Source organism: Shewanella corallii, from assembly GCF_023349125.1.
Taxonomy (GTDB): domain Bacteria; phylum Pseudomonadota; class Gammaproteobacteria; order Enterobacterales; family Shewanellaceae; genus Shewanella; species Shewanella corallii.
The window spans coordinates 230,542-288,212 of sequence record NZ_JAKIKT010000007.1; the positions used below are offsets into that span (position 1 = coordinate 230,542).

Here is a 57,671-nt window from a genome sequence, read left to right on the forward strand (position 1 = left end):
TTTTTACAATGTTTGCCAGCATAGAGGCGCCCGTTTGGTGCTGAATGAGAAAGGCAGTGTCAGTTCCTTTTCATGTCTTTATCACGGCTGGCGCTATTATCTTGACGGTCGTCTTGCTGATGCTCAGGATCGTGAGGATTTTGACTCGGACCCATGTTCACATGTGCAGCTCAATAAAATCAGGACCCAGTGTTTTGCCGGTTTTGTCTGGTACTGCCTGGATGATGATGCACAAGATCTTGATGCCTTTCTTGGGCCAATAAAGTCTCAGCTTCAGACCTGGAAAATGGAAGAGGCACTGCGGGTTGAGCACTTTACTGTAGAGCTTCCCTGCAACTGGAAAGTGGTCATCGACAATTTTCAGGAAGGCTACCATATACGGACATTACATCCTCAATTGCTGGAGACTGTAGATGAGAACAAGGAAGCGGTTCAGTATGACCTTTATCCGGGAGGACACTCTCGTATGGTATTATTGGGTTGCCATCCCAGCCCTAACCTGCAGCCTCCAGACATAGTTCCCCAAGTCTTGGTACAGATGCTGGCGAAATGGGGCTTATCAGCGGATGACTTCAGTGGCCGATTGGAGCAGATCCGTCCGGCCTTACAACGTCAAAAACGCCGATTAGCCGATAGTTTCAATAAAGATTTCAGCCATCTGACAGACTCTCAATTGACAGATAACTACCTGTACGATCTGTTTCCAAGCTGTGCGCTCAGTGTTTATCCAGAAGGGGAGTACATATGGTTGTTGCGTTCACTTCCACACCCGAGTGACCCCACGAAATGCCTTTTTGATTACTGGACACTGGCCAGATTTCCGGCTGGCCAGGAGAGTCTTTACTGGGAGCATATGGACATGACATTGACCCGAGACCAAGAGGTTGAACATAAGAGATTCAAGTTTGGCGAGCAGTCAATCAGTTACGGCATAGATCAGGATATCGGGATCTGCGAAGCCGTCCAACAGGGGATGGCATCAGCAGGCTTTAAACAGGCGATTTTCTGTCATCAAGAACGTCGGGTGCAGTTTCTTCACGACAATATCAACAGATATATAAAGGCGGGGACGAGATGAAACTGGTGTCAATCGAAAAGGCCCGAAATATGCTGACGATACAGTCTGTGGTTTATCAGCTGGCCCGAGGTGTCGACAGGATGGACGATGCTCTGATACGGGATTGTTTCTGGCCGGATGCTACTGATGATCACGGCCTTTACCGTGGCAGTGCCATGGGGTTTGTTGATTGGGTATTACCCCTGTTGGCGCAGATGCAAAGAACTCAGCACATCATAGGTAACGTGCTGATTGACATTGCTGGCACTAACGCATGGTGCGAGAGTTATTTTCAGGCCTATCACCAGTTAGAGCAGAGCGATGGCCAAAGCGATATGTATGCTGCGGGTCGCTACCTTGACCTGTTTGAACTGAGAAACCATGAGTGGCGCATTATCCACCGCCAGGTGGTTTATGACTGGAATCGAAATGAAGCCAGTAGCAGCAGCTGGGATGTTTCTCCTATGAAGGATATGTTGCAACGGGGAGAGAGAGCAACCCATGACCTCTCTTATCAGGATTTGGCCAGCAACAGAAAGGCGATTTTGAGTGAGGATATATAATCCTGAGCTGAGGATTCTGGCCAGCCAGATGCCCTCGTTTGATCTAAAAGATATTGATAAGAGCCGGCTGGAGCTGGCTGGAATGATGACCTTGTTGCAGGGTGAAGAAACAGGCCAGTGCTCTGATGATATAGTGATCAGCGACCTAATCATTCCAGGACTCACCGGGGAGCCCTCGGTCAAGTTGCGCCTTTATACCCCGCAAACCAAAACCAAAGGCTTGGGATGTTATCTCAACATCCACGGCGGCGGCTTCGTGATGGGGGGCCTTGAGCTGGATCATCAAAGGTGTTTGACCATTGCCAGGGAATGTCGGTCAGTGTGTGTCAACATTGAGTATCGTTTGGCGCCTGAAGCGCCATACCCTGCACAGCTCAATGACTGCCATGCCGCCTTTAACTGGTTATGCTCAGATGCGCATGATTTGCCCATCGACAGAAACAAAATCTGTATCGGTGGCATCAGTGCTGGTGGGGCCATAGCTGTCAGCCTGTGTCTTGCAATAAGGGATATGGGAAAGGCCGCGGCTTTGTGTGGTCTGGTGCTTTGTTATCCGGCTTTAGATGATACCTGTCATACGACATCCATGCTGGAGGGGGAAGATCTCTATATCTGGAACCGGCAAAATTGCATGGACATGTGGCGCTGTTATTTGGGGACGTCTCAACCAGAATCGCTCGAATACGCGGTACCGGCCAAAGTCTCCGACCTATCTGAGTTACCACCAACCTACCTGTCAGTATGTGAGCATGATGCTTTGAGAGACGAAGGCTTGCAGTTTGGCTGCAGAATGCTCAGCCAAGGTGTACAGGTAGAGATGCACTGTTTTGCAGGGACCGTTCACGGGTTTGATTTTATGACAACCAGAGGGATATCAGCCACAGCGGTGGCCGAGATAGTCGCTTTTATCAACCAACAGTACGCATAATAACTGCTCTAGTCGTTATTATGCGGCGGTCAGCCCACCATCTATGGTGACGGCGGCCCCATTCATATAACTGTTGTTGTCACTGCACAGCCATTGCATAGCTTCAACCACCTCCTGGGTGGTAGCCAGCCGTAACATTGGCACCTGCGAGGCAAGGTGCTGTTGAAACTTCTGCCCCTTTTCGCCAGCAATTTCGTCCAACATAGGCGTTGTGGCAAATGTTGGGCATAAGGCATTGACTCTGATCCCCTTTCTACCATACTCCAGGGCTGCACTTCGGGTGAGCCCCAGTACTCCATGCTTGGCAGCCGCATAGAGCCCTAAAAAAGGCGACCCAATAAGGCCGGACACAGACGCGGTATTGAGAATTGTCCCTGTAGAGGTTTCAAGCATGATGCTTAGTTCCTGCTGCATACAGAGAAAAGTTCCCTTCAGGTTCACATTGATAGTTTTGTCGAACTCATCCTCAGTTAAATCGGCGATGCGATTGAGAGGGTGTACAACACCGGCGTTGTTGATGGCAATATCCAGCGAGCCATAATGCTCCTTAAGGCGATTGAAGGCACTGTTAACTTCCGCAGGGTTACTGATATCACAGCGGAGTAGCAAATACTCTGCGCCAGTTTCATCCAACACAAGGCTGGAATCTTTCAGTTGTTGCATATTGATGTCCAAAAGTGCCAATCGCGCGCCACTGTTTGCAAAGGCTTGAGCGGCCGCTTTACCAAAGCCTGAGGCGGCTCCCGTTATCAACACTGTCTTACCTGAGAAATCATATTTGACTGTCATTGTGTGTCTCCGGTTCACATGTTGGCATTACTGTGTCCGCCGTCTACCGGCAGGGCGACACCTGTGATAAAGGAGCCAGCTTCGGACGCCAGCATTAAAAAGGGTGCCGTCAGCTCCTCTAACCGTCCCAGACGCTGCATTGGCATGGAGTTGATATAGCTGATGCCTTTATCTGTAGCGAAGTAGTCCTGATTAAGTTCTGTCAGAAAATACCCCGGGCATAGAGCATTTACTCTGACATTTTTGCGGCTCCACTCCAGCGCCAGACTACGGGTCAATTGGATCACGGCAGCCTTAGAGGTCGCATAGCTACTTTGAGCAAGAGACACTCTTAATCCCAGGATGGAGGCGGTATTGACTATGCTGCACTTGTGTCCCCCATTGATGGCCCTCAGGCCTGCCTCCATAGCCACCCGCCAAGCGCCTTTAAGATTGGTTTCCAATACTCTGTCCCAGCTGGGTTCGTCACAATGAACTGCGAGGCGGGCTTCTGAAATACCTGCGTTATTTGAAACTATGTTGACGCCGCCCCAACGCTCTTGTGTCAGATCAAAAGCTGCTTTCACACTCTTGCTGTCAGTGACATCCATTTGAATTGCCAACGCCTGCCCTCCAAAGGCTTCAATCTCCGTCACCAGACTGCTGAGTTTTTCAATGCGTCTGGCGCATACAGAGACTCTTGCCCCCCTGAGTGCGAGAACCTTGGCGAAGTGTTTTCCAAGTCCGCTGGATGCTCCTGTTACAAGGGCCGTCTGTCCTGTCAGGTCGAAGATGGTTTCAGTCATGACAATACTCCTGGGTAGTTAGATTTGGTTGTTAGTTTCCAGATGTTCTATGGCCATCGCAGCCAGCATGGGAGCCAATTCGCCATAGGCAGCAGCCTTGTCGCTGGAGGCATTGCCTTGCTGAGCCCGTCTCATCACCCCTTGTAGAATTGCTGCAAATCGGAAGAAACTGAAACAGAGGTAGAAACTCCAGTCAGAGATTTTATCTATACCCCGGGATTGGCAATACAGACCGACATACTCCTCCTCAGAGGGAATGCCCAGGGCTTTCCTGTCTAAGCCACCCAGCCCCTTAAGTGCAGAGGAATTAGGCATTCTCAGTTGCATGCATTGATAAGCGAGATCCGCCAGGGGGTGCCCCAACGTTGATAATTCCCAGTCGAGTAAGGCTTTAATCTCTGTTGTTTGTGGATCAAAGATAAAATTATCCAGTCTTATATCGCCGTGAATCAGGCTGATCTGGCCATCATCCTGTGGCGAGTTGGCGTTTAGCCAGGAGACGAGTCTGAGCATATTGGGATCCGGTTCATCAATGGACTCGAGATATTGCTGCTGCCAGCGGGCGATCTGGCGTTCAAAGTAATTCCCCGGTCTGCCAAAGTCGTCAAGCCCAATCTCGGAAGGGGCGATATCATGAAGACAGGCCATTACCTTATTCATTCCCGCATAAACCGCATGACGTGTCTGTGGCGTCAGTTCAGGCAAGGCCGGGTCCCAGTATATGGTTCCCGGTTCATAACTCATTACGTAGAACATCTCTCCAATTACGCTGGGCTCGGGTGAGAGATACAGGGCTCGGGGAACAGGGACTCCTGAGTACTGCAGCGCCTTTATTACTCTGTACTCCCTGTCCACGGCATGGGCTGATTTTAGGAGTTTTCCCATTGGCTTTTTTCTAAGCACATACTGACCGGAGTCTGCAGTCAGCAAATACGTGGGATTAGATTGACCACCGGCAAATTTCTCTATTTGGCTGAGCCCGTAAAAACCGGGAATCTTGTCTGGGAGATACTCCCCCAGTTCAAGTTGCATGCGTTTATCCATGGGGAGGCTCCTGGGAGTATCTCTTAATGAGTTGCTTGCCGAGGGACATCATATGGACTTCATCCGGCCCATCTGCCAGTCGGCAATATCTGGCATAGTTGAATGCTTCTGCCAGGAACCAGTCATCTGACAGGCCACCTGCACCATGAATTTGCATCACTCTATCGATCACGGCCTGCGCCATTACCGGCACGCTTATCTTCGCTGCCGCAATCAAATCCCTGGCTTCTTTAGCTCCCTTTTTATCTATGGCATCTGCGGTAGCCAATGTCAGAAGTCTGGCTTGCTGTATCTCTGTATATGATTGAGCCAATGCTTCTCTGACAGATTGGTGTTCACCTATTAGTTTGCCAAAGGTCTGCCTTTCATTAGCTCTGATACAGCCAAGCTCTAATGCACGTTGTGCACAACCAATAAGGCGCATACAGTGATGGATCCGCCCTGGCCCCAGCCGTCCCTGAGCAATTTCAAACCCTCTGCCTTCACCCAACAATAGATTCTCTTTGGGGACTTTGACCTTGTTGAAACGGACTTCGGCATGTCCCAACGGAGCGTCGTCATAACCCAGCGTGGACAAAGGTCGAATGATTTCAACGCCAGCAGCATCGGCGGGTACCAGTATTTGGCTTTGCTGCTGGTGCCGGTTAGGGTTAGTAGGATCAGACTTACCCATCACAATGAAGATTTTACAGTTTTCATGCATGGCCCCGGTAATGAACCATTTACGACCATTCACTGTGTAATTATCACCCTCACGGGTAATAGAGCATTGAATATTGGTCGCATCGGAAGAGGCAATTTGCGGCTCTGTCATGGCATATGCGGAGCGGATTTCTCCTTCCAGCAGTGGCCTGAGCCATCGCGCCTGATGCTTTGCGGAACCATACTTGAGCAGTACCTCCATGTTGCCGGTATCCGGGGCATTGCAGTTAAACACTTCCGGTGCCCACAGGACTCTTCCCATCAATTCTGCCAACGGAGCATATTCCAGATTAGACAGACCAACGCCACCAAATGTTTTGAATTGCTCTGGGATAAACAGATTCCACAACCCCTGCTCACGGGCAAGAGCCTTGAGTTTCGTCATTAGTGGGGGAGTGCTCCAACGATTACTGGCCTGCTCGAGTTGCTGTTTATAGTCCTGCTCGACCGGATAAACGTGAGCCTGCATAAAGTCTTGTAATTGCCTCTGGTATTTGACTGCCTTTGGAGAAAGTTCGAAGTTCATGGGCATTTCCGTTTTAGTCAGTAGGTTATGTATTGATCTTGGTGGTGACCTATGTGAGGCGATTCATTAAAACTGGAGATCCGCATTGTATTGCGATTAAAAAAACAGCGGCTGATGCCGGTATTTTTCATTTGCAGGTTCAATTCGATGACGTTGCTGATAGGGACATTCAGCAGTTGACCTAGCACTGTCGCGATGACGCCCCCCGAGCTGATCACCAGCACTTTTTGATGTCCTGAATGGCATACCAGAGATCGCAGCTCGGTAACCCGCTGAGAGAAATCCTCATAGGGTTCAAGGTGACCGGAAAACTCTCCCTGACTCCATCGCTGGAAAGCGACGCGAAGTGCCCGGAAATACTCTGATTTACTGCTTTTTAAAAGGTTGGAGTCACAGGGTTGATATTGGGCATAAACCTGCATCAGGGTTTCAAAATCGAACTCATTGGCTAGCAGGGAAGGTATATATTTTTGGTCAGAGTAAGATATTCCCATATGGTTTAGAGTATCCAGTTGACGCTTGAGTGTTCCCGTCACGGCAACGTCGAACTGAATAGCATTTGCTTTGACATACTCTCCCAACATTCGGGCCTGCTCAGTGCCAGTCTTGGTTAGACGGTCGTAATCTTCAGTACCAAAACTGGCCTGTCCATGTCGTACCCAAAAAACTTCACCCAAAGTCGGCACCTCGCAGTGGTTCCAATATATAGAAGACACAAAGCTCGTTCAGAGATAGATAAATGAATCGAGCTTGTTTGTCGAAGGTTGCAGGTTTGTAGCTTAGGTGGTAAAAAACAAACAGTCAAATCTGTTTTTTAGTATGTGAATGCTGATTGATTAATGAGAATCAGAGGAACTATCCAGTTCCATAATGTGCCACTTTGGAGATAGGTTGATGATTTACAAAGGTAATAAAATCTGTGCTCAGGCGGTGCAGGCTGAAGGGCTGGAATTGGTCGTCGAGTTGGTATTCAACGCCACTGACAATAATAACTTGTTGGATACTGAAGCCCTTCATGAATTGGCCGAGATACTGGATCAGCTCGAGGGGATGGACAAGTTGAGTGCCGTATTGCTCACATCGGGCAAAGAACATTTCATTCTCGGCGCTGATATTAACGAGTTTCCCAAACTTTTATCTGGCTCCAAAAAATCAGTCAACGCATGGATAGGCAACTATGCATCTCTATTTGAGCGGCTGGAGTCACTGCCCGTTCCGACTCTGGCGGCTATCAACGGCATGGCATTGGGTGGGGGGCTTGAGACTGCACTGGCCTGTGATTTCCGTTTTGCTGCAAAGTCCGCCAGCGTAGGCTTGCCTGAATCCAGTTTGGGAATTATGCCGGGGTTTGGGGGAACTGTTCGCCTGCCGCGACTTATAGGAGCCGACAACGCAATCAACATCATGGTCTCTGCACAGCAGTTGACTGCTGATGAGGCGCTGAGATTGGGTGTTGTTGATGCTGTGGTTGCCGATGGGGAGCTGTACCAGGCAGCATTAACATTTTTACATAGGCACCTGTCTGAAAGCCCGCTGGACAGAGGCAGCAGAGAGCTCAAGTTATCACCTCTCAGACTATCTGTAACAGAACGTGCCATGCTGTTTGAGTACCAGAGAGCGAAATTCCGCAGACAAGCGGCAACCAACCCAGCGGTTAATGCCATTATCAATTCGGTGGAGCGAGGAGCTGAGTTTGGTCGCCAGGGGGCTGCGAATGTTGAGTGTCAGGTATTTTCTCAGCTTGCTATGACCAGCAGTGCCAGAGCTCAAATTGGAGCATTTCTGGCAGATAAGAAGATCAAACGTACGGCAAAAGCGCTGGCTGAGCCAGCAAACAAGCTTACTCGTTCTGCAGTGCTTGGTGCCGGGATAATGGGAGCTGGCATAGCCTATGTGTCAGCTATCAAAGGGATTGAGGTCATCATCAAGGATATCTTACCAGCATCTCTGGAGTCTGGCAGTGACAAGATAAAAGAGTGGTTGGAAAAGGATGTTAAACGGGGTAAGCGCTCCGCCGGCCAGGCATTGACACTCTGGAACAACGTGAGTTTTACCACCTATTACGATGAACTTAAAGACTGCGACATAGTGACAGAGGCGGTAGTCGAGAACATAGAGATTAAAGCCAGGGTGCTGACAGAATTGGAGCAAGTGGTCAATAAAGACACCCTGATAGCATCCAATACGTCAACCATAGCCATTAATCAACTGGCCGGTTACCTCAAGCACCCCCATAGATTTTGTGGCATGCACTATTTTAACCCGGTACCACAAATGGCACTGGTTGAGATCATTCGCGGAAAGCAAACGTCTGAGCAGACAATTATTGATGCATTGGCATTCGCCCGTGCCCAGGGAAAGGTCCCCATAGTTGTTAATGATTGTCCCGGTTTTTATATCAACAGAGTGCTGTTCCCCTACCTGGCTGCGTTCAGTTTGCTGCTGCTGGAAGGAGTGGACTTCACCAGGATTGACAGGGTTATGGAGCAAGAGTTCGGTTGGCCTATGGGACCGGCATGGCTGGCCGATGTGATAGGAATCGACACCCTAGATCATTGTACTGATGTCATGGCTGAAGGTTTTCCAGAGCGTATGCCCAAAATTAAAGACGATCCTATTTCATTGCTTTACCAGGCTGGCCGATTGGGGGTCAAGCGCGACAAAGGTTTTTACCAATACTCTATCGATAAACGTGGTAAAAGTGCCAAACAGGCGCTGGAACTTCCCATTGACCCGGTTGATTACAACCGGGAGATCGAGGATGCCGACATCATCTATCGCCTGATGATCCCCATGGTTAATGAGGTGCTTCGTTGTCTGGATGAGGGAATTGTCGGTTCGGCGGAAGAGGCTGATATGGGATTAGTTTACGCCCTTGGATTCCCCAGGTTCCGTGGTGGGCCGCTCAGATATCTGGATGCCACTGGTCTGGATGAGTTTATCGAAGCAGCTGACCGATACCGGGGACTTGGGGAGATCTATCAGGTGCCAGAATCATTGCGACTGAGAGCTGCTGCGAGCCAAACCATTTACGCTTGAATTCAATAGAGACAGGGACATGAAAGAAGCTGTGATTATAGACGCCGTGCGCACTCCCATGGGACGTTCCAAAAATGGCGTATTCAGAAACATCCGTGCCGAAGTCATGTCGGCGCATACCATGCAGACCATACTGGCTCGATACCCCCAGGTGGAGCCGGACAAAATAGATGATGTGATATGGGGATGTGTTAAACAAACCCGGGAACAGGGATTCAATATCGCCAGAATGGCGGCGCTGCTGGCGGGAATCCCCGAGGAAGTGCCTGCGCAGACTGTAAACCGTCTTTGTGGCTCCTCAATGCAGGCTATTCATACGGCGGCAGCCTCCATTCAAGCCGGGTTGGGTGATATCTACATTGTCGGCGGCGTAGAGCATATGGGGCATGTCGCTATGGGGCTTGATATGGACATTGCACCCCAACTGGCCCTGAGTGTGGCCGAGGGGGCCGCTAATATGGGGTGGACCGCTGAGCGATTGGCTTCCAGGTACAACATCTGTCGAAATATGCAGGATGCCTTTGCCGTCAGGTCTCATCAACGGGCCGCGATGGCAGAGCAGTCCGGTTACAGTGCATCAGAAATTATTGCGACCCGAGGACATGATGCCAGTGGGGTGCCTGTCTGGGTGGATTATGATGAGGTAATCAGGGCCGACACTTCAAAGTCGGTTATTGGCACCCTTAAACCTGTGTTTAAACAGGGAGGGACAGTCACAGCGGCCAATGCTTCAGCGATTTCTGATGGTGCCAGTGCCATGCTGGTTATGTCTGCCTCCAAAGCTAAATCTTTGGGGCTGGTACCAAGGGCAAAAATACGCTGCATGGGGCTGTCCGGCTGCGCCCCTTCAGAAATGGGTATAGGTCCGGTTCCCGCCACCAAAAAAGCGTTGGCAAAGGGTCGACTAAAATTACGAGATATTGAGGTGGCTGAGTTCAATGAAGCCTTTGCAGCTCAGGTGCTGGCTAGTCTCCAAGCACTGGACTGGCTCGACGAGGTCGACGATAAAATTAATCTACATGGCGGTGCAATTTCACTGGGGCATCCGTTGGGATGCTCCGGTGCACGTATTACGGGTACCTTACTAAATGTGATGGAGACCAGAGATGTGCAATTGGGCCTCGCCACCATGTGTATTGGTTATGGTCAGGGGATTGCGACAGTGCTGGAGCGTGTTTAGCAACTTAATTTTGTTGAAACTGAGGAGGGCTTAAATCATGACCTTGATTCACCTTCGACTACTGGTAATGATTTTAGCTGGCTTGCTTTACCCTGCACATGCCTCTCAAAAGCAGCTTTTGTGGGGGGATACCCATACCCACAGCAGTTACTCTTTCGATGCCTTCTTAAGTGATAACAGGACCGCAGATCCTGATACCGCCTATCGATTTGCGCGTGGAGAACCTGTTCTGCATCCATTACACAAATGGCGCGTACAACTTAGTAGACCTCTTGACTTCCTGGTGGTGGCGGACCATGCCGAGGGGCTAGGGGTGATGGAGATTTATTACTCCGGGCGTCATCCGGTTGAACTCACCGAAGATATCAGGGAACTGCGTGAGGCTGTTGATTCCGGAGAGGGACAGACCTTCTTCACCCGGGTTCTACCGCTGATCTTTCCCTCCGCAGATTTCGTCACAGATAACCCTGTAGAGCTTAAAGGTTATGACAATGTGGTCAGACTGGCCTGGCATGATCTGGTTGATGCGGCTGACAGGCACAATCGCCCCGGGGAGTTCACCACATTTGTAGGCTGGGAGTGGAGTGCCTATGAGGGAGGGGGCAATTTGCACAGGGTGGTATTTAGCCCCATCAACGCCTCAGAGGCAAAAACCTTTATGCCTTTCGGGGCTGACAAGAGCAATGACCCCAGGGATTTATGGCGATTTTTAGAGCAGCTTAATAAAAGTAGAGGCTATGACTTTATTGCGATTCCACATAACTCCAATGTGTCACGCAACAGGATGTTTCCCCCTTTGGTGACAGATATACCGGGTAACAAATCTCTGTGGGCGCAAATGCGGTACAGGTGGGAGCCTGTGGTGGAAATTACTCAATATAAGGGGGATTCGGAAACGCATCCCAATCTGAGTCCTGAAGATGAATTTGCAGATTTCTCACCCTTCCCATTTCTGATTTCATCTGTCGTCCCTGAACCTTACAGTCCAGATAGAGGTGATTTTGTGCGTTCAGGATTGTTGTCTGGTCTCAAACTAAGGCAAGCTCTGGGCACAAATCCCTATGAGTTTGGCGTGATAGGTTCCACCGACAGTCATACAGGATTGTCTACCGCAGAGGAAGATGAGTTTGCAGGCAAGATGGCCATGGATGGTATACCAGAGTCGAAAGCTATGATGTACAGCGAGGATAGTTTCAATGGCTGGGATATGTCGGCGGCGGGTATGGCAGCAGTTTGGGCAGAGGCCAATACCAGAGATGCAATTTTCGATGCTTTTAAGCGTCGTGAGGTGTATGGGACAACTGGCCCGAGGATCAGTCTAAAGCTCTATGCCGGATGGGAGCTGACACAAGGTGATCTGACTGCAGTGCTAGACCAAAAGCCGCCGTTGGGTAGCGTTCCCATGGGAGGCATACTCACCATGCCAAAGGGCAAGGCATCCGCGCCATCTCTAATTATCTCTGCGGTTAAAGATCCGCTTAATGCCAACCTGGACAGGGTTCAGGTGATTAAAGGTTGGGTAGACGAAGAAGGGAAAGCCAGAGAACGGGTCTACAATGTTGCCTGGGACAGGGACAGACGCGAGTTGGATGAAGATGGCAAGCTTGAGGCTGTGGGTAACACTGTATCTATGACCACAGGGCGGGCCGACAACAGTATTGGCAGTGCCGAATTGTCTGTTCTGTGGCGAGATCCGGATTTCCGTTCTAATGAAGACGCTTTTTACTATGTGAGGGTGTTGCAGATCCCTACGATTCATCACTCATGGCTTGATGCCCGGGCGCTGGGAAAAACGGCAATAGAAGGTCAGCCAAAAACTATACAGGAAAGGGCTTATTCCAGCCCTGTATGGTATTATGCGCCACGCTGACAGACTCAGTTTTGTCTACCATCGGTTGCTGCAAGCTCTGATTGGTATTGGCAGGGAGCCCCTGGCGGTTTATCTGGCGCTTACACCATTCATCTACTGGTTTTTTTCTTCCGGACTGCTGGGCTTTGACAACGAGATTGACCAAATCTCCCATGAAGGAATGTTACAGCGGGTAGCGTCAGAACACTCTGTCCCTATAGCCTCGATTAATGAATATTGGGCTGGCTTGAGCGAGACTGAGAGGATGGGGATTCGTCGCAGGTATCTGGAAACCAAACTGCTGTCTCTTCGGGCCAGGGAACTGGGTCTGCAACAGTCAGACACGGTTATTGAGGGACGGCTGGCCCAAAAGCTCAATCTGGTATTGGAGCAGGGGGTGACAGAAGCGGCGCCCGGATCGCAGGAACTTCGCAGTTTCTACCAGCAGCGTCCAGAGCTTTATACCTCTCCGGCTAGGTTTTCAATCAGTTTTACCTTCTCCCCCATGCCTGAGCAAGCAGGTATCGAGCCTGTACTTTACTCTCCCCAGCCCAGAGGAAACCCTGCAATACACCAGCTGTACTTAGTTAGCGAGCACAGTCTCACCGAGAAGTTTGGCTCCGCTTTTATCCGGGAGTTGCAGCAGCAAGAGGCTCATCAATGGTCCAGGACACTGGATTCAGAACTGGGAAAGGTTCAAGTTTGGATTCATGTTAAATATCCCTCCCGTCACCTGGCTTTCGATGAAGTCAGACAACAAGTGCTGGCTGATTGGCGGGCAGATGCTGCTAAGCAGCGGCAAGCCCACTATATAGAACGGCTGAAGAAGAAATATGCTGATCGCATTGATGAGGCGCTGTTGCCATGAGAAGCGCACTGTTTTTGTGGTTGCTGTTATTGAGCCACTCTGTCTATTCCCATGGCAATCTGCCCGTCATTGTTGGGGTATCAGAGGACGCGAATGGCGTAGTGTTGACGATACCTCAGGGCGAGATATTCAGGTTAAATCACACTCTGTGTCTTGGCGCTAAGGAGGATAAGCCTGCTTTTGCATTGGTTGACCTGAATTATCGATGTCGTCATGGGCGATTGAATGAAATTTGGTTGAGGTTAACACGGGAGCAAGCACACAGAGGCCCTGCGCTCAGATATTCTGATGAAGGGGTTCAAACCCTGAAAGTAGACGGGGATTATCGGGTACAGTTGCTTTCCCATGCCAGTCCCTCTTATATCAATCTGATTGTTGCTGGGGCCAGTCACCTGTTGTTTGGCTGGGATCATCTCTTGATTCTGTTACTCCTGGTATTGGAACGTCAGCCGCTGAAGGACACTGCGAGCAGTGCTTGTGCCTTCGCAATGGGTCATTTTGTCGCCATTCTCTGGATAACCTTCCTCGCCCCCCAACTTAATGCCAGAGGCGTCGAGGCGCTGATTGCCTCCAGTATATTGGTTTATGCCAGAACCTTGTTGAAAAAAGGAGCTGAACCAATACCAATTATGTTCAAATCCGGACTTTGGCTGATGCTGGGATTGATACATGGGGCGGGCTTGAGTGCTGGGCTTGCGGTGGCTGGGGATTGGCCTGCAAAGTTTGGCTCGGTATTGCTGTTTAATCTGGGAATCGATCTAACCCAGTTGGTGGTACTCACGACTGCCTGGTGGCTGGTGAGTCATATCCGTGAGAGTCGCAGTTTTTCAGCATTCAGCGGGGCTTTGATTTTTACGGCAGGTCTGCTTGGCGTAGGTCGTTTAATGATGTTGCTTGGCCCGACATCAGGCTTGACTGGTTGATACATCGTTATATCAAGACAAAAGGATCTGCTTTATGGACACGGAGATGAATCTGAGGGCCAGACAAGATGTAAACGACCTTATCAATCGGTATCTACTGGCGGTCGACAAATACTGCAATGGCATGATGACCAAACAAACTCTGAGACAGGAGTTTGCCGGAATCTTCTGCCGCGATGTGGAGGTCCTGGTTGATTTTCAGGGTCAGACGACGGAGCACTCAGGGGCGGCATCCTGGTGCGACCATGTTGAGCAGGGGCTGGCTGAGTTTAACTACTGTCAGCACTTTCTGGGGCCTGAACTGGTAAAATTTGAAAACTGGCTGGCTACTGAAAACAGTATACAGGAGGCTTATACCGAGGCTGAGTATCCACTTCATACTTTTCATCTGACTGATACTCAACGGGTTGAATTCCTTGGGTGGTATTTTGTTTCTTCATGCTACAACCGGGAACAGGGGTGGAGAGTGTGCCGGTTGGCTCTGTTTATTGACCATGTTTTACGAAGTGAATATTGAACCGTGCAGATTTCATCAGGTGCCGAGACCACGCCTGCGCTGGGGTTGGGCGACTCATAGTCCAAAAGTCTAATTCTCAAACCGACCAATGCATGAGATTTAGGTAACTCTGGAGCAAGCTCAGGCTATTATATTGAGCCTGGCTGGCGTCCATAACCAAATCGACATTGCAGTTTGGATGAGACTGGGAGGAACCATGGGGACTGTAGCCAACGACATGCGCATTCAGGCGCTGACAGACAGGGACGATTATTGGGCAAGAGCCGCTGCGGTAATTGATTGGCATACTCCCTGGGACAGGGTACTGGATGACAGTCAGGCTCCTTTCTACAAGTGGTACGCAGGAGCTGAGCTGAATACCTGTTACAATGCGGTGGACAGGCATGTGGCAGCTGGTCGGGGGGATCAAACCGCGATTCAGTATGTAAGCCCCGTGACCAACTCGGAGTTGGCAATCAGTTACCGTGAACTTCAGCTGCATGTGAGCAAATTGGCGGGCTATCTGCACTCCATTGGCGTGGAAAAGGGCGACCGTGTAGTGATCTATATGCCCATGATCCCAGATACCGCCTACGCCATGCTGGCCTGTGCCCGGATAGGTGCTATTCACTCAGTGGTGTTTGGTGGCTTCGCGGCCAATGAGCTGGCAACACGTATCAACGACGCCAAACCCAAAGCCTTGATCAGTGCCTCCTGTGGCATCGAGCCCTCAGGCGTAGTGGAGTACAAACCTCTGCTGGATGCTGCGCTGGAACAGGCCTCTCACAAGGTTGAACACTGCCTTGTTCTGAATCGCCCCCAATGTCAGGCGCAGATGCAAACCGGCAGAGACCATGATTGGGACAGCGTTGTCCCGCAGGCTCCACAGATTGGCTGTGTCCCCGTGGCGGCGACAGATCCCCTTTATATTCTCTATACCTCAGGGACCACAGGTCAGCCAAAAGGTGTGGTTCGCGATAACGGCGGTCACGCAGTGGCACTGGCCTGGTCGATGAAGCATGTTTATGACATCAATCCCGGTGACGTATTCTGGGCTGCCTCAGATGTGGGGTGGGTGGTCGGCCACTCCTATATTGTCTATGGCCCATTGCTGGTCGGTGCCACCTCTTTGTTATTTGAAGGTAAGCCTGTAGGCACTCCCGATGCGGGGACTTTCTGGCGCGTGATCAATCAATACGGGGTGAAGAGTTTCTTTACTGCACCAACCGCCATCAGGGCGATAAAGCGTGAAGATCCTGATGGTGAATTTATTAAAGGGATAAATCTGGATTGTCTTGGCAGCCTGTTCCTGGCCGGTGAGCGTTGTGACCCGGATACCCTTAACTGGGCTCATGAAAAACTGGGCAAGCCTGTGATAGACCACTGGTGGCAGACTGAGACCGGCTGGCCAGTTGCGGCCAATTTAATGGGAACAGATCCTGTGCCGGTCAAGCCAGGTTCTCCTGCGCAGGCCGTTCCTGGCTATCAGGTGGAAGTGTTGGATGAATCCGGTGAGCAGGTGGCGGCCAATACCTCGGGGAATGTGGTGATCAAGCTGCCATTGCCACCGGGAACCCTGACGACCTTGTGGGGTAATGACCAGCGTTATCGTGACAGTTACCTGTCTATGTATGAAGGCTACTATCTTACCGGAGATGCCGGGTATCTGGATGAGGATGGCTACCTGTATATTATGAGTCGTATTGACGACATCATTAATGTGGCAGGGCACAGATTGTCGACCGGTCGGTTTGAAGAGGTGTTGTGCCAGCATGATGCTGTTGCTGAAGCCGCTGTAATTGGAGTGGAGGATAAACTCAAAGGTCAGTTGCCTTTGGGGCTGGTGGTGCTGAGAAATGGAACCAATATCAGTGAGGCTCAATTGCAGCAGGAACTGATAGCTTTGGTGCGCAGCGAAATTGGCCCAGTTGCGGCTTTCCGTTTGGTGACTGCCATCCCCAAACTGCCTAAAACCCGCTCAGGTAAAATATTGCGGGGTACCATGCGTCAGATTGCGGCTCATCAACCGCTGAAGATCCCGGCGACCATTGAAGATCCCATGACACTTGAACTGGTGAAAGAGGCGTTGGCCAGGTTGGGATATAAGTGATGGATGATTGAGCAAATCCGCGCCGCGATTAGGACAATCGGATTTCGATAAATTCACCGCAAAACTGCACAGGGGCAAGAAATCTTGCCTCCTGTTGTTTTGTTGTAAAGGATTGTGTACTGGAATTTGCGCACAGGTTACCGCTATAATCGCGCCCGTGATTTTTCCCCAGTCTTTGGAAGCAATTTTTGATGCAACATGAATCAACTTCAGTTGCGGCAATTGGCGTCATTGGCTTGGGCGTGATGGGCAAGAATCTGGCGTTAAATATCGCCGATAATGGATATCGTGTCTCCGCCTTCGACCTGGATGTCTCCAAAATCCGCACTGCCGAACAGCAAGCTCTGCATGAGTTCGGTACTCAGGACCGTCTGACCGGTTTTGACTCTCTCCCCTCTTTGTTGGCCAGCCTGGCCACTCCAAGACTTATTGTTTTGTCTATTCCCGCAGGTAAGCCTGTGGATGCAGTCTGCCAATCCCTTATTGAAGCTGGCATTGAAACTTCAGACATTGTGGTGGATACGGGCAACAGCCTGTGGACAGACACCATAGAGCGTGAGCAGCGCTACCGCGAGCATTTCCACTTTTTCTCCTCAGCGGTTTCCGGTGGTGAAATGGGCGCCCGTTTTGGTCCATGTCTGATGCCAAGTGGCAACGCCGATGCCTGGCAGCATCTTGCTCCTGTGTGGGAAGCCATTGCCGCCAAGGTGGACTCGCAAACCGGATTGCCGCTGGAACGTACTGCGCCTGGACAGACTGACATTCAGGGGGAGCCCTGTACTGCCTATATTGGCCCGGCAGGCTCTGGCCATTATGTGAAGATGGTGCATAACGGTATCGAGTACGCCGACATGCAGCTTATCTGCGAGGCTTACCACCTGATGTCCTCTGGTCTGGGGATGTCGGCAGCGGACATTGGTGAGGTATTCGGTCGTTGGAATCAAGGTCCGCTGAACTCCTATCTGATGGAGATCAGCGCAGATATTCTGGCTCAGGACGATCCGGACACAGGTGCGCCTCTGGTTGAAGTAATTCTGGATAAGGCCGGTCAAAAGGGAACCGGTTTGTGGACTGCGGTCTCCAGCCTGCAACTGGGCTGTCCTGCTCCGACTATTGCTGAAGCGGTATATGCCCGCGCAGTGAGTAATCAAAAGTCACTGCGTGAAGCCTTAAGCCAGCAACTGGCAGCACCGGCCAATCCGCCTCAGCTGGATAAAGAGAACTTTATTAATGCGCTGGAGTCGGCACTCCTGTGTGCCAAGGTGGCCTGTTATGCTCAGGGATTCCAGTTGATGGCAATGAATGCGGCGGATCAGGGCTGGCAGCTTAACTTTGCCGACATCGCCCGTATCTGGCGTGCCGGTTGTATTATCCGCGCCGGGTTCCTGCAGCAGATCACCTCTGCCTATGAGGCTGAGCCAAACCTGGAACATATGCTGAAAGCTGACTCCTTTGCGGGAATGTTGGCTGAGCATCAGCAGGGCTGGCGTGAGGTGGTGGCCCAGGGTGTGATGCTGGGGATTCCTGTGCCCTGTATCTCAAGTGCGCTGAGTTATTACGACAGCTACCGTGCTGCGGTATTGCCTGCCAACCTGCTGCAGGGACAAAGGGATTACTTTGGTGCCCATACCTTTGAGCGTACCGATAAACCAGCAGGTGATAAGTACCATCTGAACTGGAGTCAGTCACCAAGGGATTTGGTGAAGATAGGCTGACGGCCAATAGATAAACCTTAATAAAAAAGGCTTACCAGTTTCAGTGGTAAGCCTTTTTTGTGTTTAAAGAAGGTGTGTTATTGCGGGATTATCAGGCCTGCACTGAACAGGAAGCTGAACACCATAGTTAGCTTGGCTGTGCGTCCCAACAGCGGATTAAGCGCTTCACCACTGGTTTGCTGAAAAGCAGCACACAGGCTGCGGGCCATCAGTAGTGCCGGTCCTGCCAGCAGCACCGGCCAGCCGGGCAAAGCACCCATTAAATAACCACCGATAATCAAACCAAATGGCAGATAAACCAATGCCTGATAAAGATCCTTGGCACGACCCTCTCCGATACGAACTGCCAGGGTGCGTTTGTTGGCTTTGGTGTCGGTTTGAATATCGCGGGTATTGTTAACCAGCATAATGGCCGCGTTGAAGAAACCAATGGCACTGCCCAGCAACCAGGCGCTTGAGCTGGTGGTGCCAGCCTGCAGGAAATAGGCGCCAACTACAGCCACCAAACCGAAAAAGACAAAGGCTGCAACCTCACCCAACCCATGGGAAGCCATAGGGTAGGGGCCACCGCTGTAACCCAGGGCGCCCAGTACGGCAAATACCGCCAGCAGGGCAATAATCCAGCCACCGTGGGCAATCAAAAACAAGCCGACGGCCACCGCTGAAACTAACGACATTATCATGGCATTGCGCACGGCTTCAGGTTTAAGTAAACCGCTTTGTGTTACGCGGGTCGGGCCCAGTCGCTCTTCTGTGTCGATACCGTTTTTAAAGTCAAAGTAGTCGTTGGCCAGGTTCACGGCGATCTGCAGCAGAACCGCACAGGCTGTAGACAGCAAGGCGATGGTGAGACTGAAAGAGTCCAGTTTCAGGGCCAACATGTTGCCCACCAATAGCGGGCCTATAGCGGCTGGCAATGTGCGGGGACGAATGGCTAAAATCCAGGGATTCATGAGTTTCCGCTTCTGTTACGGGTTATCAGACAGTGCCGGTTTGTGTCCGGCGGGCATAGGGAACTGGGTTAAATGGCCAGTGTCCAGCGTTGCCAAAGGGCGCATATTTTACAGTTTTTCCCTGTCAATTTATACCACTTAAGTCCCGGATATGATCTCTGGCACGATACAATCACCTGAGATTTCCGCGCAGATCGGATCTCTTTGGCGGTAGCTCGGATACTGAACACTAATCGGGGAATTAACCTTTTATCCCAAACACATCGGGTTATACTGACGCCTTGTGTAATCCTAAGTTACGCTCAGGCGACTGAAGTCAGTGAGTCAATGAGCGTGCTCAATCAAGTGAAACTCATGAGTCAGGTATTGAATGATTTAGTCTCTCTGCTGTCGCTGGAGCCCATAGAGATGGGACTGTTCCGTGGCCAGAGTCAGGATATTGGAATTGGCCATGTATTCGGTGGGCAGGTGATGGGACAAGCACTCAGCGCCGCACGCCAGACAGTTGAAGCCGGACGTAAGGTACACTCCTTCCACGCCTATTTTTTGCGTGCCGGTGATGAAAAAATGCCGATTGTCTACGATGTTGAAATCATGCGTGATGGTGGCAGCTTCAGCGCCCGCAGGGTTAAAGCGATTCAGAAGGGCAAGCCGATATTCTATATGACCTGTTCATTCCAGACGCCTGAACCCGGCTTTGACCATCATGCCGTGATGCCACAGGTGGCGGGACCTGACGGTCTGCTGAATCAGCAGGAAGTGGCGATGACCATGCGGGATAAAGTACCGCCACGCATACTGCAGGCGTTTATGGCCGACGCGCCTATTGAGATGCGACTGGTGGAACCTCTGGATCCAATTGCCCCTCAGCCTGCAGCTCCGACCCGTAATGTGTGGATGCGTTTGAACGGTGAGCTGAATAGTGATGTCAGTGTACATGAGTACCTGCTGGCTTATGCCTCAGACTTTAACTTTTTGGTCACGGCAGCCCAGCCTCACGGAGTGTCGTTCCTGACACCGGGTATGCGCTTTGCCACCATAGATCATGCGATGTGGTTCCACCGTCCGGTAAACTTCAACGAATGGTTGCTATATAGTATCGATAGCCCCAATGCAGTGGGCGGACGTGGTTTTGTCCGGGGACAGTTTTTCAACCAGGCCGGAGAGCTGGTGGCGTCAACCACCCAGGAAGGCTTAATGCGATATGCTAGAGGAAAATAATATGTTGGCAAAATTGGTCCGGATGATGGCTGTGTGCGCTCTGTTGCTTGGTGTGTCAGCCTGTGTAACCGTCGAACCGCCAAAGCCGGTGATTGTAAACGGTGCTGCCGGCTATCTTGAACGGATTGCACTGCCTTCCGGCTCGGTAATCAATATCTCCATTGTGGATCTGAATACCCGGGGATCGATATTTGCACAAAAGACCTTTGAAGTGGCCCGGGTGCCGGTGCCATTCAAGTTTATTTTGCCTGCCGAAACCATAGACAAGAGTATCAACTATGGTGTGGTGGCAATGATCACCTATAAAGATCAGGTGTTGTTTCAAACCTTCACCCGCTACCCGGTGATTAACAACGGCAAGTTCACCACTGAAGTGCTGATGAAACCGGTAAGTCAGTAATCCAGCTTATTTGAATCAGGCTCCTTCGGGGGCCTTTTTCATGCCTTTGGGGAGAAAAGGGGTTGTTAAAGGAGTTGAATGAGTCGCAGGCAGAGCATCAGATCTCCGCCTGGATGCAGGATGACAGTGAACGCATGCAAGCACTGGAAGACGTAAAGTCTGTGAGTGAGGCTACCGGGCAGGCGCTTTGGCTGGCGGCAGGCTTTGTGCGTAATCTGGTGTGGGACAGTTTGTATCTTACCTATGACTCGCCGCTGAATGATATCGATGTGATTTTCCATGATCAGCACAATCCACTGCCTGAACAGGACAAATTCATTGAAGCACAACTGAGTAAGCTCTCTCCCCAATTTCCCTGGTCGGTAAAAAATCAGGCTCGTATGCATCTGCGCAACGGCGACCCTGAATACCAGGGATTACAAGATGCCATCTCCTATTGGCCTGAGCAGCAAACTGCAGTGGCAGTGCGGCTTGGCGGGAAGGGGGAACTTGAGTTTATCAGTGCCTTTGGACTGGCTTGTTTATTCAATGGCCGTCTCGAACACAACCCCGCCAGAGACAGGAGTGTGTTTCTGCAAAGAGTACAATCCAAAGGCTGGTTACAGCAATATCCGGATCTGTTGCTGACTTGTGATTAGAAAGTAGAGAGAACTGCGGCGTTTTTGTGATCTTGATCGCTTTATGGGCGGAGTAAGCTGCTGTAACAGGAATAAATTGATTCAGATCAATCCTCTGTGACACATACTTTGGCAGTGTATTCACAACTTGTTAAGGATGTGAATAAAGCAGCGCTGCGCGTTGTGGTTATGGAGAATGATGATGAAAAAGTCTGTACTGTCCGGTTTGATCGCTGCCACCCTGATTTCTGCTCCGGTTTTCGCTCACCAGGCCGGTGATATCATTGTGCGTGCAGGTGCTGTGGTTGTAGCTCCCAATGAGTCGAGCCAGGATGTAGATTTGACCGGATTTGACCTGCCTAATTTCGGTGAGTTTTCTGTAAACAGCAATACTCAGCTGGGCCTGAATTTTGGCTATATGATTACAGATAACTTCGGCGTTGAATTGCTGGCAGCTACACCTTTTTCTCATGAAGTGACTTTGGCTGGAGTTCATATTGCTGATACCAAGCACCTGCCACCGACTCTGGTTGCCCAGTATTATTTCGGTAATGCTGACTCCAAGCTGCGTCCATACGTTGGTCTGGGTGTGAACTTTACCAACTTCTTTGATAACGAATTTACTCAGGCTGGCAAAGATTTAGGCCTTGGTCTGGAAAATCTCAGTCTTGAAAACTCTTGGGGCGTTGCTGCTCAGGTGGGTCTGGACTATCAGGTAAACAAGAACTGGCTGGTAAACGCGTCAGTTTGGTACGCAGATATCAGTACTGATGTGAAATTTAATTCAGCCGTTGGGCCTGTATCCATTGAAACTGATATCGACCCATGGGTATACATGGTTAGCGTAGGTTACGTTTTCTAAAGGCAATTAATCGTTCCCTGCCTTTAGCTGGCGCACAGTTCCCCGTGCGCCAATTTAAGCCGGCGAAAGCCGGCCTTTTTGTGTCTGTAATTTGGCTTATTGGCCTGACTGTTTCTTCTGCTTTTTCTTCCAGCGGCGGGTGTTGTAAATGAACTCAGGCAGCAGCCTGGTCATCCAGGCCACAATAATCCAGCGCTTTGGAACATACGCGCGGCGCTTGCCTTTGGCCAGTGTCGACAATATCTGCCTGGCCACCACGGGCAAAGGAGCCAGCCACATTTTGGCACCCTGCATAGCGGCTTTATCCAACATACCCAGCTGGATGTCGGTAATAGTGACCGGCAGTTTCAGGCGTTGGGCGTGCATGCTCAGGCCTTCCAGATAGTTCTGGGCGAAGGCTTTGGAGGCGTGATAAGAGATGCTTGGGCCGCCACGCAGTCCCGCGACTGAGTTGACTGCCCCCAGCTGGCCATACCCCTGTTCCCGCAGTAAACGGAAGGCGGTATTGCACATGGCGGCAAAGCCTTTGACGTTGACATTGATAATGTCATCTTCGGGACCCCAGGGCAGCTCTGGGTCATAGTGATTTACGCCGGTATTTACCAACACCAGATGAGCACCACCCAGTTGTTGCCATACCTGCTCAAGCTGAGCAATCGCGGTTTGAGGCTGATAGATATCCAGAGCATGCACAGTGACTTTGCCGGGCAAAGATTGGGCGAACTCTGACAAAGCTTCGGGAGCGGGAACCAACAAAGCCAGTTCTACCTGTTGCTCTGAGAGCTGTTTGGCGATTTCCCGGCTCAATTGTGAGCTGGCACCAATAATAATTGCAGTTGCTTGAGTCATATGGGTTTCGGGCAAACCTTGGGGCGCTTATCATAGGAGGATACCCAAGTGACTTCAAGATGCCGAATTCACAAGCATGAGAAGATTTCTAATTGGATGTATAGACATCCAGAAGTCTTATTGTATGATTTAGGAGAGTATATGAACAAGTGGACCAAAATCCTGGCTGTGCCTTTGTTGGCGGTAACAGGTTTGATGAGTGGCTGCGCAACCAATAATGCACTGGTAAATGTTCATGGTGAGGTTTGGTATCGCGAACGTATCGCCCTGCCGCCTGAAGCTGTATTGGTGGTGCAGTTAAAAGATGTGTCCCGTGCCGACGCGCCTGCTGAGGTGATCGGCGAAATGGAGCGTACTGATGTCAGTACCCCGTCGACCTTCTCTTTTGTGATGGACAGAGATCAGTTCGAACCGGGTCATACCTACGCCATTGGCGCACGCATTATGTTGGGTGACCAGCTGTTGTTCATTAATACTCAGGCTTATAATGTCGATTTGGATTCGTCCGAACCGATGTCAGTACTGTTGAATAAGGTTGGCCACTGATACCTCATGGTAAAAGCTGCGCCTGCCGTGATTAAGGAAGAGGCGCAGTATGCCGGTCAGGATCCCAGATAACCTTCCCGCTGCCGGGGTGTTAGTTTCTGAAAACATCTTTGTGATGTCAGAAACCCGGGCAGCCAATCAGGATATTCGCCCCATGCGGGTGCTTATTCTGAATCTTATGCCCAATAAGATTGAAACCGAAACCCAGCTTCTGCGTCTGCTGGGTAACACACCACTGCAGGTGGACGTGGATCTGCTGCGTATTCACGATAAGGTCTCCAAGCATACTCCCACCGATCATATGAATACCTTTTACCGGGATTTCTCCCAGGTGAGGGACAAAAACTATGATGGCCTGATTATTACCGGCGCGCCGCTCGGCCAGATCGACTTTACCGAGGTCACCTTCTGGGACAAGATTCAGGAGATTATCGACTGGTCGCAAACCCATGTGACATCAACTTTGTTTCTGTGCTGGGCCGCCCACGCTGGTCTTTACCATCTCTATGGGCTGCAACGTGAACTGCTGCCCAGAAAACGCTCCGGAGTATTCGCTCACGAAAGGTCCGGTAAGCCTTACCCCTTGCTCCGGGGATTTGACGATGAGTTTTTCGCACCCCATTCCCGCTTTGCTGAAATCCCGCTGGAGAAGCTGAGAGCCCATCCGGACTTGGATGTTCTCGCCCACTCAGATGAAGCAGGTGCTTATCTGGTGCTGTCTAAAGATAATCGTCAGTTGTTTGTGACCGGGCATCCTGAGTATCAGAAACACACCTTGCGGGATGAGTACTTCAGAGATCTGGGAGAGGGACTGGAACCAGAATTGCCGAAGAATTACTTTAAAGGCGATGACCCGGATAACCGCGCCGTAGCCCGTTGGCACAGCCATGGCAGCCTGCTCGTCAGCAACTGGCTTAACTACTATGTTTACCAGCTGACTCCCTATGATCTCAATGATATGCAGGCGATGACGCCCTGGGAGTCCTGATTGTCAGTGCCTCAGCATTCGCAGCAAGTATGACCCATTAACAAAACAGCCTGCATTTAACGCAGGCTGTTTTATAGGTATTCACGCATTCCGCATTAGCGCCAGCTTGGTTCCAAACCCGATAAATATGGTGCCTGTGGTCACATCCAACCACTTTTTGAAGCGGCCTGAAGTAGCGAGTTGTTTAGCCTGTGACAGGGCCAGCACCATGGCACCAAACCATACAAAATTGACCAGAGCATGTGTGGTCACCAGAGTGTAAGCGGCTAATGCACTGTCATCGGCGCTGACAAATTGGGGAAAGGCTGCCAAATAGAACATAGAGACCTTGGGATTGAGCACATTGGTAAGGAAACCCTCCATGAAGGCGGTTTTCAGGGAAGTCGCTCCTTGAACATTAGCCTGAGCCTCAGCCTGAACTTGAGCAGGAGTACTGGTGCCAAATGCTTTGATAAGCGCCTTGATGCCAATCCAAATTAAGTAAGCGGCCCCCAGCATCTTAAATACAAAGAATGCGTTGGCAGACTGCAGCAGAAGTATCGATATTCCACATACTGACAAAGTGCCATGAATGTAAAAAGCGGCCACGAAACCGAAAACATTGGCAAAGCCCGCTTTATTACCTGACACAGGTACTGTCTTTGCGATTAAAAAACCGTTGGGGCCGGGCGAGATGACCAGCAGAGTCGCAACGACTGTGAATGTCATGATGGTGTTTATATCCAATTGATGCTCCTTATTATTACCCGCAAGCGATACCACTACCTTGTTAATTGCGGGAGTTAAACTGCCGACGGCCCATAGCCTTCAAGGCTGACAGCAACAAATTGGCTGACAATCCTGAAATTGATGAAGTCGCTCCGGCAGACGATCAATCTGTGTGGGAAGGAGGTGCCATCGTCGCCTTGCCAGCAGCTGTCAGCCTGTTCGATTGATAGCTTGGCACCGCGTTCGATAAGGCAGTTGTGACTATCAATCTGAATGCTGGGTACACCATCCAATTGCAGCTTTGCAATACCGCTTAGCGTTATCTTTGCGGAGCAGCGACTGACACCACTGCGCTGCCACCGCTTAGGAAGCGGAGAGGGAAGCGCGGCGAGATCTCCTGAGATGACGACCGAACCGGCATTGATGATCAGTCGCTCTATGATGAAACTGTCCAGCGATGGCGCCTGTTTGTAGATACCCATAACAGCTTGAGGGTTGGTGATTAAGTCTGTCCAATTCATCTCAGTTTCCATTTATTTGAATGCCTTAGTCTTCAGTGACTTAGTCTACGGCTATTTGCAGCCATGGAGCATACCTCTGGCTTCCAGACTGGCGCACAGTGCCGGGCACATGGGCTTGTCAAACTGACGTGTCTTTAGGTTTTGCCTGTGAATCAAAATCGCTTCAGCCAGATCGCCACTAATGTAAGTAAAATCGCATTGGTTAGTTGTACGATCCTGAGAGGGATGAGTCAGGCAAAAAGAGTGTCCTCTTTCATGCACCAGAGTATTGGCTATCTTGAGTTTGTCACGGTCCAGCTTCCATTTATTCAGTTTGGTGGAGTTGCCACAGGCGTTGGTTACCGCCGTGGTTGAGGACCAGGGATTCCACTTTCGCCACAGAAATACATCATTTTGAGAATAGGGGCCACGAGTGGAAAACTGCTCCAGTGCCCAGGCAAGGTTTGAGGGGTACTGGTTTAAATCTTCCTTTACCGAACCTGTTCGATTGTCATCCCAGTTGATGGCGCCATTGGATTCCAATTCGGTCAGAATTTCAGTGAATAGTGGGTCGTTTACCACCTCAGTCTGCAGGACAATGGCATCCTGTACTTTGGGATATTCGTCTGTCACCTGAGTGGCGGAGCAGCCTGTTATCAAGGCTATGCAGATTAAAAGGCAGAGGTATTTACTCATGGCGACTCCCTGTTTCCCGTATTAAGTCAGCGACTTCTGGTTGGCACAATCAGCTTGTGATTATGTTGAAGGCTTACACTAACTGCTGGGCGGCTCATTTGTCTGTTACTCATTTTTACTAACTTTTGCAAAATGACCAAAGGGTTACCCTGGCACCCTGAGTGTGAGCGCCAGCTATGACTCATTCAGCAAGAGCGGCAGCTATTTTCATAGCATTTTGCAAATAAGGCAGAATAGTATCCATTTCAAGCTATTGAAATAGAATGACTTAGCTCTTTGGCACAGATGCTGCTGGCCAGTTAACTATCTTGTTTTCATCTAAGGGTGAACAACTATGGATAGCTCACTAAAGCTGCTGACTTTGACTTTCTTGTCTTCGATATCACTGTCTTCACTGGCGGCGGACGCCACCCTGACTACCCACTCCGGGCCTATCGCTATTGACTGGATCAGTGACAGGTACGCGGGCTATGACAGGGTTGGTGATCCCCTTAATGTCACCAATATCAACAGCGAACTACCGACGACCTTTCTGACCGATATCTACAGCAGGATCCCTGATGGCAGGCGGGTTAATCCTGACTATATTGACGGCACTTCCCGCAGCAACCTGGTGATAGATGATGATTTTTCCGGACAGGTTACTGTGAGTGCCACTTTCCTGAATGAAGGGGCGTTTTTCAGAAATACCTTTGGCTATTTTCTTTATGATCCAGATTCTCCTCCTCAGACATTTATGGATATTGCCGAACATAAGATTATTTTTCCCAACGCGTCCAAGCCCCCAGCAGGAGGCCTGGTTCAGGGCGACTCTGTGCCATTGGATGTGGAGTTGGTTGCGGGTCAGGCAATGGGTTTCTTTGTCATTCCCAACGGCTGGGGGTTCAGCAGTAGCTACGCTGAGCTGGAGAGTTCCGGATACTGGAACCAACCCTTTTACAGCTTGCCCCACCTTAACCCTGAACCAGAGGGAGAGAAGCAACATAATGTGGTCTTCTATGATACCCAGAGTGAGTTGTTGGTGATCGGCTTTGAAGATGTACATCGTCGTCAGGGTGATAATGATTTCAATGACTTAATTTTTTCTCTAACCGTCACCCCTATATATGCTTTAGAGGGAATTGACGCTGGTGGCAGTGTTGAGGGGGAAGGTTATAACCTGCTGAATGACACACCAGAACCCGCTGGCTCCACCTCATATTATCCGTCACGAACCGGCTATGGCACTCTCATGTACGAAGATATGTGGCCAATTATGGGTGACTATGATTTCAATGATCTGGTCGTGAAGTACCGTTACACCATAGACAAAAATTATCTTGGCGCTGTGGAGTCTCTGGAAATGACTTATCAGATCCAGGCCATAGGTGCTGATTACCACAATGGCTTCGCCTTGCACTTGCCTAATGTTCTGAAGAGTAACATCCAATCTGCAAGCATCACCTACGGGCAGGAGAGTGTCACCCTGACGCCTGAAGCTGATGCGGGTGAAGTGGTGTTTATCCTGTCTGCCGATGTATGGGCTGATATTTCTAGCCAATGCGGCATGTTCCGAACTGTTAAAGACTGTAACGAAACCATGGGGCAGGAATATGTGTTTGCGGTGGAGTTTACTGAAGCCGTCAGTGAATCCAGTTTGGGCTTGCCTCCCTATGATCCTTTCATCTTCGCCACTGTGGGTAAATACCATGGCAATTTTTCAGGCCGTCAGTGGGAGGTACATCTGAAAGAGTTCTCAGGAACCAGTTTGTTTAACGTTGGCTGGATGGGACTGCACGATGACAACAGCAATGCCATTAACAGCTTTGTTAACGACAACAATATGCCCTGGGCAATGAACCTGGCGGATGGCTTCGCTCACCCGGTCGAACGTGTAGATATCCAACAGGCTTACCCCGACTTTAGAACCTGGGTACTCTCCAGTGGTGGAGAGAAAACCGACTGGTACGAACGTCGGAAAGCTGTGCTTGAAAAAATCTTCGATTAATCTTGGAGGCTCAACATGAAGAATGTCACTTTACAGTTTGCAGGTCTCCTCTGGTTGCTGCTTGCCATGGGATGTGGCGGAGGAGGCGATGAGGGCGGCGGTACCACAGTACCTTTAGATACCAGTGTCCCCGCAGATACTGCGCCAACAGAAACCGACACAGATCTCAGTGCCAATCTGGTTGTGAGTGAGACATTTGACTTCAGAATAGACAGAAGTCTACAGGTGTATTTGTCAGACACTCCACCGGGACCGGGTGTGGTCAATATCTATTACGCCACGGGATATTATGACGAGGTGACGCAAACTCATTATCCGGATCACACCGCATTGGTGGCAAGTTGGCGCCCCTCGATGGAGCAGGGCTTTAATGTGAATGTGAACAGCAACTGGCAGGGACTCTTGTTTGAGTGGGTGCCTGAAACCGCAGAGGGGCGGGAGCATTACCTCTACTTTCCGGACAGTGAATTGGGGGCAGAGCTCTATATCTCTTTGTAAGACAAATCAGGCCATTATGGTGATGGCCTTTGATTGGGCGCTAACGCTCATGAACAGAGCTCAGTTGGAGTCCTGAATCACCATATCCCAGAATTTGGCGGAGAGTTTGTTGATCTCGTTGGCTTCGGCATTCATCAACATGGCAAAACCTATATCCAGAGTGGGGGCGTAGGCAACATCGGCCCGGAACCCTGATACCCAGCCTGAATGGTATACCAGAGGAATACCGTCAAACTGGTAGATACGCCAGCCATAACCATAGTGAGCATCAAGCAGGTGTCCACGCCAGTAAAGGCGGCGCAGATCTTTTGCCGTTCTGACTCTGGGTTCCGTGACTTCTGTCAGCAACTCCTGCGACAACACGTCCGGTGCATAGCCCAGATTAGCGGTCAGCCACTTGGCCATATCTGAGATACTGGCATTCACACCGGCCGCAGGCTCAACCTTGTAATAATCTGGTTCCACTTTCACAGTGCGCCACACATAGCGGCGAATATCCCTGCCATTACTGTCCTTCTTGCCTGTTTTGCTGGCCTTAATCAGTACATGGGGCTTGGCAGTGTTGGGGTTGTCTTTGTATACGTCGATACCAACGGAGGCATTGGTCATGCCCAATGGCTGAAAAATCCGGCTTTCCAGCAGCTTAGCGTAGGACAGGGGCTGAACCTGTTCAATGGCAGGTTGCACCATAGAGTAGGCGATATTCTGGTAGCCGTAGCAGTTGTCGGGCTCACAAATGGGTGTGACCCGGTCAAACTGGCTGATGATTTTCTCCATACTCCAGTTCTCATGGAGCAGATTGTCGTAGGCGTTGGGCATCAAACCCGCAGAGTGACTCAGCAGATTATGGAGTTGAATCTTGTCTGCGGCGCCGGGTTTGGCCAGCTCAAACTGAGGAACATACTTGGTGACAGGGTCGGTCAGACTCAGCTGACCCTCCTGAGCCATCATGGTGGTCAAGGTGGCGGCGAATGGTTTGGACACGGAAGCCAGACGAAACACAGTATCTTTATCGACTTTCTTCTTCTTGCTGGTATCCAGATGACCAAAGGTTTCCAGTGCAATCACTTCTTCGCCTTTGACTATGGTGTAGGCGATACCGGGAATGCTCTTGTTGTTCAATTCACGCTTAACCAGGCTTGAGTACGCTTTGTTGAGTGACTGCAGATCTTCTGCGACAGCAGCCACAGGGGCAAGAAGACAGGAGGAAAGCGCAAAGAAGGCAAGACGCATGAAAATAAAATACCTGGATTTTAAAACCGCTGATGATGCCAAATTACAGCAAACTTTGAAAGTTATTGAACTCCAAGTATAAAAACAGGGTTTTCTGATGTAACCGGGATCTCATTTCTGCTGTGCTTAGTCCAAATTCAAACCGCTAAAGCCCCTGGGCCATTTCACCAAAGCAATCATTTGTGCTGCTCAGGGTTTTGTAAATCCTGAGTGACATTTGTACTGCCGAATTTGCTGCTCATTAGACCAATTAACACTTGCTTTACGTTCGCGTAAACGTCACAGTGCTAATATTTGAACAACCGAGGGCTTTCTGCGCCTCACGCAGAGGGTCTGGTCAAACAGACTGGAGTGGTTATGAGCACTGAAACGGATATTGTCATTGTCGCAGCCAAGCGCACCCCTATGGGTGGTTTTCAGGGGAGTTTATCCTCTGTGCCTTCACCTCAGCTGGCCGCAACGGCTATTAAAGGCATGATGCAGGACGCTGGTATAGCGGGTGAGCAGGTGGATGAAGTGCTGATGGGCTGTGTGCTGCCAGCAGGCCTCAAGCAGGCGCCTGCACGTCAGGCGACACTGGGCGCCGATCTGCCTTTGTCTGTCGGTGCGACCACAGTCAATAAGGTGTGCGGTTCCGGCATGAAGACAGTAATGATGGCCCATGACCTGATTAAAGCCGGTAGTGCCAATCTGGTGATTGCCGGTGGTATGGAGAGCATGAGTCAGGCGCCATATCTGCTGGACAAAGCCCGTGACGGCATGCGTATGGGCCATGGCAAGGTGCTGGATCATATGTTCCTCGACGGTCTGGAAGATGCCTACACCGGCGGTGCTATGGGTACCTTCGCGCAAAAGACAGCTGATGACTTTGACCTCACCCGTGAGCAGATGGATGCCTTTGCACTCTCCTCGCTGGAAAAAGCCAACGCAGCCATCGCCTCCGGCGCGTTTAACAATGAAATCGTGCCTGTGACCATCTCCTCCCGTAAAGGTGATGTGACTGTGGCTATCGATGAGCAGCCGGGTAATGCCCGTCCTGATAAGATCCCTGCGCTGCGTCCGGCGTTCGCCAAAGATGGCACCATTACTGCTGCCAACTCTTCTTCTATCTCCGACGGTGCCGCCGTATTGATGGTCACCAGCCGCGCCAAAGCCAAAGAGCTGGGACTGGATGTGCTGGCGGTGATCCGTGGTCAGACAACTCACTCTCAGGAGCCTGCGGCCTTTACCACAGCCCCTGTTGGTGCCATGAACAAGCTGTTTGCGAAAACAGGTTGGAGCAAGGATGAGGTGGATCTGTATGAGATCAACGAAGCCTTTGCCATGGTGACTATGCTGGCTATCTCTGAGCTGGGACTGGATGCGGCCAAAGTGAATGTGCACGGTGGTGCCTGCGCTCTGGGTCACCCAATTGGCTGCTCAGGCACCCGCATTCTGGTTACTCTGATCCACGCCCTGCGTAATCAGGGGCTGAAGCGCGGTGTCGCCAGCCTGTGTATCGGCGGCGGTGAAGCCACGGCTATGGCCATTGAAATCGAGTAATCCCCTGGCTGCACACTTTCTTGTTCCCGTAACACGGGTGTGCAGCCATTTTCATCAAAGCGTTATAAAAAATTCAACACCGGTGAGCTGACAGACGTAACAATTAAAAACAGGCGTACAGAGTAATTATCTATTGCTCTGGGCTCAGCGGGATAATCAACAGGACTTGAAGATGACCACGCAAATCAAACATTACATCGACGGTGAATTCACAACAGGCTCTGGAGATCGCCTGATCACAGTGACCAACCCTGCCAATAACCTGCCCATTGCCGAAATCAAATGTGCCACTGACGAGGAAGTCCTGGGCGCCATTGCCAGTGCCAAGTCTGCTTTCCAGACCTGGAAAGAGACGCCGGTTTCTGAGCGTGCCCGTGTGATGTTGCGTTATCAGCACCTGCTGAAAGAACACCATGATGAGCTGGCCACCATTCTGGCCAAAGAAACCGGTAAGACCTTTGAAGATGCCAAAGGCGATGTATGGCGTGGTATTGAAGTGGCTGAGCACGCCTGCAGCATCGCTTCTTTGCTGATGGGTGAAACCGTTGAAAACGTGGCCCGCAAAATTGACACCTACAGCTACACCCAACCCCTGGGTGTATGTGCCGGTATTACTCCCTTTAACTTCCCGGCGATGATCCCGCTGTGGATGTTCCCGCTGGCAATTGCCTGTGGTAACACCTTTGTACTTAAGCCTTCAGAGCAAGATCCTATGACGCCGCTGCGTCTGGCTGAACTGTTTGAACAGGCTGGCGCAGCAAAAGGTGTGCTGCAGCTGGTGCATGGTGACAAGAGCGCCGTGGACATTCTGCTGACCCATGAAGATATCAAGGCGATCTCCTTCGTTGGTTCTGTGGGTGTTGGCCAGTATGTGTACAAGACAGGTACTGATCACCTTAAGCGGGTTCAGGCCTTTGCCGGAGCCAAGAACCACAGTGTGATTATGCCGGATGCCAACAAAGAGCAGGTGCTCAACAACCTGGTGGGCGCTTCTGTGGGCGCAGCCGGTCAGCGCTGTATGGCGATCTCTGTGGCGGTATTTGTTGGTGAAGCCAAAGAGTGGATCCCTGAACTGAAAGAGCGCCTGGCCAAAGTCCGTCCGGGTCTATGGGATGATGCAGAGGCCGGTTATGGCCCGCTGATCAGCCCTCAGGCCAAAGAACGTGTTCTCAGCCTTATCGCCAAGGGTAAGGAAGAAGGCGCCGAGTGTCTGCTCGATGGCTCTGAGTTCACTCTGGAAGGTTATGAGTCGGGTAACTGGGTTGGCCCAACCATGTTCACCAAAGTGACCCCTGAAATGACCATCTACAAGGAAGAGATCTTTGGCCCGGTACTTTGCTGTGTTGAGTCTGACTCACTGGAAGATGCCATTGAGCTGGTAAATGCCAGCCCTTACGGTAACGGTACCTCTATCTTTACCGCCAGTGGCGCCGCTGCCCGGAAGTATCAGCACGAGATTGAAGTGGGTCAGGTGGGTATCAATGTGCCTATCCCTGTGCCGCTGCCTTTCTTCTCTTTCACAGGTTGGAAGGGCAGTTTCTATGGCGATCAGCACGCCTACGGCAAGCAAGCGGTGCGTTTCTTTACCGAAACCAAGACGATTACCGCCCGTTGGTTTGAGGACGATATTCCGTCCGGTCCCAACATGACCATTGCCCTCAAGTAATAGACAGTACAGATGCCGCCCCTGCGGCATCTGTTGGTTACAAGGCCTGACTATCTGGCCTTGTAACCAACACCAACTATGACAATAAGAGCCCGGCCCCTTGATTGATGAGTGAGTCGGGTCAAAGAACACAAGTGACAGGAGTTGTCAGATGGATTTCAATCTCAACGAAGATCAACGTCAGTTTGCCGAGCTGGCCCGTCAGTTTGCAGCCGAAGAGCTGGCTCCCCACGCAGCGCGCTGGGATGAAGAACATCATTTCCCCAAGGACGTTATTCAAAAGGCCGGAGAGCTGGGCTTTTGCTCTCTGTACTCCCCGGAAAGCGAAGGCGGTATGGGCCTGAGTCGTCTTGATGCCGCCATTATTTTCGAAGAGCTGTCGATGGGTTGTACGGCGACCACTGCCATGCTGACCATCCATAATATGGCCACCTGGATGATCACCACTTGGGGCAGCGAAAGCCTGCGCGGTGAGTGGAGCGAGGCCCTGACCACAGGCCAGAAGCTGGCATCTTACTGTTTGACTGAGCCTGGCTCAGGCAGTGACGCAGCCTCGTTACAGACCAAAGCGGTTCGCGACGGCGATGAGTATGTGATCTCCGGCTCCAAGATGTTTATCTCAGGCGCAGGTGACACTGAAATGCTGGTGGTGATGTGCCGCACCGGTGGTGAAGGTCCCAGAGGGATCTCTGCCATTGCCGTGCCTGCCGATGCTGCCGGTATTGTTTATGGCAAAGCTGAAGACAAGATGGGCTGGAACGCCCAGCCAACCCGTTTGGTGACTTTTGAAGAGGTACGTGTGCCTGTGGCCAACCTGCTGGGTGAAGAAGGCCAGGGTTTTACCTTCGCCATGAAGGGCCTGGATGGCGGTCGTATCAATATCGCCACCTGCTCTGTAGGCACTGCCCAGGCTGCACTTGAGCGTGCCACTGAATATATGCAGGAGCGTAAGCAGTTTGGTAAGCCTCTGGCGGCATTCCAGGCGCTGCAGTTCAAGCTGGCTGACATGGCGACTGAGCTGGTGGCAGCCCGTCAAATGGTACGTCTGGCTGCATTTAAGCTGGACTCGGGTGACGTGGAAGCGACCGCCTACTGCGCCATGGCTAAACGATTTGCCACAGATGTGGGTTTCCAGGTGTGTGATGCTGCACTGCAGCTGCATGGTGGTTATGGTTATATCCGCGAATATCCGCTGGAGCGTCATTTCCGTGATGTGCGTGTACACCAGATCCTGGAAGGTACCAACGAGATTATGCGTCTGATCATCGCGCGCCGTCTGCTGGACGAGCATGTGGGTGAAATCAAGTAAGGCACTGACTCTATTCGCTCCCACTGACGCCACATGCCATAAGCACAGGGCTACAAGCTAAGCGGCATAAGCATCAGGGGAGCTGTTGATTTACAGCGCAGCACTGCACAACAGCAAAGCCACGAATTCGAAGGAAAGGAATAATGACTCAACTGATTGAACGTATCGAAGGCAACACTGCCATTCTCACCATCAGTAACCCGCCGGCCAACACCTGGACACAGGAAGGTCTGTATAACCTGCGTGACAAAATTCTGGAGCTGGATGCAGATCCGGAAATCTACGCCCTGGTGCTGACAGGTGAGGGGGAGAAGTTCTTCTCTGCTGGTGCAGACCTAAAGTTGTTTGCCGATGGCGACAAAGGTAATGCAGCCACTATGGCCATGGCTTTCGGTGAAGCATTCGAAACCCTGAGTGCATTCCGTGGCGTGTCTATCGCTGCGATCAATGGTTATGCCATGGGTGGCGGTCTGGAAGTTGCCCTGGCCTGTGATATCCGTATCGCTGAGTCTCAGTCTCAGATGGCATTGCCAGAGGCTACAGTAGGCCTGCTGCCATGCGCAGGTGGTACTCAGAATCTGACTGCTCTGGTGGGCGAAGGTTGGGCCAAGCGCATGATTTTGTGTGGTGAGCGCATCAAGGCTGACAAAGCACACAGCATCGGCCTGGTGGAAGAAGTGGTTGAAACCGGCAAGGCACTGGAAACGGCCATTGAACTGGCGGCCAAAGTCGCCAACCAGAGCCCATCCAGTGTGGCTGTGTGTAAGCAGCTGATCCAGGCGGGTCGCGCAATGCCTCGTACTCAGGCGCTGCCATTGGAGCGTGAACTGTTTATCGGCCTGTTCGATACCGAAGATCAGGCGGAAGGGGTGAATGCTTTCCTTGAAAAGCGTAAGCCAGAGTGGAAGAACGCATAAGGGGTTGAACATGGATAAAGTAGTATTTCAAACCCTGGGGTGTGAAGGCAGCAAGCAGATAGGCATTGCTACATTGAACGTTGAGAAAGCGCTGAATGCGCTGGATCTGGATATGGTACGTCTACTTAAGGCGCAGCTGGAAGCCTGGCGCGAACAGGATGAAATTGTCTGTGTCGTGCTTGATGGTGCCGGTGAGAAGGCCTTTTGTGCCGGTGGTGATGTGCGGGCGATTACCGAAGCATCCCGCGCTAACCCGGGTGAGATAGCGCCTGAAGCCCAAACCTTTTTTACCGAGGAATACCAGCTGGATTACCTCATTCATACTCTGGGTAAACCAGTGATGGTGTGGGGTGACGGTATTGTGATGGGCGGTGGCCTGGGACTGATGGCCGGTGCCAGCCACAGAGTGGTTACCCAGACCTCCCGAATTGCCATGCCTGAGGTCACCATAGGCCTGTATCCGGATGTGGGTGGCAGTTTCTTTCTCAATCGTATGCCGGGTAGAACCGGGCTATTTTTGGGGCTGACCGGTTACAACATGAATGGCGCTGATGCCCTGTATGTGGATCTGGCCAACTTTGCCATCGACAGAGACAACAAAGAACCTTTGTGGGACGCATTGGCTGAAGTTCACTGGCAGGATGATGCCAATACCAACCATGATCTGCTGAGTCAGGTACTCAATGGTTTCAGCGATGACAATATTGCCGACAACAGCCGTCTTAAGGCGCATCAGGCGCGTATTGATGAGCTGATGGCCGGCTCTCTGGCTGACATTCACTCCTGTCTGTCGGCGCTGGATGATACCCATTTACAAGAGCGCGGCGAGGCATGGCTTGGGCGCGCAAGAGATACATTCCTGGCCGGCAGTCCGCTGAGTTGGAATTTGATTGAAGCTCAGATGCAACTGGGTACCGAGATGGAGCTGGCGGACTGTTTCCGCATGGAGCTGGGCTGGAGCGTTAACTGTTGTGCTCACGGAGATTTCTGTGAAGGCGTGCGTGCTTTGCTGCTGGATAAAGACAGAAACCCACAGTGGCAGTTTGCATCTCTGGAAGCGGTGACTCAGGAGGCGATGGATAAGCTGATGACTTCCCCCTGGGATGAGGCGTCCCATCCACTGAATACGCTCTGAATATCCTCTGACCAGAGGAGATAATTTGCCTTTGGCGCGAACATCACGAGTTTGCGCCAATCACATGGAAGATAAATAAGGAGAGCCCAAATGGCGACAGTAGCATTTATTGGTTTGGGTAATATGGGTGGGCCTATGGCGGCCAACCTGGTTAAAGCCGGTATGACAGTCACAGGTTTTGATCTTAACCCTGCTGCATTAAAGGCCCTGACTGATATTGGTGGTCTGAGTGCCAACACTGCCTGTGGCGCGGCTGCGGCGGCAGACATTGTCATTACCATGTTGCCTGCAGGCAAGCACGTACGCAGTCTCTACATTGGTAATAATGACCAAAAAGGTATTCTGGATGTCGTGGGTAAAGATACCCTGCTGATCGATTGCTCCACCATAGATGCGGACAGCGCCCGCACAGTGGCGGCAGCAGCTGCAGACAAAGGGCTTGAGTTTATCGACGCGCCGGTATCCGGTGGCACAGCCGGTGCGGCCGCGGGTACCCTGACATTTATCTGCGGCGGCAGCGACAAAGCCTTTGAGCAGGCCAAAACTGTGCTGGATGTCATGGGCGCCAATATCTTCCATGCCGGAGGCGCAGGTGCAGGGCAGATTGCCAAGATCTGCAACAATATGCTGCTGTCTGTACTCATGGTTGGTACCAGTGAAGCTCTGTCGATGGGAATCGATAATGGCTTGGATCCCAAGGTGTTATCCGACATCATGAAGGTCAGCAGTGGTGGCAATTGGACGCTGGATAAATATAATCCCTGCCCAGGGGTGATGGACGCTGTACCATCATCTAAAGGTTATCAGGGTGGCTTTATGGTGGATCTTATGGTGAAAGATCTCGGGTTGGCGATGGATGCAGCGCTTTCCAGTCAATCCAGTACACCTATGGGGGCACTGGCCCGCAGCCTGTATGTTAGTCACGCCAAGGGCGGCACTAAGCCCGGTGAAAACGGCAAGCGGGATTTCTCCAGTATTTTTGAACAGTTTGCAGTGCCTGCCAACGACGAATAAGCCGAATTACGTACAAGAATTGAGGATAAGTGGATGGATTTAAAAGATAAGGTGGTCGTCATTACGGGTGGCGCAGGTGGTTTGGGTCTGGCCATGGCTCAGGAGTTTGCGGCGGCCGGTGCCCGCCTGGCACTTATCGATGTCGATCAGGACAAACTGGAGCGTGCTTGTGCCGATATGGGTGGCAGTTTCCCTCAGACTGAAGTTCAGGGCTATGCACTGGATATCACAGACGAGGAAGATGTAGTTGCCGGTTTCCAGTATATTCTGGAAGACTTGGGCCAGGTCAACGTGCTGGTTAACAACGCGGGTATCCTGCGTGATGGCATGCTGCTGAAGGCCAAAGAAGGTCAGGTCACTGACCGTATGTCTCTGGCTCAGTTCCAGTCTGTTATCAATGTGAACCTGACCGGCAGCTTCCTGTGTGGTCGTGAAGCGGCTGCCGCCATGATCACCTCAAAGCAGCAGGGCATCATCATCAATATCTCCAGTCTGGCCCGCGCCGGTAATATGGGACAGAGCAACTATGCAGCCTCCAAGGCCGGTGTCGCTGCCATGTCCGTAGGCTGGGCCAAAGAGCTGGCTCGCCATGGTATTCGCAGCGTCGCAGTTGCGCCGGGCGTGATTGAAACCGAAATGACAGCGGCCATGAAGCCGGAAGCGCTGGAGCGTCTGGAGAAGATGGTACCTGTTGGTCGTTTGGGTAAGCCGGAAGAAGTGGCTAAGACTGTGATGTTTGCGGTAGAGAATGATTACATCAATGGACGTATCCTGGAAGTCGACGGCGGCATCCGTTTGTAAGGGGTGGTGTCATGGGTTGAGCAGGGCGTCTTTTCTTCCCCAACGGCATTGCCGCTTCTCGTGTAGGTGAACTACACGTCGGCGCGGCGGCTTTGTTGGAAAAAGAAAATTCACTCCTGCCATTGGCTGTGAGTCAGCAACGCCCATGTCAGAAAAAGAAATGCCCGGACACTCCGGGCATTTTTGTGTTTGCTGTTTTAATGGGGTAACCAACTTAGGGATAAGTTACTTTGTGCTGAAAGGGATATAATGCTTTAATCTGCTGGAGCTTCAGCGTTCTGCTTAATTGTCTTGTTAGCTTTACGCTTCTCTATAAGTTCCTTCAATGGAGAGTTGCTTGGATAAAGAACCTTTGCACTAGGAACATCTCCTGAGGCTGGGTCAAGGTGAGAATCTTGGTCATCAAAAAAGATGTGTGGCTTAAATGCCTTCAGGAATCTACTCTTTTGAAGTCCTCCGAGAAAGAAAGCTTGATCAATATAGACATTCCAAGCTCTCATTGTTTTTATAACTCTCATCTCAGCTGGACTATTTCTTGCCGTCATAATAGCAAGTTTGACGGGGGAATATTCTATCCTTCCAGGTAGCCTTTCTTGTACTTTTGATAGCTTCTTCAGCAAGTTGGCATATGGTCCTTCTTGTAACGGAACATCCTGGTGCTCATCTTCCTTGCTCCAGAATGTTTCTAAGCCCTCAGTTTGATTTACAATCTCACTTGCCTCACTAAATATTACGGCATCGGCATCAAATGCAAATCTAACTTGGCTTTCGTCCAAGCTTTGTCCATTGCTCGGTGGCTCTTTAACTAGTGCCGCAGCACAAACACCACTATCAATAACCTCTTGAGCATCTTCTTCGTTTGTTGTTAAGAAGAGATCTACATAAAAAGCGTCGAGATAACTTGAGCTTTTTTCTCCTGCAGTAAAAGCTGAGCTAGTTATCGGCAACTCTCTGCGACGAATCTCCTTTAACACTCTAAAACCTGTTTCGGGACTATTTCTAGAGATGACCACAACTTCAACGATCGGACCTTTTGAACATTCTTGTTGATGAGAGTTAAGGTTTAACAATGAGCGAACTAATGGCATTCCTGTTCCGTCATCTAACTCTTCATTCTCTTTCTCGAGCATATAAGTGCGATACTCATCAATTGCGGTATCTGGATCAGATTCATATTTTTGCTTGAAAACTTTATCAGCCTCAGAAAGATCAAAAAGTGCAGTTGCAGAAACTCCTACAACTAAAGTTTCGTTTAATTCAATTGGCATATCCCCTCCTTGGTAAGCTAACGCCCAACATAAAGAGCCGGAGCGCAGCGATGGTCCGAGCCCGAAGGGCGATTTTTAATGTTTTTGTTATATGTAATTACAAGCGCTTCCGATCCTTCAGGTAATACTTGACAGCAAGGAACCAGAAAGATAATAGAGTTATCAAAGCTAACTTGTCGTATTTGCGGAGAATTTTTTCAGAAATCACAATTTCTAGAGCTTTAAAGTGTCCATGCAGTTCAAAGTTAGATAAAAGGTAGCTTCCAAAAGTATCTATAGCAATATAGAAAATAACACCCATGAACAATGCCCACTGCGTTCGTCTCGACAATGCTAGAACATACAAAAATTCGGCTAACCAATTAGGCATAGAGTTTCCTTACTCTTGGGACATATAACATTTTAATAATTAGAACGCCTGCTTATCCATTTTTGCGCTACCACGCTATTCATCCGTCTTAGCTACAAAATCAGCTACTTAAAGTATCTATAGATAGATAAGTTTACGGACAAATCGAGACGTCTTGTTATCTCGCCACACCAGTCACGCTTATTGGACAAACGTTATCAGCAATAGACTGAAAAATCGACAGTTTTTAGCTAAGCAGCAGATAAATGAGAATGTGCCGTGTGCGATAACAGGAGTCGTTTTCTGTTACCTCCGATCTAACGGGATAACCTACTCGTATCGGCAACTTAGGAACATTAGCCTGAGGTGAGGGTCTTGCCTCTGTCCGTTCTCCCAAGGCATAGTCGGTAGCTGCATTTGCAAAGACATAAGCATTCAAGGAACCCTGATGTCACCCAAGTTGAAATGGACCATTAAAGGTCGGCTCGAGATTGTTTATACCGGAACTCTTAAGTCGATGGAGCGATATACCGGCTATGCCCGTTTGTTCCATGGCGATAATCTTTATGGCGAAGGGGAGTGTATTGACGGCGTGAAGGTAGGGCCCTGGAAGCACTACCATGCTGACGGACAGTTGATGCAGGAATGTACCTACAACAGTAAGGGCAAGGAGGAAGGGGTTTGTCGCCACTATCAGGCCAATGGTCAACTCTCCTCTGAGGAATGGTTCTTGAGCGGAAAGCTGGATGGTGAATGCCGAACCTGGTATGAGGATGGAGCGCTCAGCTCCCTTTGCCAACATGATAACGGAAAGCGCCTGGAGTCTCGGGAGTATTATCCCAACGGAGCGTTGCGCATGGTGATGCAGTTTGAGAATGACAAGTTCAAAAGTGAGACTTGGTACCGTGAAGACGGCAGTCTGTGGCGGCAAACTTAGGCTAACCCCTCTATCTGATTGAAGATTAGTTACGCAGAATACTGAATGTTGTCCTCGACTCTGATGGTGAGAGATATCTTCGAGGCGTTGGAGGGACCATGCCGACTCTCCGTGGATATGGAAAAAGTTTGGTCACTCTTTGGAATATTAACTGAATTCGCTGTTGGTTCTGTTAGCACTGAAACGCTTTCTGAATTCGGTCGGTGTTAGACCAAATTCACGTAGAAATACCTTCCTGAAAGCACTGATATCTTGATAGCCCACCTCATAAGAAATCTCAGTAATGGCTTTCCCTGTTAACTCTATCAATTGGCAGGCTGTGTGCAGACGAAGTCTTTGTAAATATTGGATGATTGTGAAGTCGACAGCAGTTAAAAAACGTCTCTGCAGCGTCCGCTGACTCACGAAAAAATGCGCCGCAATGGCTTGTACTGAAATCGGTTTAGCATAATTGGCATCCAAATAGTCTTGGGCTTTAACAACGAGTTCATCACCATGGTCTCGTTTGGGGACGAATTGGCGGTAAAATCGCTGTTCTCGAAATCCGCTGTCCACGACCATTTCCTTTGATAGACGCTGAGCAATCGTTGGCGATGAGAACATCGACACAACTTCAAACAGCAAATCAAGCCATGCCATAAGACCACCGGCAGTAATCACGTTACCTTCATTAACGATGATCGCATTTTCATTAAGCTTCACACTGGGGAAAGTGGATCGAAATGAATCGGCCAATCGCCAGTGCGTTGTGCAGAATTTATCATCCAGAAATCCCCCCCTTGCAAGAATAAAAGCACCAGCACAGGCGGAAGCAAGCACGGCGCCTTTTTGCTGCATGGTTGATAGGTATTGATATAGGGGGAGATTTTCCTTCATGTAAAAGTCGTCATTGATACAAGGGGGCAACACCACGACCATGGCCTGCTCTTGAGTATCAAGATAGTCCAACCCACAGGTATTCACTTCAAACCTGACGGCTACCTCTAACTGCGCGCAAATAGTGTTGGCAATTGCCATGGCTTCAGTTAATCCATGCACTGCAGTTTGACTGGCTGTTGGGTAGTTAACAATGGCTACTTTTATGCTTTTCATTAGATAAGGTTTGTCGCAAATGACCTTTAAAGTGTCATTTTAGACTCTCGTTATAGGAACTCAATATGAACATAATTTGCACATCCCAGCGAGAGACTTGAAGGAAATCAAAATGACTAAACAAGCTTTAATTGTTATCGACATCCAGAATGACTATTTCGAGGATGGCAAATACCCGCTCTATCAACCCGTTGAGGCAACTCAAAGAACGTTAGAAGCCATGGCCATTGCACGTGAAAAGAACATTCCCATTATCCATATTCAACATCTGGTATCACCGGAGTTAGGAGAGGGCTTGTTTTTTTATGACGGCTCCGAAGGTGCAAAAATCCACAAGGATGTGATGGCGGCGGCCCCCGATGCTCCAGTGGTGACTAAGCGTCATGCGGATTGTTTTGAAAACACCAATCTTGAAGCACTATTACAGTCAATGGGCATTGAAGAGGTTCTGATAACAGGGATGATGACGCACAATTGTGTCAACCACACAGCGCTTTCTCCTGCAGCGACAAAATACAATCCCAAAGTCATAGAAGAGTGTTGTTGTACTGTAGATCCTATTGCCCATGCATTAGCGGTTGACTCTATGCAGGTTCGTGGCATAGAGATGCTGACGATTGAAAAAGCGTTCGCATAATCTTCTGAAACGCTGGCTGACAATTTAAGGACCAAGGATTAGCTCGCTTTAACAACACAATCTGGCGCGCACCGGGAGCAGTAGGAGTGATATGCCTGTGGTGCGCTGCGTATGGTGATTCAGTTTGAGAATGACAAGTTCAAAAGTGAGACTTGGTACCGTGAAGACGGCAGTCTGTGGCGGCAAACTTAGGCTAACCCCTCTATCTGATTGAAGATTAGTTACGCAAAAAGGTTGAATTTCTGTCACAATTCCAATGATGACCGACACGTTTTCAGGGAGTAATCAGGTTTGTCGTTTGCGAATGGATTGGAAAAGTGGACCCGCAGAATGATGCTGTTTGTTGGCATTCTTGGGGTCGTTGTGATTTACGGGGGCTTTTTTTATCTCTTCTTCAGCGGTCGTGACACCTCTGCCATCCCCTGGTTTTTCCTGCTGAGTCCCTGGATCTGCATCTTCTTTGGACTGTCTGAGGCTGAGCAGCGCCGCACCCTTGTTTGGTTTATTGCCAAGTTCAAACGTTGAAACTGACAAGCATCAAACGGGTTCTATTTTCCCGCACTGACCTCCTAAACCCTTGATAATGGCACAGTCTGAGCCCTCATCGCCTTTACACTCATCCACCAGAGTTTTCAGCTCTTGCTTCAGTGCTTTGAGTTTCTTGATTTTGGTTTCTACTTCCTGCAGATGCTGGCTGGCCAGCCTTTTTACTTCAGCTGAGGTTCTTGCCTCGTCGTTTCTCAGTGACAGCAGTGCCTGACAGTCTTCCAGTGTAAATCCCAGCTCCCGACAGTGATGTACAAAGGCCAGCGCTTCAATATCCTGCTCACGATAAACACGGTAGCCATTGTCACCGCGTTGGGCTTTAACCAGGCCGATGTCGTGATAATAGCGAATACTCTTGATGGTCATACCGGTACGCTTTGATACTTCGCCGATTTTCATCCTGACTCCAAATAAGTATGGGTTTGTCACAGATTGGATTAAGTGCGATTTAAAGAGGCTTGACTCTCCAGTTGGGGGAGACTTTAACCTTGCTCCATCAATAGTTCAATGTCCCGGGAAAATGAATCAACCGGGGGAGTGATAGTCATGGATAAGTCCTCACTGGCGCCTGCCAATAACGCTGTTTCTCAATTTCATATCAGCAATATGAATTGCGGCAGCTGTGTGCGCAAAATTACCGCTTTATTCCCCACAGAATCAGAATCAGAATCTGAGTCTCTTGCTTTTGACCTGCCAGCCAAAACCCTGAGTTATTCGGGAGAGCTGGCTGCTGATTCTGTATTGGCAACTTTGATTGATGCTGGCTATCAGGCGGAACTCGTCTTGCCGGAAAAACAGCTGCCTGTTATTGAACTGACTATTACCAATATGCGTTGCGGCGGCTGTGCAAGGCGGATTCGCGAGCTATTTGAGCCCCTTGCCAATGTCACCGCTGAGACAGACGTAGCAACCAAGCGTCTGACAATCAGGGGGGATATGTCAAAAGGCGAGGTTAAAGCCAGATTGGCGATTGGCGGCTATGACTTTGCCCCGGTGACAGACGCTGTCACTGAGCAAGTTGCAGTACAAACAGAGGCTGATACTGCTTTGGCTACTCAGGTTGATAAGGTGCAATCTCAAACAGCTATGGCTGATGCCATGACCTTCTATGTGCCGGATATGAGCTGCGCCTCCTGTGTCGCTAAAATTGAGAAGGCCTTTGATGCCGGAACGGCCGTGGTGAATCTGGCAGACAAGCAGGTGCAGGTGGCAGCAGGTATCTCCAGTGAAAAGGCGATCGCTTTGATTGCCGGAGCCGGTTACCGGGCTGAGCTGGTGGTTGATGCCCGTAAGGCGGCAGAGCAGAAGCAGCTGAGCGATAAAAAAGAGTACCGTACCCGCATTAAAGAAGCGGTTTTGGGCCTTGGCCTGGGTATTCCTTTAATGATCTGGGGCCTTGCCGGGGGCGAGATGATGATTAACTCCCCAGAGCTGCAAATTGGCTGGGGCATAGTGGGTATCATCACAGGCTTTTTGCTGGTCACTACAGGTAAGCATTTCTATCAGGGGATGTGGCGCGCGCTGAAAGTGGGCAGCTCCAATATGGATACCCTGATTGTGCTGGGCACCACCACAGCCTGGTTGTACTCAATGCTGGTGGTGCTGTTTCCCCAGTGGTTCCCGGCCAGTACCCGTCATGTGTACTTTGAAGCCAGTGTGATGATTCTGGGCTTAATTAATCTGGGACATGCGCTTGAGCTGCGTGCCCGGGGCAAGACCAGTGAAGCGGTGCAAAAGCTGATAGGTATGCAGTCCACCACCGCCATTAAAGTCACTGAACAGGGCGATGAAGAGGTTGAGATTAGCTCTTTGGTGATCGGTGACAGACTGCGTTTGAAACCCGGTGCCAGAGTGGCACTGGACGGTATTGTGGAAAGCGGCAGTTCGGCGCTGGATGAGTCCATGCTGACCGGTGAGCCTGTACCTGTGATGAAACAGGCGGGTGATAACCTGAGTGCCGGTACAGTTAATGGCAATGGTGCCATCATCTATCAGGTGACGGCGCTGGCCAAAGACACCAAACTGGCGAAAATTATCGCTCTGGTGCAGCAGGCGCAAACCTCGAAAATGCCTATTGGCCGCCTGACCGACAAGATTGCCGCCTATTTCGTGCCGGCAGTGGTGTTGATTGCGCTGATCTCCAGTCTTATCTGGTATCTGGTTGGTCCGGCCCCTGCGTTATCTCATGCGCTGGTGGTGTTGACCAGTGTACTGATCATCGCCTGTCCCTGTGCACTGGGGTTGGCCACACCTATGTCGATCATGGTCTCAGTGGGCCGGGCAGCGCAGATGGGCGTGCTGGTGAAAAATGGTGAAGCGCTGCAGACCGCCTCCAAAGTCGATACTGTGGTGTTGGATAAAACAGGCACAGTGACTCTGGGTAAACCGGATGTGACCGAAATTGAAGTGCTGACTCATGACGAAGAGCTGGACCAAAACCACCTGATGCAGGCCATTGGTTCGCTGGAGCAGCATTCTGAGCATCCGCTGGCTTCTGCCATGGTTGCCAAAGCAAAAGCCCTGAGCCTGGTGATGCAAGAGCCCGAAAGTTTTGATAACTATCAGGGCAGAGGTATTACCGGTAAGTTGAATGGTAACAGCTGGGCCATAGGTAATACCAAGCTGATGACAGAGCAGGGCGTCAGTGGGTTAAGTCAGGTCGATGAGCTGCTGGAAGGCTGGGCAGCTCAGGGAAAAACCCCGGTTTATATTGCCCGTAATGGCGTACTGGTGGGGGTAATTGCTATCAGTGACCCAATTAAACCTGATGCGGCGCAGGCGATTGCCAGACTGAAAGCCAACGGCATCAAGGTGGTGATGCTGACAGGTGACAATGAGAAAACCGCAAAAGCGGTTGCTGCTCAGGTGGGTATCGAGGATGTTGTCGCCAATGTGCTGCCGGATGAGAAGCAGGCCGAAGTGCTGCGCCTGAAAGCTGAAGGTCGCATTGTGGCTATGGTAGGTGACGGTATTAATGATGCGCCTGCGCTGGTCAGCGCCGATGTGGGGATTGCCATGGGCAGTGGCACTGAGGTGGCGATTGAAAGCGCCGACTTCACCTTGTTGTCCCATCAGCTGACCACTTTGGGTGACGCGCTGGCATTGTCACGGGCCACCATGGGCAATATCAAGCAGAACCTGTTTGGTGCCTTTATTTATAACACCTTGGGGATCCCGGTTGCGGCTGGTGTGCTGTTTCCACTGACAGGTATCTTGCTTAGCCCAGTCGTTGCTGGTGCAGCCATGGCTTTATCGTCATTGACTGTGGTGACTAATGCCAACCGCCTGAAAGTGGTGAAGCTGAAATAACACCTGGTTACACCTAAGCTATTGAGCAAGCCGATCTCAGCCAACACTCTGAGGTCGGCTTTTTATTTGCCAAGTGTGACTCAATCATTGGCTAAGCCCATCGGGATTCAGGCAGGCAATTTTTATAGAGATTGGAATTTTTCAGATACGCTGGCTCTGTTATACTCTCGCCGATTTTTCAGATGTGAGCTGGCTCGCAAGGTGGACTGAGTGGATAAGCAAGTCGTAGAAATATTTAACCCGGCACAGGAAACAACTTCTGCTGTGCAGCATACCGCGCCTGTAGCGCTGGCTGATAACAAGCTGGAGTTGCTGGCACCGGCAAAAAATGCCGACTTTGGTATCGAGGCGATCCGTCATGGTGCCGATGCTGTCTACATTGGTGCGCCAGCCTTTGGTGCCCGTCATACCGCCGGTAACAGTGTTGCTGATATTGCCCGCCTGTGTGAGTTTGCCCACAAGTACCATGCTCAGGTGTTTGTTACCGTTAATACCATTCTGCTGGACAGTGAACTGGAGGATGCCAGAGCCCTGATTTGGGAGCTGTATGAAGCCGGCGCTGACGCCATTATTGTGCAGGATCTGGGACTGCTGGAGCTGGATTTACCTCCTATTGCCCTGCATGCCAGTACTCAAATGGATAACCGGGTACCGGAAAAGGTTGCCTTCCTGGAGCACGTGGGATTTTCTCAGGTAGTGTTGGCCCGTGAACTGACACTGGAGCAGATCCGTGACGTGGCGTCCCAAACCCAGACTCGCCTTGAGTTCTTTATTCATGGTGCGCTGTGCGTGGCATTCAGTGGTCAGTGCTACATTTCTGAAGCCTATACCGATCGCAGTGCCAACCGGGGTGAATGTTCGCAGCAGTGCCGTATGCCGGGCAATTTGAAAACCCGTAAGGGCGAAACCATTGCCACCAATGATCATATGTTGTCGCTGAAAGACAACAACCAGACAGATAATCTGGAAGCCCTGATCGACGCTGGTATCCGTTCTTTCAAGATTGAAGGCCGTCTGAAAGATCTGAGCTATGTAAAGAATGTGACGGCTCACTATCGCCAGAAACTGGACGAGATTATTGCCCGTCGCCCTGAGTTTGAAACCGCGTCTCACGGCCGCTGCAGTTACAGTTTCCAACCGGACCCTGACAAGAGCTTTAACCGCGGCAAGACAGACTATTTCCTGCATGACCGAAAGCCTGGTATCGCCGACTTCCGCACCCCTAAGTATCTGGGCATTGAAGTAGGTAAAGTTACCAGAATAGGTAAAAACCATATTGTGGTGGACTCAGAGGTTGAGTTTCATAATGGCGATGGTCTGGGCTTCTTTGCCAGGAACTTTGAAACCGCTCGTCTGTCCGATGACAAGCTGACCGGTTTCCGGATCAACCGTGCCGATGGCAATACTCTTTACCTCAAGGTGATGCCGAAAGATTTGAGTGTGGGCACCACGCTTTATCGTAATCGTGACAAAGGCTTCGAAGATCTGCTCTCCAAAGAGTCTGCTGAGCGACTGATCCCGGTGGATTTCACCCTGACAGAAACCGCTGGCGGACTGGAGCTGACTGCCGCTGATCGCCATGGCAACAGTGCGTCTGTCAGCAGCGACTTTGATAAGCAGGTAGCCAAGGATGTAGCCCGTAACTGTGAGGGGCTGCGAAAGAACCTGAGCAAGCTGGGTGGTACCGATTTTATGGCCGGTGAGTTGGATTACGCTGCTGCCGCTGAAGTGTTTGCTCCAGCGTCTGTCATCAATCAACTGCGCCGGGATGCCCTTGAAGCACTGGATAAAGCCAGGGTGGAAGGTTACCAGCGACCTACGCCATGGGAACGTGACGATAATGTCCGCTACCCACAGCGCAGCCTGACCTATCTGGGCAACGTCTCCAACCAGAAGGCTAAAGATTTCTACACCCGTCATGGTGTGGTGTCCATCCGGGATGCCTATGAAGTGCGTCCGGTAAAGGGCGATGCCCCCTTGATGATCACCAAGCACTGTATCCGCTATAGCTACAATATGTGCCCCAAGGAAGTGCCGGGTTTGAAAGCCGAACCTTTGGAGATGGAGTTGGGTGGCAAGCAGTTCAAGCTGGTGTTCGACTGCCATAAATGTGAAATGCTGGTCGTGGGTTAACTAACCGACTCATGCTCCAATCAAAAGCCGACGCTGTTGCGTCGGCTTTTTTGTTATTTGTAAGAAACTGGAATGGTTTGGCGACTGCTTATAACTGCCCAGAAAAACCTTTGTGAAGTAGCTAGGGCATTTGGCGAGTCAATATGTCCAGAGGCTTGCTGTTTTCAGTAGAGGATTACCTTCAAATTGTTGACGGTAAAGGGAACATTGTGCGGGAAGATAAAGCTGGCCATATCAGTCACCAATCCGCCCTGATAATCAACCGACTTAACATTCCGGAAGCCAACTGGCTTAAACTCACCACAGAATTCGGGCAACTGTTTAAAGGGCCTGCGGGTAATCTTCAACAGCTTACCCAGTACTGCGAACATTTAGACCGAAAGCGACAACAAAGCGCCAGTCATTGTCAAAAATGGTTTGGAGCTGGCTGACCATTCAATCTCCTTCATTAATCTCAACGTACCGGATCAGGCTTCCGAGTTTGGTCGTGGGCTATTGAGTGGCAATGAAGCTGAAACAGTGAATCGACGTACTATCAGGCCTGTGAACTGGTATTTACTCCTTCTGAATTACCGCTAATGGAGCATTGAACGGACGTTGGCGAGATGGCATTCTGACCAATGTAGCTGTTCCTGAATGTAGAACACTGAGGTCAATTGCCACGACGCTGCACATTTTTATACTGTTGTGCAGTAAGTCCATCGGACAGAGGCCCAGGGCGACATGACCGAAATGCCACGTGCCAAGCTGATTCTTGCACGATTAGGATCACTTATTTAGATAAGCTCAAAAAGTACTGCCAAGCGTCGCCAGAGTTATTTTTTATTAGACCAATCAGTTCATCGGAACCTTACATTTAGAAAAGGAACTGCAATGATTTCTTATTTACTTTCGTTTAGAGGACAAATAGGGCGACTAGAGTTTCTCGCACACTTTATTTTAGTTTTATTACTTTTAGTTTCGGCATCTGCTGTGGCAAAGGAAAGCGGGTTATCAGAGGAACAAATGAGTGTCCTGATGGTTCCAGTATCAATAGCCGCAATGTACCTATTCCTGAGCGCGGCGACTCGCCGTTGTCGGGATTTGGGAATCCATCTTGCATGGTTGCTGGTGTTGCTTATTCCTTTTGCGAATTACGGAATGCTAGTTATGTTTGTATTCGTCGCAGGTTGGGCCAGTAAGTCAGGAATATCCAGCTTGTTGACGATTCAAAAATTTTTAGCGGAGTCTGATGGAGCTGTAAATTCCAAGGAAACTATAGCATTTGAAGATATCTGGAAGGCCGAAATGGGTGATAAGTTTTTTGCTATTGCCGTCGAACAGTTTGTACATGGTAAGTTGAACCCTCTTATTAGTTATAAGTCCCAGGTCAATAGTCTTAAAAAGAAGTATGGCAAAAATCCCGAGCAGATCTATGCAGCGATGAGTATGCTGGTGATGATAGCGCAGGCGGATGCGAGAATTAACGAAAAAGAGGCGTCATTGTTGGAGCACTTTGCAGAGAAACTTGGTGCCAATACACTCATTCCGCCTGGATTTGCGATAGTGATGGGTATGTTAGCTAAGATGGCGAAAGCTGATGGTGTAGTTGTTTCGGAAGAAATTTCAGTTATAGATAGCTTCCTGGTTGATGGCATGCAGTTCAATTCAGAACAAAGAAAGATGGCAATTGATGAATTTAATAAAGCAAAGGACAGTAAAAATTCGTTTAGTGACTATCTTCTAGACTTTTCAAGGACTCATGAAGGACGCAGAGACCTATTTGAATTAACGTTCAGTGTTCTACTCGATGTGGCATTAGCTGATGGTTCGATTTCTCTGGAAGAGGAAAAGATGTTAGACGAAGCAGCGAAAGTCCTACAGATAAATTTTGATAAAAAAGAGTCACCAGGAGCCGGTGGTATAGATCCAGTTAGTCAAGAAGCTATATATGAACGAATTTTGGGGTTGCATTCAGGATATACTATAAATGATGTGAAAAGGCGGTATAAGGAACTCATAGCGAAAAATCATCCTGATAAAGTTGTAGGTCTAAGTGACGCGATTCGTGAGGCAGCAGAGATGGAATCTAAAAAAATAAACGAGGCGTATGAGTTCTTTAAACGTAAATTAAATGGCGGTTCCTAAATCTGGAATGCCAAGTTAGAAAATACAAGCGGAATAAAGAGCCGTTCATTAATGTAGACCGCCGAGATCATTTGCCACGACGTTACACATCTTTATACTGTCGTGTGGGATAGAACCCCAAGACGACATGACCACTATGTCTTGTTCTAAACTGATTCTCGCCATATGTAGCACAATTGGGATTACTTGACTGTTTTTAGCTTGGATTGGTTTTGATGTTAGTCCTTTTGTAGGTGAGGGACAGAAATGGCCAGTCTCAAAAAGACAATAGTGAGTGTCGCGCTTATTGCCTGAACTCAAAGGTCCCTCTACGTCAGTATCCAAGAGTACATCCCTGTACTTTTCCTTTCTGAGCAGCTGACGCTGTCCAAACTTATTCCCTATAAATTCTTCTCTGTGTGTATTAAGCGTGCTTTGTGTGGTGAAGACCGCTTTTAGTCGTTGACTGGTAATCAGGTTTTTACCTTAGCGATAACCTTACATACGTCCAAATGAGCACTGACTTGGCTTATCCAATCCGACTTCACCTAACTAACCTTCCTGGTCCTTTGATAGTGAATGGTCAGTTTTCATCACAAAGCTGGCTACCTCAGACCGGAAACGTAGCCGAGCTGGACCGGAATATACAGTATCCCTATCCAGCCCGTTCGTCTGTGGGGTGACTGCATATCATGCTGAGTAGAATTTACGTCGGCCTTCGAAACGGTTGACAAGCAGGACCAACATCAATAGATTGATTGTGTTGAGTCGAAACCAAGTGTCTGGGCGATGACAGAGATGGCTGGTGGACGAACAGAACCTACTGACTTACATAAGTCGAGCGGAGGAAAGAGAAATGAATGTTCATGTATATGATACTCATGTCACTACAGAAAGTGGTCGTTACCTCCACTTTGATGTGCTTGTTGATGACACTAACGTTAAAAATGTCGGTGAGTACATACAACGCTACCTGAAGTCCTTGCACATAGAGCAAAGTAAAATCAGCAGTAGCAGGTGTTACTTCTGTCACTCCGAAATTGCCAACCCGGAAGTACAGCAGGACATTGCAGAGCAGGGGTACTCAATATTGCCACTGCGCACATGACCCTGAGCACGTCAGGGGGCTCCCATGATTAATTGCGAAGTGCATGATGTGCTGGAATTGGCCTGTATATATCGAATTGAAGTCCAATTAACACTATCGGACGGCACATCGATAAGTGGCATCGCGAGCACCACCAGGACAGGGCAGAATAAACATGAATATCTGGTGATTGAACACACTGATGGTCCTGTTGAAGTGGACATGGAAAGTATCAAAATGATGCGGGCGTTAACCAGGAACCCTCATTTCACTGAGGTTGATGTGTATTAGTTGATATTGGGCTCGCCGCTCCCTTAGCTAAAACCTTTTGGCTGGTTTGTGTTGAGCGTGATTACAGCCTTTCAGAATATTGGCTGGTGAAATCAACCAAAAGCGATTCAGGATGTTCCAGTGTCACTTCCGGCGTAGTCGCTAACGAGTTGAATACAACCTCGAACATGGCGGTAGATTAGGATGATTTTATACTTATTGAAAAGAGATTTTTTAGACGGTGATTCTCGCTACTTCTGCCCATACTGTTTGCGGATTGAGGGATTAATGGCGATGTTCCCGGAGATACGCCATAGCATTGAAGTCAGGTATGTCGATTTTGCTAAACCGAGAGGTGAACTCCCCGATTTTTTAGGTGAAGCCAATCAGAGCTGTCCCAACTTAGTGTTAACTGATGGCGACAGGTATGGCTCTGAAAAGTACTCTGTTATGGCGCCGACTGGGACTCGTCATATTGACAGTACCGATAACATTATCGCGTATTTCATCGAGCGCTTCGGATTGCCACAAATGCACTGATACTTACCTACGGTGTCAAAAGCCGACGCAATTGCGTCGGCTTTTTTGTATCCGTTTTTTGTCAAAGAAGGTGATATGTCTGTCAGCCAGAGTGCAGTTCAAGTTTATGTTTCAACGGCCTGAGTATGGCTTCGTTGATAACGACCGCATAAAGGAAGGGCAGTATTAACACAGGCAAGATGTTATCCAGCAGGTAAAGCAGGTTGCTGGTGGCCGGATCGGTGGCGATATCCTTAATGACGGCAATCAGGCCAATCAATAGCAGCACGACGGCACTGGCGTAGAGGTAGGTGATTTGCTGGCCGTACAATTTGCCCAGCAGTCTGGCACTCTCGCCGCCAATCACTTCCCGGGCAAACAGGTATTTAAGTCCTGTCATCACTTTTTTGAAGCCTGAAGTACCGAATGACAACAAAGAAAACAGCGCAGTAAACCCTGACATAAACATCAGTGTCGGCAGATCCAGATAGTGGCTGACATCAGACACCAGGTTAAACAGGGATATTAATGTTGCCAGTAAAGCTGCAATCGCTATGGCGCCCGTCATTATCATTCTCCTTGTCCAGTTGACCTGAATTTCATCGTCTGCTGATTGCAGTTGATTAGGCATTACCTCGAGGGCAGAGGCTATGGCCAATACAGATTCCGCAGAGGCCCGTTTATCAGCCTCAATCCTTTGTATGGTTCGCAGCGATAAGCCGGTGGCTTTAGCCAACACCTCCTGAGACCAACCCTTCTGCTCCCGGCAGCGTTTAATTTTTTGTGCTGATAACTGCATATCGCTTCCCTGTGTTTTCAGGCTTACACCGCCTGTGTCACCTCTTATGTGATTAAAGCCTGAGTGCTTTGGTTTGAAACGGCAAAGACTTTACCCTGACAGTTTTACGTAATTAGTGTCAACACCATGAAAATATTGTTCTTTTTTGACTGCGCCCTTGGACTGGGCGCGAATATCGGATTTGGAGGGGATTTTTCCGTTTTGCCTTTAGGTTAAGTCACCTTAGTATCTAATTGGTTGGAGTTATCATCGATTTAAGGTCTTCTTGGTGGTGGCTTATTGTGCGACCTATCTTATGTCTGGCGTTATATTCTGTCGCATGTTGTTTTTGCAATTCAATCAGTTGCGCGGGATAGATGTAAAACAGATGCAAAAACGAACTTGCCATTATTTGTTCAATCCCCTTTGCCGTGTTTGATGGAGTACGGGCGGATAGCTCATCACAGCGACTTGTCAAAAGTGAGTCAACTAACTGTGGTCAATAAAAACAACAAGACCATCAAAACAACAAGGGGAAGCCAGGTGAATAAACTAATGTTGCACCTTGCAGGGTTATTGACGATAGGCAGTTTAAGCCTCTCGACTATGGCCTGGGGAGAGGAAAGCAAAGCACTCAAAGTCCGTTTTCTTGTAGCTGCGGAAGATAAACAGGGTACAGATGCTCAGGCCAGTGAGGCCATGATAGAGGAGGGATTAGACAAACTGAATATTGGCTATGCGCCGATTGGGGTCACTTTTGAACTCAACGATATTGTCTATGTGACCAATGAAGAGGTGCCGGGATTTCATGATCCTGAAAATGGCTGGGATTACGATGATGAGGAGCTGCTAAGGCCATTTTTTGCCCTGGACAGCTATAACATCATAGTGACCGAAGTCAGAGGTGTGAATGGTCACGCATGGTGGCCCTATGAAGCGACGGATGCCATTGAAGTTGACCCCACTGATCTGGTCCGTACCACTCCGGTACACGAAATTGGTCATAACCTGAGCCTGAGACATACCTATCAGAGCAATGGTGATGGCCCTATCTCACTGTTGGAGGGGCCTGAAGGCTGGAAATATGGTGATCACATCATAGATACGCCACCGGATCCTGATCGGGATGATCTGATTGAAAACTGTGTTTACTTCGGTGATGTGGTGGATGATGAAGGGGTGGCTTACGATCCCGATGCCAAAAACTACATGAGTGGAGGCAGTAATAAATGCAGAACGCGCTTCTCCGCGCAGCAGTACACTCGCATGGAGAGCTTGCTGTCGACAGATAAGTACCACCTGTTCAACAAGTATGGTGAGGGCAGAGTACTGCCAACCTGTGATAACTCAACTCAGGTGACAGAGTTTCCCCACCATGAGGGCTTTAATGTAAATGACGAAGTCGCCGAGACACCCTGGGTCCAGGATGTCGTTCACAACAGGTACAATTGGCGTTTTGACAGTGACACCTCATCGTCGCGAACCGGTGCCGATGAACCTGTTGATGGTCACACCTTTATCCATGTAGACACCAGCCGTATGGATGACTTTATCGGGGCCGGAGACCATGTGGTGATGTTGAGTCCCTGCTTTGATTTAACTCAGGTTACCGATCCTTCTGTCAATTTCTTCTTCAACATGTACGGCGCTGATATGGGCACCCTGTCATTGCAGGCTTCTGTTGATAATGGCAGCAGCTGGCAGTCACTGTGGCAGATGGTGGGGCCGCAACACGCTGATGGCGACTGGGAAGAGGCTGAAGTGGACCTGGCTGACTATGTTGGCAAGAAGGTGCAATTGCGGCTCGACTATCAGGTGGATGGCGAAAAGGGTGATGCATCTGTGGACGCCATTACCTTAAATGCAACGCCTGTTACTCCCAATGAGCCACCTCAGGCCAGCTTTAGTTACGAGACGCAGAAGCTGGTGGTGAGCCTGCTAAGTACTTCGGTTGATTCTGATGGTGAGATTGTCAGCTTCCAGTGGGATCTGGGCGATGGCAACACTGCTGAAGGCGAGAGCGTCGAGCATACATACAGCAGTCCGGGTGAGTACCAGGTGAGCCTGACCGTTACTGATGATGGTGGCTTGACCAATACTGTGATGGAGACCATCAGGGTTAAACGGGGCAAGAAACCTAAAGCCCGTATTAAGCATCTGGATCTGTGGTTTATGCACCTGTTTATCTCGATGAGCTATGACCCGGATGGCTACATAGTTTCTCAAAAGTGGCGTTTTAATGATGGCAGCCGTGTTCAGGGGCCCGTTGCCTTTAAGTTTGGTCACAGGGCATCCAGAGTGAAACTTGTGGTTAAGGACAACGACGGAATGAAAGGGAAGGCTAAGTTGAGATTCTGATACTTGCAATCTGAACCGGGGATGTTTGTTGGTACCGGTTTTCGTTTTTTGTGCTGACCTGCAGTGCTGCAACACCAGCGTAAATACAAAATGAATCATGATGTTACCCCCAATTCATTCAATTTAAGTCGGGGGAGTTCTTGCGCCAACTACAGGTGCCGAAATATTGAGCGCTACATCACAGTCCTGTTCGAATTTTATTTGTAAATACAGGGAGCTGACTACAATCCGCCTGAATTTTAAGCTTCTGTGCAATTTTGCCACGGTAATGCTCTTTGTTCCCGGTTATGCCTGGAGAAAGACTCTTTCATCAAGAGATTACACAAAGAAGAACAGTACACTGCCGGGATGGCAGTGAATATGTAGCAGACAGGCCTGGGGAATGGAGTGGTTATTGCCCGAATCCTGTTATTGATATGAAGTAACAATGAACAACAACCACTACCTCACCCTGAAAATCGATTTAGGTGCTACTCAGTCCCAGATTGAAACAGCTTATCAAATCCGTCATGCCCATTATGCTGATGCCGGTTTCAGGGGCTCTCCTGTATTTGCCGGATTGATGTTGCAGGATATCAACGAAGCTTACAGGGTATTGTCACAACCTGAACTCAGACTGGCCTATGATGAGTCTTACAAGGCGCTGTTTATCAACACCCATGACTTGCAATACAGCGAGCGCCGCAGCTATGAAGATTGGGTCAGTATTGAGTCCAGCTATCCGGAAGTGCGTCTGCTGGAAACCAGCTTAAAGAGCCTGTCTCCGACACTTTCAATGGCTTTCCGGCGAGAATTGCTGAGTTCCCGTGAGTATTTGGGCGCGGCCAATATAGTGCGTAGCATTGCGACGGAACTGATGGCAGGCCAATCTGAGTCAGTAAATGGCGCAGCCCAAAAAGTGAACTTCAAACGTCTCTTTTGGATTGCCAATCTCACCTGGCTGGTTTCATGGATGGGAATTAATCTGTTACTTCAGTGATAGCTGATTGTGGCGGCAGGTTATTGGTCAGCTGTCATTATCGACGGTTTCATGGGCTTTCGGGGCAATGATTAACCTCTGTGTAAATTTGATGATACGGGCGTTGTTGTCATTTTGGGCGGTGGAAATCTGAATGTACACAGTTCAGATTTCAGATTTCTTGATTCTGTGTCGGATGAATGTTGTAGTGCAGCACGAAATTTATGACTGAAGGAATTGCAGAATGACAGGCCAAACCGCCTATGCAAATGGTCAGCAGGTTGCTGACGCAAAATCCTCTTTTAATA

The 57,671-nt window shown here is 49.9% G+C and carries 55 protein-coding genes (2 of these 55 only partly in view); 38 read left to right on the plus strand and 17 right to left on the minus strand.

What is annotated here, in order from left to right:
• The 3 genes in view from L2725_RS17300 to L2725_RS17310 are tightly spaced (each overlapping or abutting the next) and all read left to right on the plus strand, a layout consistent with a single transcriptional unit that may run on beyond the window.
• A protein-coding gene (locus tag L2725_RS17300) for an aromatic ring-hydroxylating oxygenase subunit alpha (protein ID WP_249250098.1) crosses the window boundary here: on the plus strand, positions 1-1,078 show its 3' portion. 272 nt of this gene lie to the left of the window's left edge; the window shows 1,078 of its 1,350 coding nt (coding positions 273-1,350); the start codon falls outside the window, past its left edge; its stop codon occupies positions 1,076-1,078.
• Positions 1,075-1,620, plus strand: a complete 546-nt coding sequence (locus L2725_RS17305) for a nuclear transport factor 2 family protein (RefSeq protein WP_249250099.1) — start codon at positions 1,075-1,077, stop codon at positions 1,618-1,620. Before L2725_RS17300 ends, L2725_RS17305 begins: the two co-directional genes overlap by 4 nt.
• The gene (locus tag L2725_RS17310; RefSeq protein ID WP_249250100.1) at positions 1,607-2,548 is read left to right on the plus strand and encodes an alpha/beta hydrolase; all 942 of its coding nucleotides are present in this window, start codon (positions 1,607-1,609) and stop codon (positions 2,546-2,548) included. Before L2725_RS17305 ends, L2725_RS17310 begins: the two co-directional genes overlap by 14 nt.
• An 18-nt stretch (positions 2,549-2,566) precedes the next feature.
• Here the strand turns inward: L2725_RS17310 and L2725_RS17315 are convergent, their stop codons facing one another.
• From L2725_RS17315 to L2725_RS17335, 5 genes are read right to left on the minus strand one after another with little or no spacing between them, the layout of a single operon-like run.
• Positions 2,567-3,337 (minus strand): SDR family NAD(P)-dependent oxidoreductase, encoded by a 771-nt coding sequence (locus tag L2725_RS17315; protein WP_249250102.1) that lies wholly within the window; start codon positions 3,335-3,337, stop codon positions 2,567-2,569.
• A gap of 14 nt (positions 3,338-3,351) precedes the next feature.
• A complete protein-coding gene (locus L2725_RS17320; protein ID WP_249250104.1) occupies positions 3,352-4,122 on the minus strand; it encodes an SDR family NAD(P)-dependent oxidoreductase in 771 nt (256 codons plus the stop codon).
• A gap of 18 nt (positions 4,123-4,140) precedes the next feature.
• Positions 4,141-5,166 (minus strand): phosphotransferase family protein, encoded by a 1,026-nt coding sequence (locus L2725_RS17325; protein WP_249250106.1) that lies wholly within the window; start codon positions 5,164-5,166, stop codon positions 4,141-4,143.
• A complete protein-coding gene (locus L2725_RS17330; protein ID WP_249250108.1) occupies positions 5,159-6,394 on the minus strand; it encodes an acyl-CoA dehydrogenase family protein in 1,236 nt (411 codons plus the stop codon). The genes L2725_RS17325 and L2725_RS17330 overlap by 8 nt, the downstream gene beginning before the upstream one ends.
• 17 nt (positions 6,395-6,411) lie before the next feature.
• Positions 6,412-7,071 (minus strand): histidine phosphatase family protein, encoded by a 660-nt coding sequence (locus L2725_RS17335; RefSeq protein WP_249250109.1) that lies wholly within the window; start codon positions 7,069-7,071, stop codon positions 6,412-6,414.
• Between the two features lie 217 nt (positions 7,072-7,288).
• Between L2725_RS17335 and fadB the strand changes: the two genes are divergently transcribed.
• From fadB to gndA, 8 genes are all read left to right on the plus strand, one after another.
• Complete coding sequence (gene fadB / locus L2725_RS17340; RefSeq protein ID WP_249250110.1) at positions 7,289-9,433, plus strand: fatty acid oxidation complex subunit alpha FadB; 2,145 nt, start codon at positions 7,289-7,291, stop codon at positions 9,431-9,433.
• Between the two features lie 19 nt (positions 9,434-9,452).
• Positions 9,453-10,613 (plus strand): acetyl-CoA C-acyltransferase FadA, encoded by a 1,161-nt coding sequence (fadA, locus tag L2725_RS17345; RefSeq protein ID WP_249250111.1) that lies wholly within the window; start codon positions 9,453-9,455, stop codon positions 10,611-10,613.
• 37 nt (positions 10,614-10,650) lie between these two features.
• Complete coding sequence (locus tag L2725_RS17350) at positions 10,651-12,483, plus strand: DUF3604 domain-containing protein (protein WP_249250112.1); 1,833 nt, start codon at positions 10,651-10,653, stop codon at positions 12,481-12,483.
• A complete protein-coding gene (locus L2725_RS17355) occupies positions 12,470-13,330 on the plus strand; it encodes a peptidylprolyl isomerase (RefSeq protein ID WP_249250113.1) in 861 nt (286 codons plus the stop codon). The genes L2725_RS17350 and L2725_RS17355 overlap by 14 nt, the downstream gene beginning before the upstream one ends.
• The gene (locus L2725_RS17360; RefSeq protein ID WP_249250114.1) at positions 13,327-14,253 is read left to right on the plus strand and encodes a HupE/UreJ family protein; all 927 of its coding nucleotides are present in this window, start codon (positions 13,327-13,329) and stop codon (positions 14,251-14,253) included. Before L2725_RS17355 ends, L2725_RS17360 begins: the two co-directional genes overlap by 4 nt.
• A 34-nt stretch (positions 14,254-14,287) precedes the next feature.
• Entirely contained in the window at positions 14,288-14,770 is a 483-nt protein-coding gene (locus L2725_RS17365; protein WP_249250115.1) for a nuclear transport factor 2 family protein, read from the plus strand.
• A gap of 178 nt (positions 14,771-14,948) precedes the next feature.
• A complete protein-coding gene (locus tag L2725_RS17370; protein ID WP_249250117.1) occupies positions 14,949-16,859 on the plus strand; it encodes a propionyl-CoA synthetase in 1,911 nt (636 codons plus the stop codon).
• A gap of 191 nt (positions 16,860-17,050) precedes the next feature.
• Entirely contained in the window at positions 17,051-18,574 is a 1,524-nt protein-coding gene (gndA, locus tag L2725_RS17375) for an NADP-dependent phosphogluconate dehydrogenase (protein WP_249250119.1), read from the plus strand.
• Between the two features lie 77 nt (positions 18,575-18,651).
• Here the strand turns inward: gndA and L2725_RS17380 are convergent, their stop codons facing one another.
• Positions 18,652-19,527, minus strand: coding sequence for a 1,4-dihydroxy-2-naphthoate polyprenyltransferase (locus L2725_RS17380; protein ID WP_249250121.1), 876 nt, complete (start codon positions 19,525-19,527; stop codon positions 18,652-18,654).
• Between the two features lie 354 nt (positions 19,528-19,881).
• Between L2725_RS17380 and tesB the strand changes: the two genes are divergently transcribed.
• The 4 genes from tesB (at position 19,882) to ompW (ending at position 22,627) form a co-directional block, all read left to right on the plus strand.
• The gene (gene tesB / locus L2725_RS17385) at positions 19,882-20,748 is read left to right on the plus strand and encodes an acyl-CoA thioesterase II (protein ID WP_249250122.1); all 867 of its coding nucleotides are present in this window, start codon (positions 19,882-19,884) and stop codon (positions 20,746-20,748) included.
• Between the two features lies 1 nt (position 20,749).
• Entirely contained in the window at positions 20,750-21,148 is a 399-nt protein-coding gene (locus L2725_RS17390) for a YbaY family lipoprotein (RefSeq protein ID WP_249250123.1), read from the plus strand.
• 62 nt (positions 21,149-21,210) lie between these two features.
• The gene (locus L2725_RS17395; RefSeq protein ID WP_249250124.1) at positions 21,211-21,786 is read left to right on the plus strand and encodes a nucleotidyltransferase family protein; all 576 of its coding nucleotides are present in this window, start codon (positions 21,211-21,213) and stop codon (positions 21,784-21,786) included.
• A 178-nt stretch (positions 21,787-21,964) separates the two neighbouring features.
• Positions 21,965-22,627 carry an outer membrane protein OmpW gene (ompW, locus tag L2725_RS17400; RefSeq protein ID WP_248935974.1) on the plus strand — a complete coding sequence of 221 codons (663 nt, stop codon included), beginning with the start codon at positions 21,965-21,967 and terminating at the stop codon, positions 22,625-22,627.
• Between the two features lie 96 nt (positions 22,628-22,723).
• Here the strand turns inward: ompW and L2725_RS17405 are convergent, their stop codons facing one another.
• Positions 22,724-23,476 (minus strand): SDR family NAD(P)-dependent oxidoreductase, encoded by a 753-nt coding sequence (locus tag L2725_RS17405; protein WP_249250125.1) that lies wholly within the window; start codon positions 23,474-23,476, stop codon positions 22,724-22,726.
• A 141-nt stretch (positions 23,477-23,617) separates the two neighbouring features.
• Between L2725_RS17405 and L2725_RS17410 the strand changes: the two genes are divergently transcribed.
• Both L2725_RS17410 and metA read left to right on the plus strand, forming a co-directional pair.
• Positions 23,618-24,022, plus strand: a complete 405-nt coding sequence (locus tag L2725_RS17410; protein ID WP_115137888.1) for a YbaY family lipoprotein — start codon at positions 23,618-23,620, stop codon at positions 24,020-24,022.
• Between the two features lie 49 nt (positions 24,023-24,071).
• Positions 24,072-25,010 (plus strand): homoserine O-acetyltransferase MetA, encoded by a 939-nt coding sequence (metA, locus tag L2725_RS17415; RefSeq protein WP_249250126.1) that lies wholly within the window; start codon positions 24,072-24,074, stop codon positions 25,008-25,010.
• An 81-nt stretch (positions 25,011-25,091) separates the two neighbouring features.
• Here metA and L2725_RS17420 read toward each other — a convergent pair whose 3' ends face one another.
• Genes L2725_RS17420 through L2725_RS17430 form a run of 3 tightly spaced genes read right to left on the minus strand, consistent with a single transcriptional unit; the run spans position 25,092 to position 26,914 of the window.
• Positions 25,092-25,736, minus strand: coding sequence for a LysE family translocator (locus tag L2725_RS17420; RefSeq protein ID WP_249250127.1), 645 nt, complete (start codon positions 25,734-25,736; stop codon positions 25,092-25,094).
• A gap of 56 nt (positions 25,737-25,792) precedes the next feature.
• Complete coding sequence (locus L2725_RS17425; protein ID WP_249250128.1) at positions 25,793-26,239, minus strand: hypothetical protein; 447 nt, start codon at positions 26,237-26,239, stop codon at positions 25,793-25,795.
• A 51-nt stretch (positions 26,240-26,290) separates the two neighbouring features.
• Positions 26,291-26,914, minus strand: a complete 624-nt coding sequence (locus tag L2725_RS17430) for a hypothetical protein (protein ID WP_249250129.1) — start codon at positions 26,912-26,914, stop codon at positions 26,291-26,293.
• A gap of 334 nt (positions 26,915-27,248) precedes the next feature.
• Here L2725_RS17430 and L2725_RS17435 point away from each other — a divergent pair, with 334 nt between their 5' ends.
• The gene (locus L2725_RS17435; protein WP_249250130.1) at positions 27,249-28,901 is read left to right on the plus strand and encodes an LruC domain-containing protein; all 1,653 of its coding nucleotides are present in this window, start codon (positions 27,249-27,251) and stop codon (positions 28,899-28,901) included.
• 15 nt (positions 28,902-28,916) lie between these two features.
• Positions 28,917-29,399 (plus strand): hypothetical protein, encoded by a 483-nt coding sequence (locus L2725_RS17440; protein ID WP_249250131.1) that lies wholly within the window; start codon positions 28,917-28,919, stop codon positions 29,397-29,399.
• Positions 29,400-29,459: 60 nt separating this feature from the next.
• On the opposite strand, the gene L2725_RS17445 is transcribed toward L2725_RS17440, so the two are convergent.
• Positions 29,460-30,632 (minus strand): serine hydrolase domain-containing protein, encoded by a 1,173-nt coding sequence (locus tag L2725_RS17445; protein ID WP_249250132.1) that lies wholly within the window; start codon positions 30,630-30,632, stop codon positions 29,460-29,462.
• A gap of 357 nt (positions 30,633-30,989) precedes the next feature.
• Between L2725_RS17445 and L2725_RS17450 the strand changes: the two genes are divergently transcribed.
• From L2725_RS17450 to L2725_RS17480, 7 genes are all read left to right on the plus strand, one after another.
• Positions 30,990-32,174, plus strand: coding sequence for a thiolase family protein (locus tag L2725_RS17450; protein WP_249250133.1), 1,185 nt, complete (start codon positions 30,990-30,992; stop codon positions 32,172-32,174).
• Between the two features lie 172 nt (positions 32,175-32,346).
• On the plus strand, positions 32,347-33,840 hold the full coding sequence (locus L2725_RS17455) for a CoA-acylating methylmalonate-semialdehyde dehydrogenase (RefSeq protein WP_249250134.1): 1,494 nt from the start codon (positions 32,347-32,349) through the stop codon (positions 33,838-33,840).
• Positions 33,841-33,991: 151 nt separating this feature from the next.
• Positions 33,992-35,149 (plus strand): acyl-CoA dehydrogenase family protein, encoded by a 1,158-nt coding sequence (locus L2725_RS17460; RefSeq protein WP_249250135.1) that lies wholly within the window; start codon positions 33,992-33,994, stop codon positions 35,147-35,149.
• Positions 35,150-35,292: 143 nt separating this feature from the next.
• A complete protein-coding gene (locus L2725_RS17465; protein ID WP_115137899.1) occupies positions 35,293-36,066 on the plus strand; it encodes an enoyl-CoA hydratase in 774 nt (257 codons plus the stop codon).
• Positions 36,067-36,076: 10 nt separating this feature from the next.
• Positions 36,077-37,201 carry an enoyl-CoA hydratase/isomerase family protein gene (locus L2725_RS17470; protein ID WP_249250136.1) on the plus strand — a complete coding sequence of 375 codons (1,125 nt, stop codon included), beginning with the start codon at positions 36,077-36,079 and terminating at the stop codon, positions 37,199-37,201.
• Positions 37,202-37,291: 90 nt separating this feature from the next.
• Positions 37,292-38,215 carry a 3-hydroxyisobutyrate dehydrogenase gene (mmsB, locus tag L2725_RS17475; RefSeq protein ID WP_249250138.1) on the plus strand — a complete coding sequence of 308 codons (924 nt, stop codon included), beginning with the start codon at positions 37,292-37,294 and terminating at the stop codon, positions 38,213-38,215.
• Between the two features lie 33 nt (positions 38,216-38,248).
• Positions 38,249-39,016 carry an SDR family oxidoreductase gene (locus L2725_RS17480; protein WP_249250139.1) on the plus strand — a complete coding sequence of 256 codons (768 nt, stop codon included), beginning with the start codon at positions 38,249-38,251 and terminating at the stop codon, positions 39,014-39,016.
• 254 nt (positions 39,017-39,270) lie between these two features.
• Here the strand turns inward: L2725_RS17480 and L2725_RS17485 are convergent, their stop codons facing one another.
• Both L2725_RS17485 and L2725_RS17490 read right to left on the minus strand, forming a co-directional pair.
• A complete protein-coding gene (locus L2725_RS17485) occupies positions 39,271-40,284 on the minus strand; it encodes a 5'-nucleotidase (RefSeq protein WP_249250140.1) in 1,014 nt (337 codons plus the stop codon).
• 97 nt (positions 40,285-40,381) lie between these two features.
• Entirely contained in the window at positions 40,382-40,654 is a 273-nt protein-coding gene (locus tag L2725_RS17490; RefSeq protein ID WP_249250141.1) for a hypothetical protein, read from the minus strand.
• Positions 40,655-41,081: 427 nt separating this feature from the next.
• Here L2725_RS17490 and L2725_RS17495 point away from each other — a divergent pair, with 427 nt between their 5' ends.
• Positions 41,082-41,570, plus strand: coding sequence for a toxin-antitoxin system YwqK family antitoxin (locus tag L2725_RS17495; protein ID WP_249250142.1), 489 nt, complete (start codon positions 41,082-41,084; stop codon positions 41,568-41,570).
• A 147-nt stretch (positions 41,571-41,717) separates the two neighbouring features.
• On the opposite strand, the gene L2725_RS17500 is transcribed toward L2725_RS17495, so the two are convergent.
• Complete coding sequence (locus L2725_RS17500) at positions 41,718-42,662, minus strand: GlxA family transcriptional regulator (RefSeq protein WP_249250143.1); 945 nt, start codon at positions 42,660-42,662, stop codon at positions 41,718-41,720.
• A 112-nt stretch (positions 42,663-42,774) separates the two neighbouring features.
• Here L2725_RS17500 and L2725_RS17505 point away from each other — a divergent pair, with 112 nt between their 5' ends.
• Entirely contained in the window at positions 42,775-43,299 is a 525-nt protein-coding gene (locus L2725_RS17505; protein ID WP_249250144.1) for a cysteine hydrolase family protein, read from the plus strand.
• Between the two features lie 330 nt (positions 43,300-43,629).
• Entirely contained in the window at positions 43,630-43,824 is a 195-nt protein-coding gene (locus L2725_RS17510) for a hypothetical protein (RefSeq protein ID WP_428985300.1), read from the plus strand.
• Between the two features lie 12 nt (positions 43,825-43,836).
• Here L2725_RS17510 and cueR read toward each other — a convergent pair whose 3' ends face one another.
• The gene (gene cueR / locus L2725_RS17515; protein WP_249250145.1) at positions 43,837-44,244 is read right to left on the minus strand and encodes a Cu(I)-responsive transcriptional regulator; all 408 of its coding nucleotides are present in this window, start codon (positions 44,242-44,244) and stop codon (positions 43,837-43,839) included.
• Positions 44,245-44,391: 147 nt separating this feature from the next.
• Here cueR and L2725_RS17520 point away from each other — a divergent pair, with 147 nt between their 5' ends.
• A complete protein-coding gene (locus L2725_RS17520) occupies positions 44,392-47,154 on the plus strand; it encodes a heavy metal translocating P-type ATPase (RefSeq protein ID WP_249250147.1) in 2,763 nt (920 codons plus the stop codon).
• A 264-nt stretch (positions 47,155-47,418) separates the two neighbouring features.
• Positions 47,419-49,287, plus strand: coding sequence for a peptidase U32 family protein (locus tag L2725_RS17525; RefSeq protein ID WP_249250195.1), 1,869 nt, complete (start codon positions 47,419-47,421; stop codon positions 49,285-49,287).
• A 164-nt stretch (positions 49,288-49,451) separates the two neighbouring features.
• On the opposite strand, the gene L2725_RS17530 is transcribed toward L2725_RS17525, so the two are convergent.
• Positions 49,452-49,658 carry a hypothetical protein gene (locus L2725_RS17530; RefSeq protein ID WP_249250148.1) on the minus strand — a complete coding sequence of 69 codons (207 nt, stop codon included), beginning with the start codon at positions 49,656-49,658 and terminating at the stop codon, positions 49,452-49,454.
• A gap of 502 nt (positions 49,659-50,160) precedes the next feature.
• Between L2725_RS17530 and L2725_RS17535 the strand changes: the two genes are divergently transcribed.
• From L2725_RS17535 to L2725_RS23370, 4 genes are all read left to right on the plus strand, one after another.
• A complete protein-coding gene (locus L2725_RS17535; RefSeq protein ID WP_249250149.1) occupies positions 50,161-51,414 on the plus strand; it encodes a TerB family tellurite resistance protein in 1,254 nt (417 codons plus the stop codon).
• Positions 51,415-52,249: 835 nt separating this feature from the next.
• On the plus strand, positions 52,250-52,501 hold the full coding sequence (locus L2725_RS17540; RefSeq protein WP_249250150.1) for a DUF2024 family protein: 252 nt from the start codon (positions 52,250-52,252) through the stop codon (positions 52,499-52,501).
• A gap of 24 nt (positions 52,502-52,525) precedes the next feature.
• Positions 52,526-52,771: a Rho-binding antiterminator gene (locus L2725_RS17545; RefSeq protein ID WP_249250151.1), complete on the plus strand. Its 246-nt coding sequence runs from the start codon at positions 52,526-52,528 to the stop codon at positions 52,769-52,771.
• A 183-nt stretch (positions 52,772-52,954) separates the two neighbouring features.
• Complete coding sequence (locus L2725_RS23370) at positions 52,955-53,290, plus strand: DUF3088 family protein (RefSeq protein WP_428985298.1); 336 nt, start codon at positions 52,955-52,957, stop codon at positions 53,288-53,290.
• Between the two features lie 82 nt (positions 53,291-53,372).
• On the opposite strand, the gene L2725_RS17550 is transcribed toward L2725_RS23370, so the two are convergent.
• On the minus strand, positions 53,373-54,068 hold the full coding sequence (locus L2725_RS17550; RefSeq protein WP_248935838.1) for a helix-turn-helix domain-containing protein: 696 nt from the start codon (positions 54,066-54,068) through the stop codon (positions 53,373-53,375).
• 522 nt (positions 54,069-54,590) lie between these two features.
• Here L2725_RS17550 and L2725_RS23330 point away from each other — a divergent pair.
• From L2725_RS23330 to L2725_RS17565, 3 genes are all read left to right on the plus strand, one after another.
• Positions 54,591-56,405, plus strand: coding sequence for a PKD domain-containing protein (locus L2725_RS23330; RefSeq protein WP_249250152.1), 1,815 nt, complete (start codon positions 54,591-54,593; stop codon positions 56,403-56,405).
• A gap of 427 nt (positions 56,406-56,832) precedes the next feature.
• A complete protein-coding gene (locus L2725_RS17560) occupies positions 56,833-57,384 on the plus strand; it encodes a J domain-containing protein (RefSeq protein WP_249250153.1) in 552 nt (183 codons plus the stop codon).
• Positions 57,385-57,607: 223 nt separating this feature from the next.
• Positions 57,608-57,671, plus strand: partial view of a hypothetical protein gene (locus tag L2725_RS17565; RefSeq protein WP_248935835.1) — the 5' end (the start) only. 209 nt of this gene lie beyond the right edge of the window; only the first 64 of its 273 coding nucleotides appear in the window; it begins with the start codon at positions 57,608-57,610; its stop codon lies off the right edge, out of view.

Excerpts from the sequence above, each read along its gene's own strand:
- L2725_RS17305 (WP_249250099.1), top strand. The coding sequence starts at position 1,075 with ATGAAACTGGTGTCAATCGAAAAGGCCCGAAATATGCTGACGATACAG.
- L2725_RS17315 (WP_249250102.1), bottom strand. The coding sequence starts at position 3,337 with ATGACAGTCAAATATGATTTCTCAGGTAAGACAGTGTTGATAACGGGA.
- L2725_RS17320 (WP_249250104.1), bottom strand. The coding sequence starts at position 4,122 with ATGACTGAAACCATCTTCGACCTGACAGGACAGACGGCCCTTGTAACA.
- L2725_RS17325 (WP_249250106.1), bottom strand. The coding sequence starts at position 5,166 with ATGGATAAACGCATGCAACTTGAACTGGGGGAGTATCTCCCAGACAAG.
- L2725_RS17330 (WP_249250108.1), bottom strand. The coding sequence starts at position 6,394 with ATGAACTTCGAACTTTCTCCAAAGGCAGTCAAATACCAGAGGCAATTA.
- fadB (WP_249250110.1), top strand. The coding sequence starts at position 7,289 with ATGATTTACAAAGGTAATAAAATCTGTGCTCAGGCGGTGCAGGCTGAA.
- fadA (WP_249250111.1), top strand. The coding sequence starts at position 9,453 with ATGAAAGAAGCTGTGATTATAGACGCCGTGCGCACTCCCATGGGACGT.
- L2725_RS17350 (WP_249250112.1), top strand. The coding sequence starts at position 10,651 with ATGACCTTGATTCACCTTCGACTACTGGTAATGATTTTAGCTGGCTTG.
- L2725_RS17355 (WP_249250113.1), top strand. The coding sequence starts at position 12,470 with ATGCGCCACGCTGACAGACTCAGTTTTGTCTACCATCGGTTGCTGCAA.
- L2725_RS17360 (WP_249250114.1), top strand. The coding sequence starts at position 13,327 with ATGAGAAGCGCACTGTTTTTGTGGTTGCTGTTATTGAGCCACTCTGTC.
- L2725_RS17365 (WP_249250115.1), top strand. The coding sequence starts at position 14,288 with ATGGACACGGAGATGAATCTGAGGGCCAGACAAGATGTAAACGACCTT.
- L2725_RS17370 (WP_249250117.1), top strand. The coding sequence starts at position 14,949 with ATGAGACTGGGAGGAACCATGGGGACTGTAGCCAACGACATGCGCATT.
- gndA (WP_249250119.1), top strand. The coding sequence starts at position 17,051 with ATGCAACATGAATCAACTTCAGTTGCGGCAATTGGCGTCATTGGCTTG.
- L2725_RS17380 (WP_249250121.1), bottom strand. The coding sequence starts at position 19,527 with ATGAATCCCTGGATTTTAGCCATTCGTCCCCGCACATTGCCAGCCGCT.
- tesB (WP_249250122.1), top strand. The coding sequence starts at position 19,882 with ATGAGTCAGGTATTGAATGATTTAGTCTCTCTGCTGTCGCTGGAGCCC.
- L2725_RS17390 (WP_249250123.1), top strand. The coding sequence starts at position 20,750 with ATGTTGGCAAAATTGGTCCGGATGATGGCTGTGTGCGCTCTGTTGCTT.
- ompW (WP_248935974.1), top strand. The coding sequence starts at position 21,965 with ATGATGAAAAAGTCTGTACTGTCCGGTTTGATCGCTGCCACCCTGATT.
- L2725_RS17405 (WP_249250125.1), bottom strand. The coding sequence starts at position 23,476 with ATGACTCAAGCAACTGCAATTATTATTGGTGCCAGCTCACAATTGAGC.
- L2725_RS17410 (WP_115137888.1), top strand. The coding sequence starts at position 23,618 with ATGAACAAGTGGACCAAAATCCTGGCTGTGCCTTTGTTGGCGGTAACA.
- metA (WP_249250126.1), top strand. The coding sequence starts at position 24,072 with ATGCCGGTCAGGATCCCAGATAACCTTCCCGCTGCCGGGGTGTTAGTT.
- L2725_RS17425 (WP_249250128.1), bottom strand. The coding sequence starts at position 26,239 with ATGAATTGGACAGACTTAATCACCAACCCTCAAGCTGTTATGGGTATC.
- L2725_RS17430 (WP_249250129.1), bottom strand. The coding sequence starts at position 26,914 with ATGAGTAAATACCTCTGCCTTTTAATCTGCATAGCCTTGATAACAGGC.
- L2725_RS17435 (WP_249250130.1), top strand. The coding sequence starts at position 27,249 with ATGGATAGCTCACTAAAGCTGCTGACTTTGACTTTCTTGTCTTCGATA.
- L2725_RS17440 (WP_249250131.1), top strand. The coding sequence starts at position 28,917 with ATGAAGAATGTCACTTTACAGTTTGCAGGTCTCCTCTGGTTGCTGCTT.
- L2725_RS17445 (WP_249250132.1), bottom strand. The coding sequence starts at position 30,632 with ATGCGTCTTGCCTTCTTTGCGCTTTCCTCCTGTCTTCTTGCCCCTGTG.
- L2725_RS17450 (WP_249250133.1), top strand. The coding sequence starts at position 30,990 with ATGAGCACTGAAACGGATATTGTCATTGTCGCAGCCAAGCGCACCCCT.
- L2725_RS17455 (WP_249250134.1), top strand. The coding sequence starts at position 32,347 with ATGACCACGCAAATCAAACATTACATCGACGGTGAATTCACAACAGGC.
- L2725_RS17460 (WP_249250135.1), top strand. The coding sequence starts at position 33,992 with ATGGATTTCAATCTCAACGAAGATCAACGTCAGTTTGCCGAGCTGGCC.
- L2725_RS17465 (WP_115137899.1), top strand. The coding sequence starts at position 35,293 with ATGACTCAACTGATTGAACGTATCGAAGGCAACACTGCCATTCTCACC.
- L2725_RS17470 (WP_249250136.1), top strand. The coding sequence starts at position 36,077 with ATGGATAAAGTAGTATTTCAAACCCTGGGGTGTGAAGGCAGCAAGCAG.
- mmsB (WP_249250138.1), top strand. The coding sequence starts at position 37,292 with ATGGCGACAGTAGCATTTATTGGTTTGGGTAATATGGGTGGGCCTATG.
- L2725_RS17480 (WP_249250139.1), top strand. The coding sequence starts at position 38,249 with ATGGATTTAAAAGATAAGGTGGTCGTCATTACGGGTGGCGCAGGTGGT.
- L2725_RS17485 (WP_249250140.1), bottom strand. The coding sequence starts at position 40,284 with ATGCCAATTGAATTAAACGAAACTTTAGTTGTAGGAGTTTCTGCAACT.
- L2725_RS17490 (WP_249250141.1), bottom strand. The coding sequence starts at position 40,654 with ATGCCTAATTGGTTAGCCGAATTTTTGTATGTTCTAGCATTGTCGAGA.
- L2725_RS17495 (WP_249250142.1), top strand. The coding sequence starts at position 41,082 with ATGTCACCCAAGTTGAAATGGACCATTAAAGGTCGGCTCGAGATTGTT.
- L2725_RS17500 (WP_249250143.1), bottom strand. The coding sequence starts at position 42,662 with ATGAAAAGCATAAAAGTAGCCATTGTTAACTACCCAACAGCCAGTCAA.
- L2725_RS17505 (WP_249250144.1), top strand. The coding sequence starts at position 42,775 with ATGACTAAACAAGCTTTAATTGTTATCGACATCCAGAATGACTATTTC.
- L2725_RS17510 (WP_428985300.1), top strand. The coding sequence starts at position 43,630 with ATGATGCTGTTTGTTGGCATTCTTGGGGTCGTTGTGATTTACGGGGGC.
- cueR (WP_249250145.1), bottom strand. The coding sequence starts at position 44,244 with ATGAAAATCGGCGAAGTATCAAAGCGTACCGGTATGACCATCAAGAGT.
- L2725_RS17520 (WP_249250147.1), top strand. The coding sequence starts at position 44,392 with ATGGATAAGTCCTCACTGGCGCCTGCCAATAACGCTGTTTCTCAATTT.
- L2725_RS17530 (WP_249250148.1), bottom strand. The coding sequence starts at position 49,658 with ATGTTCGCAGTACTGGGTAAGCTGTTGAAGATTACCCGCAGGCCCTTT.
- L2725_RS17535 (WP_249250149.1), top strand. The coding sequence starts at position 50,161 with ATGATTTCTTATTTACTTTCGTTTAGAGGACAAATAGGGCGACTAGAG.
- L2725_RS17540 (WP_249250150.1), top strand. The coding sequence starts at position 52,250 with ATGAATGTTCATGTATATGATACTCATGTCACTACAGAAAGTGGTCGT.
- L2725_RS17545 (WP_249250151.1), top strand. The coding sequence starts at position 52,526 with ATGATTAATTGCGAAGTGCATGATGTGCTGGAATTGGCCTGTATATAT.
- L2725_RS23370 (WP_428985298.1), top strand. The coding sequence starts at position 52,955 with ATGATTTTATACTTATTGAAAAGAGATTTTTTAGACGGTGATTCTCGC.
- L2725_RS17550 (WP_248935838.1), bottom strand. The coding sequence starts at position 54,068 with ATGCAGTTATCAGCACAAAAAATTAAACGCTGCCGGGAGCAGAAGGGT.
- L2725_RS17560 (WP_249250153.1), top strand. The coding sequence starts at position 56,833 with ATGAACAACAACCACTACCTCACCCTGAAAATCGATTTAGGTGCTACT.